General features: G+C 32.0%; 48 protein-coding genes and 4 tRNA genes (1 of these 52 running past the window's edge). 20 read left to right on the forward strand and 32 right to left on the reverse strand.

Going from position 1 to position 57,671, the window contains the following annotated elements; genetic code table 11:
- Positions 1-1,299 (reverse strand): TonB-dependent receptor plug domain-containing protein (locus tag ACIQZ1_RS01590; protein WP_396158417.1); only part of this gene is annotated, 1,299 nt, incomplete at its 3' end.
- 117 nt (positions 1,300-1,416) lie between these two features.
- Between ACIQZ1_RS01590 and ACIQZ1_RS01595 the strand changes: the two genes are divergently transcribed.
- The 8 genes from ACIQZ1_RS01595 (at position 1,417) to ACIQZ1_RS01630 (ending at position 7,176) form a co-directional block, all read left to right on the forward strand.
- Positions 1,417-1,818, forward strand: a complete 402-nt coding sequence (locus ACIQZ1_RS01595; RefSeq protein ID WP_396158419.1) for a DUF2721 domain-containing protein — start codon at positions 1,417-1,419, stop codon at positions 1,816-1,818.
- A gap of 43 nt (positions 1,819-1,861) precedes the next feature.
- On the forward strand, positions 1,862-2,758 hold the full coding sequence (locus ACIQZ1_RS01600) for an EamA family transporter (protein ID WP_396158421.1): 897 nt from the start codon (positions 1,862-1,864) through the stop codon (positions 2,756-2,758).
- Between the two features lie 46 nt (positions 2,759-2,804).
- Positions 2,805-3,407 (forward strand): alpha-ketoglutarate-dependent dioxygenase AlkB family protein, encoded by a 603-nt coding sequence (locus ACIQZ1_RS01605; RefSeq protein WP_396158423.1) that lies wholly within the window; start codon positions 2,805-2,807, stop codon positions 3,405-3,407.
- A gap of 100 nt (positions 3,408-3,507) precedes the next feature.
- A complete protein-coding gene (locus tag ACIQZ1_RS01610; RefSeq protein ID WP_396158425.1) occupies positions 3,508-3,795 on the forward strand; it encodes a TIGR03643 family protein in 288 nt (95 codons plus the stop codon).
- Positions 3,796-3,889: 94 nt separating this feature from the next.
- A complete protein-coding gene (locus ACIQZ1_RS01615; protein WP_396158427.1) occupies positions 3,890-5,509 on the forward strand; it encodes a peptidase M61 in 1,620 nt (539 codons plus the stop codon).
- Between the two features lie 15 nt (positions 5,510-5,524).
- Entirely contained in the window at positions 5,525-5,752 is a 228-nt protein-coding gene (locus ACIQZ1_RS01620) for a hypothetical protein (RefSeq protein WP_396158429.1), read from the forward strand.
- 100 nt (positions 5,753-5,852) lie between these two features.
- Positions 5,853-6,572, forward strand: a complete 720-nt coding sequence (locus ACIQZ1_RS01625) for a DUF4369 domain-containing protein (protein WP_396158431.1) — start codon at positions 5,853-5,855, stop codon at positions 6,570-6,572.
- Positions 6,573-6,609: 37 nt separating this feature from the next.
- Positions 6,610-7,176: a pentapeptide repeat-containing protein gene (locus tag ACIQZ1_RS01630; protein ID WP_396158433.1), complete on the forward strand. Its 567-nt coding sequence runs from the start codon at positions 6,610-6,612 to the stop codon at positions 7,174-7,176.
- Here the strand turns inward: ACIQZ1_RS01630 and ACIQZ1_RS01635 are convergent.
- From ACIQZ1_RS01635 to ACIQZ1_RS01660, 6 genes are all read right to left on the reverse strand, one after another.
- Entirely contained in the window at positions 7,169-8,212 is a 1,044-nt protein-coding gene (locus tag ACIQZ1_RS01635; RefSeq protein ID WP_396158435.1) for an endonuclease/exonuclease/phosphatase family protein, read from the reverse strand. The genes ACIQZ1_RS01630 and ACIQZ1_RS01635 overlap by 8 nt on opposite strands.
- Positions 8,213-9,043 (reverse strand): rhomboid family intramembrane serine protease, encoded by an 831-nt coding sequence (locus tag ACIQZ1_RS01640; RefSeq protein WP_396158437.1) that lies wholly within the window; start codon positions 9,041-9,043, stop codon positions 8,213-8,215.
- A 34-nt stretch (positions 9,044-9,077) separates the two neighbouring features.
- Positions 9,078-9,854, reverse strand: a complete 777-nt coding sequence (locus ACIQZ1_RS01645; protein ID WP_396158439.1) for a rhomboid family intramembrane serine protease — start codon at positions 9,852-9,854, stop codon at positions 9,078-9,080.
- A gap of 14 nt (positions 9,855-9,868) precedes the next feature.
- Positions 9,869-11,716 carry a DNA mismatch repair endonuclease MutL gene (mutL, locus tag ACIQZ1_RS01650; protein ID WP_396158441.1) on the reverse strand — a complete coding sequence of 616 codons (1,848 nt, stop codon included), beginning with the start codon at positions 11,714-11,716 and terminating at the stop codon, positions 9,869-9,871.
- 182 nt (positions 11,717-11,898) lie between these two features.
- Positions 11,899-12,387: a 6,7-dimethyl-8-ribityllumazine synthase gene (gene ribH / locus ACIQZ1_RS01655; protein WP_396158443.1), complete on the reverse strand. Its 489-nt coding sequence runs from the start codon at positions 12,385-12,387 to the stop codon at positions 11,899-11,901.
- Positions 12,387-13,181 (reverse strand): hypothetical protein, encoded by a 795-nt coding sequence (locus tag ACIQZ1_RS01660; protein WP_396148333.1) that lies wholly within the window; start codon positions 13,179-13,181, stop codon positions 12,387-12,389. Before ACIQZ1_RS01660 ends, ribH begins: the two co-directional genes overlap by 1 nt.
- 135 nt (positions 13,182-13,316) lie before the next feature.
- On the opposite strand from ACIQZ1_RS01660, the gene recF reads away from it, so the two are divergent.
- The 9 genes from recF (at position 13,317) to ACIQZ1_RS01705 (ending at position 23,266) form a co-directional block, all read left to right on the forward strand.
- A complete protein-coding gene (recF, locus tag ACIQZ1_RS01665) occupies positions 13,317-14,396 on the forward strand; it encodes a DNA replication/repair protein RecF (protein ID WP_396158544.1) in 1,080 nt (359 codons plus the stop codon).
- Positions 14,397-14,461: 65 nt separating this feature from the next.
- Entirely contained in the window at positions 14,462-15,151 is a 690-nt protein-coding gene (locus ACIQZ1_RS01670; RefSeq protein WP_396158446.1) for a thioredoxin domain-containing protein, read from the forward strand.
- 95 nt (positions 15,152-15,246) lie between these two features.
- Positions 15,247-16,260, forward strand: coding sequence for a UDP-N-acetylmuramate dehydrogenase (murB, locus tag ACIQZ1_RS01675; protein WP_396158448.1), 1,014 nt, complete (start codon positions 15,247-15,249; stop codon positions 16,258-16,260).
- A 77-nt stretch (positions 16,261-16,337) separates the two neighbouring features.
- Positions 16,338-17,453 (forward strand): glycosyltransferase, encoded by a 1,116-nt coding sequence (locus ACIQZ1_RS01680; protein WP_396158450.1) that lies wholly within the window; start codon positions 16,338-16,340, stop codon positions 17,451-17,453.
- Positions 17,444-18,007 carry an RNA polymerase sigma factor gene (locus ACIQZ1_RS01685; protein WP_396158452.1) on the forward strand — a complete coding sequence of 188 codons (564 nt, stop codon included), beginning with the start codon at positions 17,444-17,446 and terminating at the stop codon, positions 18,005-18,007. The genes ACIQZ1_RS01680 and ACIQZ1_RS01685 overlap by 10 nt, the downstream gene beginning before the upstream one ends.
- Positions 18,008-18,105: 98 nt before the next feature.
- Positions 18,106-18,933 (forward strand): energy transducer TonB, encoded by an 828-nt coding sequence (locus ACIQZ1_RS01690; RefSeq protein ID WP_396158454.1) that lies wholly within the window; start codon positions 18,106-18,108, stop codon positions 18,931-18,933.
- Between the two features lie 205 nt (positions 18,934-19,138).
- On the forward strand, positions 19,139-20,005 hold the full coding sequence (gene lipA / locus ACIQZ1_RS01695; RefSeq protein WP_091309295.1) for a lipoyl synthase: 867 nt from the start codon (positions 19,139-19,141) through the stop codon (positions 20,003-20,005).
- Positions 20,006-20,051: 46 nt separating this feature from the next.
- Positions 20,052-21,056: a type I glyceraldehyde-3-phosphate dehydrogenase gene (gene gap / locus ACIQZ1_RS01700; protein ID WP_396158456.1), complete on the forward strand. Its 1,005-nt coding sequence runs from the start codon at positions 20,052-20,054 to the stop codon at positions 21,054-21,056.
- 38 nt (positions 21,057-21,094) lie between these two features.
- On the forward strand, positions 21,095-23,266 hold the full coding sequence (locus ACIQZ1_RS01705; RefSeq protein ID WP_396158458.1) for an ATP-binding protein: 2,172 nt from the start codon (positions 21,095-21,097) through the stop codon (positions 23,264-23,266).
- Here ACIQZ1_RS01705 and lpxK read toward each other — a convergent pair.
- Complete coding sequence (lpxK, locus tag ACIQZ1_RS01710; protein WP_396158460.1) at positions 23,254-24,264, reverse strand: tetraacyldisaccharide 4'-kinase; 1,011 nt, start codon at positions 24,262-24,264, stop codon at positions 23,254-23,256. The genes ACIQZ1_RS01705 and lpxK overlap by 13 nt on opposite strands.
- A 152-nt stretch (positions 24,265-24,416) precedes the next feature.
- Between lpxK and ACIQZ1_RS01715 the strand changes: the two genes are divergently transcribed.
- From ACIQZ1_RS01715 to rluF, 3 genes are all read left to right on the forward strand, one after another.
- On the forward strand, positions 24,417-25,508 hold the full coding sequence (locus tag ACIQZ1_RS01715; protein WP_396158462.1) for a Nif3-like dinuclear metal center hexameric protein: 1,092 nt from the start codon (positions 24,417-24,419) through the stop codon (positions 25,506-25,508).
- Positions 25,509-25,512: 4 nt separating this feature from the next.
- Positions 25,513-26,292 (forward strand): zinc ribbon domain-containing protein, encoded by a 780-nt coding sequence (locus ACIQZ1_RS01720; RefSeq protein WP_396158464.1) that lies wholly within the window; start codon positions 25,513-25,515, stop codon positions 26,290-26,292.
- A 149-nt stretch (positions 26,293-26,441) separates the two neighbouring features.
- Entirely contained in the window at positions 26,442-27,230 is a 789-nt protein-coding gene (gene rluF / locus ACIQZ1_RS01725) for a 23S rRNA pseudouridine(2604) synthase RluF (RefSeq protein ID WP_396158466.1), read from the forward strand.
- A 130-nt stretch (positions 27,231-27,360) separates the two neighbouring features.
- Here rluF and ACIQZ1_RS01730 read toward each other — a convergent pair whose 3' ends face one another.
- The 24 genes from ACIQZ1_RS01730 to ACIQZ1_RS01845 form a co-directional block, all read right to left on the reverse strand.
- Positions 27,361-27,864, reverse strand: coding sequence for a GNAT family N-acetyltransferase (locus tag ACIQZ1_RS01730; protein ID WP_396158468.1), 504 nt, complete (start codon positions 27,862-27,864; stop codon positions 27,361-27,363).
- Between the two features lie 68 nt (positions 27,865-27,932).
- Positions 27,933-37,658, reverse strand: a complete 9,726-nt coding sequence (locus ACIQZ1_RS01735; RefSeq protein WP_396158470.1) for a T9SS type A sorting domain-containing protein — start codon at positions 37,656-37,658, stop codon at positions 27,933-27,935.
- 166 nt (positions 37,659-37,824) lie between these two features.
- On the reverse strand, positions 37,825-38,133 hold the full coding sequence (locus ACIQZ1_RS01740; RefSeq protein WP_396158472.1) for a DUF3467 domain-containing protein: 309 nt from the start codon (positions 38,131-38,133) through the stop codon (positions 37,825-37,827).
- A gap of 165 nt (positions 38,134-38,298) precedes the next feature.
- On the reverse strand, positions 38,299-42,609 hold the full coding sequence (gene rpoC / locus ACIQZ1_RS01745) for a DNA-directed RNA polymerase subunit beta' (RefSeq protein WP_396158474.1): 4,311 nt from the start codon (positions 42,607-42,609) through the stop codon (positions 38,299-38,301).
- A gap of 227 nt (positions 42,610-42,836) precedes the next feature.
- On the reverse strand, positions 42,837-46,649 hold the full coding sequence (gene rpoB, locus ACIQZ1_RS01750) for a DNA-directed RNA polymerase subunit beta (RefSeq protein ID WP_396158476.1): 3,813 nt from the start codon (positions 46,647-46,649) through the stop codon (positions 42,837-42,839).
- A 260-nt stretch (positions 46,650-46,909) separates the two neighbouring features.
- A complete protein-coding gene (rplL, locus tag ACIQZ1_RS01755; RefSeq protein WP_396148349.1) occupies positions 46,910-47,281 on the reverse strand; it encodes a 50S ribosomal protein L7/L12 in 372 nt (123 codons plus the stop codon).
- Positions 47,282-47,337: 56 nt separating this feature from the next.
- Entirely contained in the window at positions 47,338-47,838 is a 501-nt protein-coding gene (gene rplJ, locus ACIQZ1_RS01760; RefSeq protein ID WP_291241153.1) for a 50S ribosomal protein L10, read from the reverse strand.
- A gap of 22 nt (positions 47,839-47,860) precedes the next feature.
- Positions 47,861-48,550: a 50S ribosomal protein L1 gene (rplA, locus tag ACIQZ1_RS01765; protein WP_166075916.1), complete on the reverse strand. Its 690-nt coding sequence runs from the start codon at positions 48,548-48,550 to the stop codon at positions 47,861-47,863.
- A 5-nt stretch (positions 48,551-48,555) separates the two neighbouring features.
- Positions 48,556-48,996 (reverse strand): 50S ribosomal protein L11, encoded by a 441-nt coding sequence (gene rplK / locus ACIQZ1_RS01770; RefSeq protein WP_091309369.1) that lies wholly within the window; start codon positions 48,994-48,996, stop codon positions 48,556-48,558.
- Positions 48,997-49,060: 64 nt separating this feature from the next.
- The gene (nusG, locus tag ACIQZ1_RS01775; RefSeq protein WP_353150104.1) at positions 49,061-49,612 is read right to left on the reverse strand and encodes a transcription termination/antitermination protein NusG; all 552 of its coding nucleotides are present in this window, start codon (positions 49,610-49,612) and stop codon (positions 49,061-49,063) included.
- A gap of 6 nt (positions 49,613-49,618) precedes the next feature.
- Positions 49,619-49,807, reverse strand: a complete 189-nt coding sequence (gene secE / locus ACIQZ1_RS01780; RefSeq protein WP_291241155.1) for a preprotein translocase subunit SecE — start codon at positions 49,805-49,807, stop codon at positions 49,619-49,621.
- 18 nt (positions 49,808-49,825) lie between these two features.
- A tRNA-Trp gene (locus tag ACIQZ1_RS01785) sits at positions 49,826-49,896 on the reverse strand.
- Positions 49,897-49,955: 59 nt separating this feature from the next.
- Positions 49,956-51,143 (reverse strand): elongation factor Tu, encoded by a 1,188-nt coding sequence (gene tuf / locus ACIQZ1_RS01790; protein WP_396158480.1) that lies wholly within the window; start codon positions 51,141-51,143, stop codon positions 49,956-49,958.
- A 56-nt stretch (positions 51,144-51,199) separates the two neighbouring features.
- Positions 51,200-51,271: transfer RNA gene (locus ACIQZ1_RS01795), tRNA-Thr, on the reverse strand.
- Between the two features lie 119 nt (positions 51,272-51,390).
- Positions 51,391-51,471: transfer RNA gene (locus ACIQZ1_RS01800), tRNA-Tyr, on the reverse strand.
- A gap of 92 nt (positions 51,472-51,563) precedes the next feature.
- Positions 51,564-51,637, reverse strand: a tRNA-Thr gene (locus ACIQZ1_RS01805).
- 94 nt (positions 51,638-51,731) lie between these two features.
- Positions 51,732-52,034 (reverse strand): ribosome hibernation-promoting factor, HPF/YfiA family, encoded by a 303-nt coding sequence (gene hpf, locus ACIQZ1_RS01810; RefSeq protein WP_396158482.1) that lies wholly within the window; start codon positions 52,032-52,034, stop codon positions 51,732-51,734.
- A gap of 25 nt (positions 52,035-52,059) precedes the next feature.
- Positions 52,060-52,953, reverse strand: a complete 894-nt coding sequence (locus tag ACIQZ1_RS01815; protein ID WP_396158484.1) for a tyrosine-type recombinase/integrase — start codon at positions 52,951-52,953, stop codon at positions 52,060-52,062.
- A 72-nt stretch (positions 52,954-53,025) separates the two neighbouring features.
- The gene (gene rpsU, locus ACIQZ1_RS01820; RefSeq protein ID WP_166127146.1) at positions 53,026-53,220 is read right to left on the reverse strand and encodes a 30S ribosomal protein S21; all 195 of its coding nucleotides are present in this window, start codon (positions 53,218-53,220) and stop codon (positions 53,026-53,028) included.
- Positions 53,221-53,308: 88 nt separating this feature from the next.
- Complete coding sequence (locus ACIQZ1_RS01825; RefSeq protein WP_396158486.1) at positions 53,309-54,478, reverse strand: acyl-CoA dehydrogenase family protein; 1,170 nt, start codon at positions 54,476-54,478, stop codon at positions 53,309-53,311.
- 24 nt (positions 54,479-54,502) lie between these two features.
- Entirely contained in the window at positions 54,503-55,381 is an 879-nt protein-coding gene (locus tag ACIQZ1_RS01830) for a ComEA family DNA-binding protein (RefSeq protein ID WP_396158488.1), read from the reverse strand.
- A 9-nt stretch (positions 55,382-55,390) separates the two neighbouring features.
- Complete coding sequence (locus ACIQZ1_RS01835; protein ID WP_353150123.1) at positions 55,391-55,609, reverse strand: PspC domain-containing protein; 219 nt, start codon at positions 55,607-55,609, stop codon at positions 55,391-55,393.
- A gap of 33 nt (positions 55,610-55,642) precedes the next feature.
- Positions 55,643-56,911, reverse strand: a complete 1,269-nt coding sequence (locus tag ACIQZ1_RS01840; RefSeq protein ID WP_396158490.1) for a DUF2851 family protein — start codon at positions 56,909-56,911, stop codon at positions 55,643-55,645.
- 98 nt (positions 56,912-57,009) lie between these two features.
- Positions 57,010-57,671, reverse strand: the 3' end of a protein-coding gene (locus ACIQZ1_RS01845) for a pyridoxal-phosphate dependent enzyme (RefSeq protein ID WP_396158492.1). Its footprint extends 700 nt past the window's final position; 662 of the gene's 1,362 nt are visible here — the last part of the coding sequence; the start codon falls outside the window, past its right edge; it ends in the stop codon at positions 57,010-57,012.

The following is a 57,671-nucleotide window of genomic DNA, read 5'->3' on the forward strand; positions in this document are numbered from 1 at the left end:
TGGTGACAAATTATATTGCACCGTAGCGTTTGGAAACCATCTAAATTGGTCAAACGGAATCAAATCTGCAGTGTTTGTTTTTCCGTTGATTTCATATTTTTCAGCTCTGGAACCTAAAATAAAATCGAACTTATTATATTTCGCTTGAAATTCTAAATAAGTAGCAGCCGTTGTTCTTTGATAGTCTAAATTTATGCTACCAAAATTTTCAGCTTCAAAAAGAAGTTTTTCGTACAAGGCACCAAAACTAACCTTTCCTTCATCTAAAATTTGTAAGCCTTGTGAATAGTCAAATTTTCCATTGTAATAATTTTGATTCGAAAAATTATCTAAAACTGCATTTCTAAAAACGTTTGAAAACAAATTGAAATCATTTTTATTGTTGTTATAATTAAAAACAAAATCTAATTTTTGACTTTTATCATCAAATCTTTTCTGATACGTTATTGTAGCATCTTGTCGAGTATTATGAGATTTTCCTTTATCTGATGTAACAAATCCGAGTCCAAAACCCTCTGTTTCACTGTGGCTATTTGCCAGATTAATATCATAATTTAACAACAACCTATCCTTATTAATATCAAATGTAATTCCAGATTTTAAAAATTGCGATCTATTAATTTTATCACTTTCTACTTTTGATAAAATAGTGTTAGAACTGGTATTTAAAAATTCAGACCAAGTGGCGTTTTCACGATAATTTTGTCCAAAATTTAATTGCCACCCGAAATATTTATTCTTAGCATTTAACAACACACTATTATACGTTCTATATCGTGTAGTATCGTATGTATTAAAAGCCGAACTACTCGTATAAGTCGCACTTAAGTATTTTTTTGCGTTTTTATTTGTAATAATATTTAAAATCGCACCACCGGATGTAGCAGGAAATTCAGCACCTGGTTGCGTAATTACTTCAATTCGTTCTACAGAATTAGCGGGCATTCCTTCTAAAAAAGAATTCAATTCTGCGCTTGAAATATTTAATGGTCTTCCATCTAAAAAAACTTCTAATTGTTTTCCTTGATACATCATTCCTGCTACATCTGAAGAAATTAAACCTGGCAATTGCTTGATGGTTTCCATTAAAGTTCCCGAGTTTAAATTCGGCTGATCCGAGATATTAAAAATAGTTCGATCTGGTTTTTGCTCAATGGCTTTTTTTTGTTTAATAATTTTAACTTCTTCAATCTGATTTTCTTTTTGAATATCGTCTTTTTTTACTTTTGTGGTATCTTGAGCAAATGCAAAAAGTACAAAACAAGTTGAAAACAAGAAATTTAGAATAAGCTTTTTCATAAAAATAAATAAATATTTGAATTTAATTACATGTAAGACGAAAAAACGAGATAAAAGTTACACAATGTTTTAGATAAAAAAAGTATCTTTAAACTTTATTATTTTAAATTACATTTAATGAATCTTTCAATAGAAACTCCGGCTTTATTATTTTCTGCAACATCATTAATTTTATTAGCTTATACCAATAGATTTTTAACGATTGCTCAAATTGTACGAAGTTTGAAGAAAAATTACGACCAAGACCAAAACAAATCTATTTTAGTTGAAATTAAAAACCTCAACCAAAGAATCACACTAATTAGATACATGCAACTTTTTGGCGTATTGTGTTTGTTTTTATCCGTTTTCGCGATGTTTTTACTGTTTTTAAATTATGAAACTATAGGTATTTATATTTTTGGCATCAGTCTATTGTCGTTACTTATTTCATTAGGTATTTCATTTTGGGAAATTAGCATATCCGTAAATGCCCTTAGAATTCATCTTAAAGATTTGGTTGAAGACGGAAAAAAATAAATGCATAAATTCTAACTACCTTTGAAGCTTTTAAAAGAAAAAAATGAAAAATAACATATTAAAGGGTGTTTTTCTTGTTGCAATGGGTGCTACCAGTTATGGCATGTTAGCTACATTTGTTAAATTAGCCTACAAAGACGGTTACACAACGGCTGAAGTAACTTCTTCACAATTTATCTATGGAATTATTGGCATACTTTTCATCAATTTATTCCAAAAAATAGTTAATAAAGAAAAAGTTCAAAAAGCCAGCTCAAAAAATATTTTTCAACTAATGGTTGCAGGAACTTCATTAGGAATGACAAGTGTATTTTATTACTTATGTGTAAAATATATTGATGTTTCAATAGCAATTGTTCTTCTTATGCAAACCGTTTGGATGGGTGTTTTATTGGAGTGGATTTTAGATAAAAAACGACCTTCTACCCAAAAGATAATTTCGGTAATTATTGTTTTATTTGGAACATTTTTAGCCACAAAATTGTACGAATTTACGATTCAATTAGATTGGAGAGGAATATTTTGGGGGATTTTAGCTGCAGCTTCATTTACTACAACAATGTTTACTGCAAATAAAGTAGCTTTGGGAATTTCATCCGCACAACGAAGTTTGTATATGCTATTAGGTGGTGCAGTAATTGTATTTACTTTTTCTGCTTTTACACAAGTTGGTTCTTTAAACTTTGAGATTTTTAAAAATTACGGCCTGTTTTTAGCGCTTTTTGGAACGATTATTCCACCTATATTATTAAATGCAGGTTTTCCAAAAACAGGTTTGGGTTTAGGTAGTATCGTTGCTTCATTAGAATTACCCGTATCGGTAATAATGGCTTTCTTAATATTAAATGAAAAAGTTGTCGTTTGGCAATGGTGTGGAATACTATTAATTATTTTAGCTATTGTAATAATGAATCTTAATTTTTCAAAAAAGGAACACTAATATCAAAAAATAGCAATAAATTAGCGGTGAATTCATCGCTTTTTTTATGCTTAATTTATTTAACAAAGAACCCATATTTTTAAATTTACCCGATGCCGAGTTTATTTATTATCCAAATTTTTTCTCTAAAGAAAAAGCCGATTTATTTTTAGAAACCCTATCTAAAGAAATAGCTTGGCAACAAGATAACATAACCATTTTTGGGAAAAAAATAGCCCAACCTAGATTAACAGCTCTATATGGCAATGAAGGAAAATCCTATGGATATTCGAATATTGTTATGCAACCTCATCCATTTAATAGTGCTTTAACCTTCATAAAAGAAGAAATTGAAAGTACTATAAACGATCACTTTACAACAGTATTACTAAATTTTTATAGAAACGAAAAAGACAGCAACGGTTGGCATGCCGATAATGAAAAGGAATTAGGCAGAGATCCCGTTATCGCTTCTGTAAGCTTTGGAGAAGCAAGAATGTTTCAAATAAAGCACAATACGAAAAAAGAGTTCAAGCAATCTTTATTATTAGAACATGGTAGTTTATTGGTAATGAAAAATGGCGCTCAAGTTCATTATAAACATCAAATCCCAAAAGCCACTCAACCCAAAAACCCAAGAATAAATTTAACTTTCAGAAAAATTCTTTAAAAAAAGCAACTATTTTTTTGCTTCAAAATATTTTTTTTAATAATATTGAATAATAAATTAAAAATAAAATAGAATAATTAACAAATTATGCTTTTCACTAATGAAAAAAAGTAAAAAGATTGAACTAAATTACGAAGATACAGAACGTGTAATTAGTATGGCTCAAGAGGAAAAAAAGCCTTTTGAAGTAATTAAAGAAGAATTTGGTATTTCCGAAAGCGAGGTAACGGAAATTATGCGAAAAAAACTTTCTAAAGATAATTTTGAACTTTGGAAAAAGAAAGTTGCAGCAGGAAAACCTAAACCAAAGGTATTTAAAACCAATGTTTTAGATGACGATATTGACGATTTAGATAGCAAATATTATTTTAAAAATAAATTCGATTAATAAAAATCCTGTCTGATACCAATCACGACAGGATTTTTTTTTGTAACAATTTTACACTTTTTACTACTTATTCTATAGAAAAAATAATATAAAAATGAAAAAAGTATTTCTTACCCTTGGTTGCGGCATTTTTTTAATGAGTTGCAAAACATCTAATGTTACTTCAACTGTAAAAAATGATGTGTCTGTTAGTATTGATTTAGTAAATGTAACTGACGATAAAGTAAAAGTTACAATAATTAATCCAACAATAACAACTGAAACTACCACGTTTAACATTCCAAAAATTGTTCCAGGAACCTATTCTGAAGACAATTATGGAAGATTTGTGGATAATGTTAAAGCTTTTGACCAAAAAGGAAATCCTTTAAAAATTGCAAAAATGGATGAGAATTCATATACGATTTACGAAGCAACCAAATTAGCAAAAGTAACCTACAATGTTAGTGACACTTTCGACACAGAAGGCGGAGCTGGTTTTGGCGAAAGTGATGACATATTTTCACCTGCTGGAACCAACATTAAAGCTGGAGAAAACTTTATGCTTAACACACATGGTTTTGTGGGCTATTTTGAAGGAAAATCCGAAATCCCATATACTGTTGAAATAAAACACCCTGCAACTTTATGGGGTGCGACTTCATTAATTGATACCAATTCAAGTAATGAAATTGACAGCTTTACCGCAGAAAGATATGGCGCTTTAGTAGACAATCCGATAATGTATTCTAAACCAGATTATACGGCGTTTAATGTAGAAGGAATGGATATTGTAATTAGTGTTTATTCTCCAAATGGGAAGTATAAAGCAGCTGATATTACTCCAGAAACTGAAAAGTTTATGAGAGCTCAAAAAAAATTCTTAGGTAAATTTAACGCCAATAAAAAATATACGGTTTTGTTATATCTTTCAGATATGGCAGCAAAAGACGCGAAAGGATTTGGTGCTTTGGAGCATATGACATCAACAACAGTTGTAATGCCAGAAATGATGCCTTTAGAAGCGCTACAAGAACAATTAAAAGATGTGGTTTCGCATGAGTTTTTTCATATTGTAACACCATTAAGTGTTCATTCAAGAGAAATACATTATTTTGATTTCAACAAGCCTCAAATGTCTGAACATCTATGGATGTATGAAGGAATTACAGAGTATTTCGCAAATTTATTTCAAGTAAATCAAGGATTAATTTCCGAAGAAGATTTCTACAAAAGAATGAATGGAAAAATTGAGGAGGCAAATGCTATGAATGACAAAATGAGTTTTACAAAAATGAGTAAAAATGTTTTGGAACAACCCTATAAAGACCAATACTTAAATGTATATCAAAAAGGAGCTTTAATTGCTATGTGTATTGATATTCAAATGAGAGAATTAAGCAACGGACAACGAGGAATTTTAAGTTTAATGCAAGATTTATCTAATGAATTTGGAAGCAACAAACCATTTAAAGATGAAGAATTATTTGCTACAATTACTCGAATTACATATCCGCAAATTGGAGAATTTTTAAATACATACGTTGCTGGTGAAACTCCAATTCCTTACGATGTGTTTTTTGCTAAAATGGGCGTTACAAAAGGTAAAACCATCGCTACTGGAAATCCATTTCTTAAAGACGGGAGAACACCTCTAATTACAGTTGATGGCGCAACAAAACAAATTAAAGCCTTAGAAGATGTTAGCAATAATATTTTTATGACCACTTTATGAATTCAAGGTAATGATGTGTTAAAAGCATTTAATGACAAAGAATATAATTTAGATAATATATACGATTTAATTATGTCAAGCGAATCTTGGAAAGACGGTGATGCTATTTCAGTAACTGTAATAAGAGATGGAAAAGAATTAGTTTTAAAAGGTAAAATTAATTTGCCTAAAGAAGAAAAATCGGGTTTTATGGCGACTGATAAAACAAAAGAAGCTATAAAAAATGCTTGGTTAAAAGGCTAATTAAATTAGAACAACTAATATAAAATCCTCAAATTACTATTAATTTGAGGATTTTTTATTTTCTTTGCACTTCATATAAATTGAAATCAACATCCGTAAAATGAAAAAAATAGTTACAATACTTTTAGTTACCATTTTAGTAGCTTGTAGTAAAACAGAAAGTAATAAAACTGGAAACTTAGAAATATCCGGGAATGTAGACGGATTAAAAAAAGGAAAACTATACATTCATAAACTAAATGATACAAATTTAGTAATTTTAGATAGTATAATAATCTCTGGGAAATCTAACTTTGACACCAAATTTCAATTAGACGAACCTCAAATGTTATATTTAACTTTAGATAGAGGAACTACCGAATCTATTGATAATAGCATTCAGTTTTTCGCAGAACCTGGTAAAATGACAATAGAAACAACTTTAGAAGGTTTTTATTCCAATGCAAAAATTACAGGTTCTGAAAATCAAAAAGTCTATGAAAAATTCTTAAAAATTAAGTCAAAATTAAATGATGAAAACTTAGATTTATTAGAAAAAGAATTAAAAAACAAAACCGCAAATAAAGCAACAGTAACAGAAGAAATTCAAAACAAACGCGATAAATTAACTATAAGAAAATATTTATACACTGCTAATTTCGCTCTAATTAATCCAAAATATGAGGTGTCGCCATATATTGCTTTAAGTGAAATTCCAGATGCAAATATTAAATTATTAGACACAATCAATAAAATGTTGGTTCCAAAAGTAGCTAAATCTAAATACGGAAAACGTCTAAATGAATGGATAGCTGAACGAAAAAAAACAGAAGAAAAATAAAATAATTTCTTTTGTCATTTTAACAATTCCTTTGGTTATGAAACTAATATTAGATAGTACGTTTAGTAAAATAAATTATTCAAACGAATTATTTGAAACTGCAGAATACGACACCTGTGTTTTCGATTCTTGTACTTTTATTAAAACAACGCTTTCAAAAAGTGTATTTACAAACTGCGAGTTTATTAATTGTAATTTTGAAGCACCAATTATCAGCCAAACTTCTTTCAAAGAAGTAACTTTTCAGAAATGCACCCTTTTAGGAATGCAATTTGAATATTGTAATGACTTTTTATTTGAAGTTTATTTCGATTCTTGTATGTTACAAGTTTGTTCATTTTTCAAAATGAACTTAAAAAACTCAAAATTTAAAGATTCAAAAGTCATAGATATTGATTTTTCAAACGCGACACTTACTGGAATTAAATTTGAGAATTGCGATTTATCAAAATCTATTTTTGACGCCACTAATTTAGAAAAAACAGACTTCAGTTCTGCATTTCATTTTTCAATTCATCCTGAAAACAATAAACTAAGTAAAACTAAATTTTCTAATGAGAATTTAAGTGGGCTTTTAAACAAATATGATCTGGATATTATTTAATTTCTAACCTTGAAATTAAAGGAAAATGATCGCTATTATAAAAATCATTTAACGTTTCAAAACTTTTTATTTGAATGTTTTTATCTGCAAAAATATAGTCAATTCGAGCTGGATAATATTTAAAATTATAGGTTTTACCAAAACCTTCTCCATTAGATTCAAACGCATCTTGCATAGGTCCTTTTATGGTTCTGTATACAAAAGAAAAGGCGCTGTTATTCATATCGCCACAAATAATTTTTTTATACTTGCAAACCGTATAATGCTGTTTTAACAATAAGGCTTGCTCTTGTTGTTTGGTAAATGCACTACTGATTTTTCTAAAAATATATTTGGTTTTAGATTCATTCATTTTCTGAATTTCCTCTTCTTCAATATCGGTACTAATTTTTATTGATTGCAAGTGCATACTGTAAATTCGCAACGTATCTTTGTCTTTAATAATATCGGCATAAACAGCATTATTTGTAGAATTTGGGAAATTAATAACACCTTTATCTATAATTTTAAACTTAGAAAAAATAGCATTTCCTACGATAATGTTTTTACCTTCTTTAAAAACGTGTTTGTAATTGTAATTCAAAAATTGTGTTTTTTCTAGATTCGAATACTCTTGAACACATAAAATATCTGGATTTTTCTCGATTACAAACTCAGCAATTTTAGTAGGTATATTCGCTTTTTTGTTCCAATTAAATTTGTTGAACAAACGAACATTATAACTCATAATAGAAAACTCATTTTCCGATTTTGGCAATTTGGTTGGTTTTAAATTATAAAACTTATTTATAAATGTAATTCCTAATAGCAAAACCAATCCAGAAACGAAAATATATTTTTTTAATTGGATTAACCAATACATAAAAAACAATAAATTCAACACCAAGAAAAAAGGTAAAAACAAACTTAACACACTCAAAAAAGGAAACCATTTAGGTGCTAAAAATGGTAATAAGTAAGCCATTAATGTAATAATAGCAACTATTACATTAAAAAACAACATTGTTTTTGAAATAAATGATATTTTTTTTAGCATCTATTTATTGGCTGCAAAAAGAAATTCTTTTTCTTCTTTGGTTAAACTTTCATATCCCGATTTACTAATTTTTTCGAGTATTTCATCAATTTGTCGTTGTTTGAAATTCACATCTGATACACGAACTGATTGATACTTTTTTACGGGTTTATTTTTATAAACTTTTTTAAATGTTTTATTTTTTTTCTTATTAAATGTAAAAATTGAACTTATATCAATTCCTTTTTTCATTAACATAGAAAAAACAAAACCGACCACACTACCAGACAAATGTGCAATATGACCACCTCTGTTTTCAGTTAATAATTGTGCTACATCAATAAAAATATAAAAAACTGCAATATGCCAAATTTTCAAATAACCAATTAAAGGTAATCGTAACGAATAATTAGGTGCAAATGTAGCAACAGCGATAAAAATAGCCATTATAGATGCACTGGCGCCAACTATTAAATTATAATAATTAAATAAATATCCGTACGTTACAAAAATTAATCCTGTGAAAAAATTGCCTAAAAAATAAACTGTTAAAAACTGTCTGGTCGTAAAAAAAGTATAAAACAGCGTACTTATGTAATACAAAAAAATCAAATTAAATAATAAATGAATTGGTTCGGAATGCAAAAAACCATAAGTAAATAATGTCCACGGAAACCATAAAACATCTTTATAATTAGATGACAAAGCCAACCAGCTTGGATATTGAAACTGATTTAAAACAAAACTAAAACACAAAGCACTAAGAATGAACACCAAAATATTAATAAAAATTAACTTTTGGGCTGCATCACTACTTTTATAATGTTGTTCTATTTGGTTTAAAATACTCATTTAACGCATTACTTTTTACTTTTCACTTTTCTACCTAATTCCACCTGGTATGTGTGAACTTATTGTTTCGCCAAAGCATCATTAATAAAAAACCAGTTAAAGCACCGCCAATATGAGCAAAATGCGCAATGTTACCACCTCCAGAAAATATTGAAAAACCGGTTACGCCTGAAAACAAATCTAAACCAACAATAATTGGCACAAAAAACTTTGCTTTAATTGGCACTGGAATAAACATCATCATTAATTCTGCCGTTGGAAACATAAAAGCAAATGCTACTAATAAACCGTAAATGGCTCCTGAAGCACCAACGCAACTTCCATAAATTAAAGATAATTTATCAAATTCAACTTGTGTACAATCTACATCATTTAAAATCTGATTTACTTTTCCTGTAGTTTGTCCTGCCGAATTAAACACATCGCTTAAGGGCGTATCAAAAATAATTTGCATTTCTTGAGAAGTTAATCCTAATTCGTTTATAACTTGATGAATTTCATAATAATTCATACCTGTTTGAACAAAAGCGGCACCTAAACCACAAGAAAAGTAAAAAAACAGAAATTTCTTTCCGCCCCAATAATGTTCTAAAGCGGAACCAAAAGAAACCAATGCAAACATATTGAATAAAATATGCATTAAATTTGGCATAGACGCATGCATAAACATATGTGTAAAAGGCTGCCAAAAGCGGAACTTTTCACTTTCGAAATAAAACAAAGATAACGTTTCGTAATTTTGAGGCAGTACTTGACTCAATATAAAAACCAAAACATTTATTATTAATAGTTGCTTTACAACCGGTGTCATATTATTGAACATACTTAAAATCTTTTATCTAAATCTTCTGTGGTTAATGTAATAAATATAGGTTTTTGAAATGGCGAAACATTGGGATCTTTACATGCAAATAAACCATTTACAATATTTTCTAATTCAATAGTGTTTAGATATTTTCCCGATTTTATCGCTACACTTTTTGCCATAAATTTAGAAATACTATCGCTTAATGAAAAACTATCTTCTGGTACATTTTCTTGTAAATTGTATATCAAATCTTGTAAAATCTCGGTTACATTTGATTCGGAAATTTGAGCGGGTAAACCCGAAATAATTAACACATCTAATCCCATTTTTTCAAAAGCAAAACCAATACCTTCTAAATTGGGTTGAATTTCTTTTAAATACAGCATCTCATCTCTCGAAAACTGAATTTCTAAAGGAAACAACAACTGTTGACTTGAAGCTTGATGAATGGTAATGTTTGTTAAAAATTGTTCGTACAAAATACGCTGATGTGCCCTACTTTGATGAATAACTAATAATCCTGATTTAATGCTATTTATAATATATTTTCTATTGAATTGATATAGTAAAGTCTGACTTTCTGTTGATTTATCGTCAAATAATGTACTAGCAACTAAATCGGTTTCAAAAGCATCAACTGAAACCTCACTCGCGTCTTGTTTCAAATTGGTATATAAACTCTCCCAATGGGGTTGAGCTTGTTTGTTTTTTGTATACGAAACAGACGAGCCTGAATATTTTTTAGTCTCATTTTCTGTTTCAAAAGGATTAAACGAACGATCCACCTGAATGGTTGGCGTGTCTAACGTTTTATCTTTATAATCATACGGAACATCTAAGTTAGCATCTCTTTCAAAATCCAGAATTGGCGCGACATTAAACATGCCTAAACTGTGTTTCACTGTCGCACGTAAAATGGCATATAATGCTTGTTCATCGTCAAACTTCACTTCTGTTTTTGTGGGATGAATGTTTATATCTATAGTATGCGGTGGCACTTCTAAAAACAAGAAATAACTAGGTTGGTTATTATCTCGTAATAAGCCATCATAAGCATTCATAATTGCGTGATGCAAAAATGGACTTCGTATAAATCTATTATTTACCAAAAAAAATTGCTCTGATCTGTTTTTCTTAGCAAATTCGGGCTTTCCTACAAAACCTGTAATTTTCAAAATCTCCGTTTCTTCAGTTACCGGAACTAATTTTTCATTTGTTTTTCCTCCGAAAATATTTACAATTCGCTGGCGATAATTAGAACTTGGTAAATTAAACACTTCACTTCCATTACTAATCATCGTAAAGCTGATAGTAGGATGAGCCAAAGCTACGCGTTCAAATTCGTCAATAATATGTTTTAGTTCAATATTATCGGATTTTAAAAAATTTCTACGCGCAGGAATATTGAAAAATAAATTTTTTACTAAAAATGAAGTTCCTTTTGGCAAAACAGATACATCTTGTGTAATTACTTTACTACCTTCAATGATGATATGAATACCTAATTCTTCTTGATCTTGTTTGGTTTTTAATTCTACGTGAGCGACTGCAGCAATTGACGCTAATGCTTCACCTCGGAATCCTTTTGTATGTAAGGCAAATAAATCTTCCGCATTACGTATTTTAGAGGTCGCATGACGTTCGAAACACAATCGCGCATCGGTAACATTCATTCCTAAGCCATTATCTACAACTTGAATAAGTGTTTTTCCAGCATCTTTTACGATAAGTTTAATTTCGGTTGCCTTGGCATCAACAGCGTTTTCAATCAACTCTTTAACTACAGAAGCCGGTCGTTGCACCACTTCTCCAGCTGCTATTTGATTGGCTACGTGATCAGGTAATAATTGAATAATTCCAGACATTAATCTGTTTTGTTTTTTATATTGGTTATGTTACAAATTTAAGAAATTAAATACTTATTTTTATATCTCAAAAAATACAAATTTGTAAAAGTTAATAACAAAATAGTTATTTTAAAAATAAAAAATCACAGATTACCAAAATGGGAACCTGTGATTTTTGTTTTGATTAATTTTATTAAAGTTTAATATCGTTTATTTAAATCTATCATTTTAATTGCGGCAATAGCAGCTTCAACACCTTTATTCCCGTGTTTCCCTCCACTTCTATCGATAGATTGTTGCATCGTATTATCTGTTAACACACAAAAAATAGTCGGCACATCATAAAGTAAGTTTAAATCTTTCATACCTTGGGTTACACCTTCGCAAACAAATTCAAAATGCATGGTTTCACCTTTAATCACGCAACCAATAACAATTACAGCATCTAAGTCTAATTTTTCATGCATTTGACGGGCACCAAAAATCAGTTCAAAACTTCCTGGTACGTTCCAACGATTTATATTTTCAGGCAAAGCGCCACAATCTGTTAATGCTGATACTACTCCATTATACAAACCTTCGGTTACAGTATCATTCCATTCTGAAACAACAATCCCAAACCGAAAATCTTTCGCGTTTGGGATTGTATTTTTATCGTATTGAGATAAATTTTTATTTTCGGTTGCCATTATTTTTCCAATGAAGCAATTAAAATATCAACTGTACTTCCTTCTTGAGAAGTTTCATATTTTTCTTTGATTGTTTTTAAATAACCTAATGCTTCATCATTTCTCTTTAAAACGATTGCCATATTAGCTGCTTTTAATAAAAATCTTGGCGTCACAAAATCATTTTCATCTACATTAGCTGCTTCAACGTATAATTTCAACGCTTCTTCATTATTATTTAATTCTGCATTAGCATCACCTTTTGCACCGATAGCCAACGCGTGTAAATTTAATTCTTTTGTAGAAAAATTATCTAAATGCTCAATTGCTTTTTTGAAATCTTTCAAATGTAAACAAGCCATTCCTGCAGAATATTCTGCTAAATTAGCTGCTTTTGTACCCGGATATTCAGAAATAATTCCTTCGAAACCTAATTTACCTTCACCACCTTTTAAAGACAATTTAAATAAAGAATCTTGTTTTTCTGTAGCATCAACTGCTTTTTGAAAATACATTTGTGCTTGATTCATTTCTTTAAACGCTTCTTCTTGACTTGGAGTTGCAACATATTTATCATATAAAATATAAGCTAATGTACCAATTGCAACTGCTAGTATAACTCCTAAAATTGCTTTTTGGTTTCTTATTACCCACTCTTCTGTTTTATTTGCTGTTTCATCTAACGCATTAAACACGCCAGCAGTAGTACTTTCGTTTTCGTTTACATTAATTTCATCTACACTTGTATCAAATGCTGGATCTTTTTCTACTTCAGGTTTTGGTGATTTATAACCTCTTTTATTATATGTTGCCATTGAACTAAAATTTTATTAGAAGTGCAAAAATATACTTTTTATTTAAATTTAAAAGTGCTTTTATTTATATTTTTAAAAATTGAACTTACATTTGTACTCGAAAGTGTAATTTTTGCCACTTTTAACCAAAAAAACGTGATTTTAAAAAAACTATCTTTACTAAATTATAAGAACATTGCAGAAAATTCTTTTGAATTTGAAAGCAAAATAAATGCTATTGTAGGAAAAAACGGCATTGGAAAAACAACAATTTTAGATGCCATTTATCATTTAGCAAATGGTAAAAGTTATTTTAATCCATTATCTACACAAAATATTAAACACGGTGAAGAGTTTTTTGTAATTGATGGTATTTTCGAAAAAGAAAATCGAAACGAACAAATTATTTGTAGTTACAAAAAAGCACAAAAGAAAATTTTAAAACGCAACGGAAAAATATACGAAAAATTTTCAGAACATATTGGTTTGATTCCTATTGTGATTATTTCACCGAGCGATACAGATTTGATTATTGAAGGAAGTGAAACACGAAGAAAATTTATTGATAACGTCATTTCTACTTTTGATTCTACTTATCTAAACACATTAATAAATTATCAGAAAACGTTACAACAACGTAATGCATTATTGAAGTATTTTGCTTTAAATCAGGTTTTTGATGCAGATAATTTGAGTATTTACAACGAACAATTATCGGAATTTGGACAACTAATTTTTACCAAGAGAAAAGATTTTTTAGAAAAATTCATCCCTGTTTTTCAAGAATTATATGAAGTTATTTCAGAAAATGCCGAAAAAGTAACTATTGAATACGAAAGTCAACTTTATGATGAAAATTTGGATAACTTACTAACTCAAAATCTTCAAAAAGACAGAATTACGCAATATACCACTTGTGGGATTCATAAAGATGATGTTTTATTCAACATCGCTGGTTTTCCGGTTAAAAAATTCGGATCACAAGGACAACAAAAATCATTTTTAATTGCTTTGAAATTAGCGCAGTTTGATTTCATCAAAAAACATACAAAAACATTGCCGATTCTACTTTTTGATGATATCTTTGACAAGTTAGATGCGTTTAGAGTACAACAAATTGTGAATATGGTAAACAATGATGTTTTTGGACAAATTTTTATATCCGACACACATCCTGAACGTACGGAAAACATTATAAAACAGACGCATAAAAGCTATAAAATATTTAATATTTAAATGGTTTGATTATTAGACCGTAAGCATATCAACCAAAAACAAATAAACTTTTTAATTTTTATAAAATGAATAACTTAAAATCAATTATCGCAATAGCAATTATTATCTTATCAATAAGTTGCACCAATAGTCAAAACTTTAAAAGTGTAGATGCAACAGAATTTAAAGCCACTATTGTAAAAACGGATGACGCACAAATTTTAGATGTTAGAACACCTGGTGAATATGCTAACGGAAAAATTGCAGATGCTAAAAATGCTAATTGGAACGGCTCTGATTTTGATTCCCAAGTCGCAAATTTAGATAAATCAAAACCCGTTTTTGTATATTGCTTAAGTGGCGGTAGAAGTAAAAAAGCAGCCAATCATCTAGTAGAATTAGGTTTTAAAAACATTATCGAACTAGATGGCGGGTATATGGCTTGGGAAAAAGCAAACCCAAAAACCAATGCAGTTTGGTCTGGCATGACTCAAGAAGAGTACAATAAATTACTTATTTCGGATAAAACGGTTGTAATTGATATTTATGCAGAATGGTGTGGACCTTGTAAAAAAATGGCGCCATATTTAGATAAAATGAGCAAAGAAATGGCGGATAAAGTAATAATCCACAGAATTGATGCTGATAAAAACAAATCATTATTTAATGCATTAGGTTATCAAGGTTTACCTGTTGTAATTGTAGTTAAAAACGGAAAACAATCATTCTTTAAAAACGAATTTGTTAGCGAAGAAGAGTTGAGAAAAGCTTTATAAGATCTAAGTAAAATGTGACTTCGAGAGCCTCAGCCACCGGTTGGCTAAGCTCTCGAAAATAAAATTAAAATATTATATACTATTCACTTAATTATATGAATATAGTACAACAAAAATCGTTAAAAAAATACAACACCTTTGGCATTGAAGCGTTTGCAACGGAATTTTGCGAAGTCAATTCGATTACTGATTTAGCAATCGTTTTAAAAGAAAATCAACAGAAAAAACTGTTTATTTTAGGTGGTGGAAGTAATATGCTTTTAACTCAGAATGTCGATGCATTCGTGTTGCACATCAATAATAAAGGCATTGAAGTGGTTGATGAAAATGAAGATTTTGTTTGGGTAAAAGGTAATGCTGGCGAAGTTTGGCACGAATTTGTACAGTTTTGCATCCAAAAAAACTATGGTGGAATTGAAAATTTATCTTTAATTCCTGGTAATGTTGGTGCGACTCCGATTCAGAATATTGGAGCATATGGCGTAGAAATTAAAGACACATTTGTTTCTTGTGAAGCGATGAAAATTGACACGCAAGAAATTACCACTTTTGACAAAGCTGCTTGTAAGTTTGGGTATAGAGAAAGTGTTTTTAAAGCTGATTTAAAAAATCAATATGTGATTGTATCAGTTGTTTTTAAACTAACTAAAAAAAATCACAAACTAAATACGTCCTACGGTGCTATTGATGTAGAATTAGAAAATATGGGCTTTAAAAATCCTACCATTCAAGATGTTAGTAAAGCCGTAATCGCCATTCGTGAAAGTAAATTACCCAATCCGAAAGAATTAGGAAATAGTGGAAGTTTCTTTAAAAATCCTATAGTTCCTATTGAAGTTTACGAAAAAGCAAAAGCAAATTATCCAGATATGCCACATTATCCAGTTTCAGAAACACTTGTGAAAGTACCTGCGGGTTGGTTAATTGAACAAGCTGGATTTAAAGGCAAACGTTTTGGTGACGCTGGAATTCATACCAAGCAGGCTTTAGTTTTAGTAAATTACGGAAATGCGACTGGAAATGAAATCTGGAACGTTGCGCAAAATATTCAAAAAACTATTTTTGAAAAATACGGAATTAGCATTGAAGCAGAAGTGAACGTGATTTAATTTACGAATTGTTCATAAAAATTAAACTTGAAATTGTAACCAAATAAGAGTAAATTTGCACAACTTTTAAAAAATACATGGAAACAACATTATTTATACTTTTTATAGCATTTTTAGTTTTTTTTGTCATTCAATTCGTTTATCAATCGTTTGTTTTTAGCCGTTTTTCATTTTTGAAACCTAAGAAAGAAACTCCAAAAAGCGTACCTGTTTCTGTACTAGTTTGGGCAAAAAACGAATATGAAAATTTAGTGACACAACTTCCTATTTTAGTTTCTCAAAATTATCCAAATTACGAATTAGTACTTATTGATGATGCGTCTAATGATGAAACATTAGACTTATTTGAAGAATACGAAAAGCAATATTCTTTTGTTAAATTAGTCAAAGTAAAAAACAATGAAGCCTTTTGGGGAAACAAAAAATTTGCATTAACCTTAGGTATAAAAGCTGCAAAAAACGAATATTTATTGTTTACAGATGCAGATTGTCGCATTACATCTGAAAACTGGATTTTAGAAATGACCTCGCACTTTTCATTCAAAAAAACAATCGTTTTAGGATATGGTGCGTATAATAAAATTAAAGGTTCTGTATTAAATAAAATAATTCGCTTTGACGGAGTAATTTCTGCTATCCAATATTTTTCTTGGGCAAAAATCGGAAAACCTTATATGGGAATTGGAAGAAATTTGGCTTATAAAAAATCTGAATTTTTCAACGTAAACGGATTTATTAATCACATTCGAGTGCGCTCTGGGGAAGACGATTTGTTCATTAACGAAGCTGCAACTGCAAGCAATACAACCATTTGTTATAGTCCAGAAAGCTTTACCTATTCTGAACCAAAAACAACTTTTAAAGAATGGTTAAATCAGAAAAGAAAAGAAACATCTACCAAAAAACATTATAAAGAATTTAATAAGTTGCAACTTGCATTATATTTTATTTCGCAACTATCTTGTATTGTTTTGGCTGTAATTTTACTATCTTTCCAATATAATTGGATTATTGTATCAAGCGTATTAGGTTTTAGATACGTTTTTAACTGGATAGTTTTTGGTTATGGCGCATCTAAATTAAAAGAAAAAGATATTATTGTTTGGTATCCAATTTTTGAAATTATTTTACTAATAACTCAAATACGAGTAGCTTTTACCAATTTGATACACAAACCAGAACATTGGAAGTAAAACAAGAGAAAATACTCAAAAACATTCAAAAAGCAAAACTTGGCGATCAAGTGGCTTTTACTTTTCTTCTCGATTTTTATTGGAATGAAGTGTACGGATATATGCTAAAACGTACCGAAAATGAAACGGATACAGAAGATATAGTAATAGAAACATTTGCTAAAGCATTTGATAAAATAAGCACATACAACCCTGAATTTGGATTTAATACTTGGTTAATTGCAATTGCCAAAAACGCTCATATCGATTTACTTCGAAAAAAAAAATCAACCTTATTTTTAGAAATCACAAGTGAAGAAGATAGCTTAGCCAATCAAGTTTTAGACAACACACCAACCATTGAAGACAAGTTAATAACCGAACAAAACTTATCGCAATTACTACAACAAATTAAGCAATTAAAACCTGCCTATCAGGAAGTTATACAATTACGTTACTTTCAAGAAATGAGTTATCAAGATATGGCCGAGCAATTGAACGAACCGCTTAACAATATCAAAATAAAATTGCTTCGTGCTAAAAAATTATTAGCAGAAATTATTAGTAATAAATAACAATAATTAATCTTTTTAGTCCAAAACCTGTTTTTTTGGCACGATTATTTCATATAGTTTAAATTATACACAAGTTGTAACCTTTAAAACTATATATTATGTCAAACTTCAATGTACAAAACGAAAACTGGTTGGAAATAGCTTTCGAAAACAGAAACAAAGCATACGGTGCTTACCAATTAAGAAAAGAAAGTGACGCTACTACCATAAAAGCAATGTTGTTAACTTTCGGATTTATAGCTTTTGGAATTGGATTGTTTTCATTTACGACTCCTGATACTAAACCAATAGTTAAACCAGAACCTAATGTGTTGCCACCTATTGTGACAATTGTAAAATTTACACCTAAAGTTCCAACTGAAAAAGCAATTCAAGCTAAAGGAACCGATAAACCAAAATTAAATCTAACTCCAGATAAAGTCCCACCAGTTGTTGTGGATAAAACTGAAGTAAAACCTATAGTTGAACCAAAAAATCCCGATCCTTCTACACCATTCAATCCAAATGGTAGCGAACATGGAAATCCGGGACCTGTTGGAAATCCGGCAGGCACTTCTTCTACTCCAATCATAACAACTACACCAGGAAGTGGAACTGGCACTAGTGTATACAAAGGCGTGTTGGGTATAGAAGCAAGTTATCCTGGAGGAATTAATATGTTCAGAACGTATATTGCTGAAAACTATAAAGTTCCAAATTCTTTTGATCAAGAGGTATTGTTTATTGAAATGATTTTTGTCATAGAAAAAGATGGATCAATGACGGATATTCGAATGGTAAGTAAAGGAGATAAAGCATTAGAAAAAGAAGCAATTAGAGTTTTAACATCAATGAAAAAGAAATGGACACCAGGGCGAGTAAATGGTGAAGTAGTAAGAAGTGAAAAAAGACTTCCAATTCAAATTAATCTGCTTGAAACAGAATAAAAAAAGCTGAAATTTATTAAAATTTTAAAACCACATAAGACGTTCATTATGTGGTTTTTTTTTTGAAAAAATAATTCTAAAAACAGAGTAAAATAAAATAATTAAACAAAAGTTAGGGATATGTTACAATTGAAAAATAACAATTTAAAATAGGAATTAATTTTAATGCGTTTTGTATATTTGCGGTAGATTTTATATTCAAATTATGGCAACAGAAAGCGTATTTCCTCCTACACCAAAACCAAAATGGCTTCGTGTAAAATTACCCGTTGGTCAAAAATATACTGAACTTAGAGGTTTGGTTGATAAATACAAATTAAATACCATTTGCGCTTCTGGTAGTTGTCCAAATATGGGAGAATGTTGGGGGGAAGGAACAGCAACTTTTATGATTTTAGGAAATATTTGTACCCGTTCTTGTGGATTTTGTGGTGTAAAAACGGGTCGTCCTGAAAATGTAGATTGGGAAGAACCAGAAAAAGTAGCCCGTTCCATTAAAATTATGAATATAAAACACGCTGTTATTACAAGTGTTGACCGTGACGATTTAAAAGATATGGGCACCATTATTTGGGCGGAAACTGTAAAGGCCATAAGAAGAATGAATCCGAAAACAACTCTTGAAACGCTAATTCCAGATTTTCAAGGAAGTGAAAAACATTTAGATAAAATTATTGAAGTAGCACCCGAAGTAGTATCACATAATATTGAAACGGTACGAAGATTAACTCGTGAAGTACGCATTCAAGCAAAATACGATAAAAGTTTAGCCGTTTTAAAATATTTAAAAGAACAAGGTTTGAACCGAACAAAATCTGGAATTATGCTTGGACTTGGAGAAACAGAAGAAGAAGTTATTCAAACTTTACACGATTTAAAAGACGCAAAAGTAGATGTGGTTACTATTGGTCAATATTTACAACCAAGTAAAAAACATTTACCAGTAAAAGAATTCATCACACCAGAGCAATTCGAAAAATACGAAAAAATTGGAAAAGAATTAGGTTTTATTCATGTAGAAAGTGGTCCGTTAGTCCGTTCTTCTTATCATGCTGAAAAACATATTCATTAGTTTTAAGGCATAAGGCAAAATTAAAAATAATTACAAAAATAAAAATTTGAAAATACGTGTCGCTATTAATGGTTTTGGTAGAATTGGAAGAAATGTTTTCCGATTATTACTCAATCATCCAAATATAGAAGTTGTTGCTGTAAATGATATTGCAGATATAAAAACTATGAGTCATTTATTGAAATACGATAGCATTCACGGTGTTTTACAACATTCAATTTCAACTGAAAACGAAACGTTATTAATTGACGATTTTAAATTTCAATTTTTCCACGAAAGTGATATCTCTAAATTACCTTGGAAAAACCTAGATATCGATTTTGTAATTGAGTCGACTGGAAAATTTAAAACTTCAGAAACCGCTGGTTTACATATTTTAGCTGGAGTGAAAAAAGTAATTTTATCCGCACCTCCTGAAGACGAAAAAATAAAAACAGTTGTTTTAGGTGTTAATGAACATATTTTAGATGGTTCGGAAACCATTATCTCTAATGCAAGCTGCACTACGAATAACGCAGCACCCATGCTTAAAATTATTCAAAAATTGTGTGGTATTGAGCAGGCATATATTACCACGGTTCACTCCTACACTACCGACCAAAGTTTGCACGACCAACCACACAAAGATTTAAGACGTGCGCGTGGAGCTTCGCAATCTATAATTCCAACTTCAACTGGCGCTGCAAAAGCAATAACAAAAATTTTTCCAGAATTGGATGGAAAAATTGGCGGATGTGGAATTCGAGTTCCTGTTCCAGATGGTTCGTTAACCGATATTACTTTTAATGTAAACCGAAAAGTTACTATTGAAGAAATTAATTTAGCTTTTAAAAACGCATCCGAAAACGAATTGAAAAACATTTTGGCGTATACCGAAGACCCAATTGTTTCCGTTGATATTATTGGCAATAAAAATTCATGTGTATTTGATGCGCAATTAACTTCTGTAATTGACAAAATGGTAAAAATAGTAGGTTGGTATGATAATGAAATTGGATATTCTTCTCGTATAATTGATTTAATTCTTTTTTTATCGAAAAATAAATACTAATTTTAACATTATTAATTATAGGTTTCGAATACTAAATAATGAAAAAACTCCTTTTTCTACTTACCTTTTTCTCACTATTTACTTTTTCTCAGACAAAGGAAAACAAACCTGACAGCATTACCTATTTTTTAGAATTAGCCAATTATTCTTTTGAAGAAAAATACAATTCAAAAGACGCTATAAAGTACACTCAGAAAGCTATTGAGTATTCTAAAGCATATAAAAATAATGAAAAGCTATACGATTGCTATTATTTTTTAGGAAGCTTGTATTTAGAAACCAACAATTTTAATGAAGCCATTATTAACTTCATAAAATGTTCTAATTACTATGAAATCAATCAAGTTCGTACTTCTAAAGTCGCTAAAATCAACTACGCATTAGGAACTCTTTACTTAGAAAAAAGAAATTTTAAGATTGCAAAATTATACTTCAACAAATCGTATTCAATATACAATTCAATCAATTCTAACAATACTTTAGTGTTAATTGAACTCCAGAAAGGATTAACTTTAAAAGCCAACAATAAATTAGAAGAAGCCATTCTTGTATTTGACAATATTGCCAATACAAGCAGAGATATTGAACCCAGTAAAATTGAAGCGCTATATCAGCTAAGTAAAATTTACTACACACAAGAAGACTTTGAAAAAGCATTAGATTTTTCTAAAAGAGCTTTGAAATTGGTAGAAAATAATTCAGTAGGCATTTCAAAAAAGAAAATTTTAAATAACCTTATTTTAATTTGTGAAAAACAAGAAGATTATAAATTATCCAATTTTTATTTGAAAGAATTTTTAACGTTAAATGAAATAAAAAATAACTCAAGTATAGCCAATACCGACTTACTTATTAATAAAAAAGAACACGATAATCAATTAGAAATTGTTGAAAAGCTGGAAAAAGAGAAAAACGACCAATTAAAATCCATTCGGTTTAATAAACTGATAAGTATAATGAGCATTGTCTTAATTGCCATTTTATCTTTATTTAGTTTTTCTTTATACAAAAACAATAAAATTAGAACCGCTACGAATAAACTTTTACAAGAAAAAAACGAAGAATTAACCGAACAAAAAGAAAAAGCCGAACTTGCCTCAAATGCCCGTTCGGAGTTTTTATCTACTGTAAGTCACGAGTTACGTACACCTTTGAATGCTATAAACGGAATTACGCATTTGCTCTTGCAAGAAAACCCGAAATCAACGCAATTAAATTATTTAAAATCGTTAGAGTTTTCTGGAAATTATCTTTTAAGTTTTATTAATGATATTTTAGAAATTAATCGACTAGAATCAAACACAATACATATTGAAAAAATTAATTTCAATTTAGAAGAATTAATTCAAAATATTCGGGAATCATTCAATGGTTTTATTGAACAAAACAATATTGATTTTAAATTAGAATTAGATTTAAAAAATCATAAAAATTTACTTGGCGATCCAACAAAATTATCTCAGATTTTAATAAATTTAATCAATAATTCCATCAAATTCACTAAAAACGGCAAAGTTACGCTTTCGGTAAAAACCATAAAAGAAGAAGACGATACGGTAACTTTAAATTTCATAATTCAAGATAATGGAATCGGAATTCCAGAAGACAAAATCGCAAATATTTTCGATAGTTTTTCTCAAGGTTCTGTAGAAATTAACAGAACATATGGCGGAACTGGTTTAGGACTTTCTATCGTTAAGAAAATTATTGAATTATTAGGTAGTGAAATTCATTTAGAAAGCAAAGAAAACGAAGGAACTAAATTGTATTTCGATTTAAATTTCGGAAAATCAAATGCCGAAATTATATTAAATCACGAGAAAAAGAAAGTTACTTCTTACGACAATTTAAAAAACAAAACCGTTTTATTGGTTGAAGACAACAAAATCAACCAAATGATTACTAAAAAAATGGTGGAAAACAAAGGTATGATTTGCAGTATTATTGATAATGGCGAAGATGCGATTATTGCTATGCAAAATAATAGTTTTGATTTGGTTTTAATGGATGTTCATTTAACAGGAATTAACGGAACAGAAGCTACGGCAGAAATTAGAAAATTTGACAAAACAACACCAATAATTGCTTTAACCGCTATTTCATTAAACGAAAACAAAGAAATGTTATTATCTTTTGGTATGAATGAAGTAATTACAAAACCTTTTAATCCAGACTATTTTTATAGCGTAATAAGCGATTACTTAGTATAACTTTTTACCCAATTTGTAACTAAACTATCAAATTGCTCTTTATCTGAGTTGAATTTGGTTTGTATAGGCAAATAAAATAAGTTACTCGAGTATATTTTTCCGTTTAAACGCATAAAATCCTTTTCTGTAGTAACAATAATTTTATCTTTTGAAAGTTCACTTATTTCTGAAATTTCTGCTTCTGAAAAATTATGGTGATCTGGATATATCATAACTTTATCAGTTCCAGAATTTAAATAATCAATGAAATATTTTGGCTTAGCAATTCCTGCAACAATAATTTTTTCTTTAGAAATTATATCTGAAACCGAAATACTATTTTCTGTACTAAACACATTAGAATCGTAGTCAATTGAAGTGAAAAAAACGGGCACATTTACGTTTAATTTAAGCTTTACTTCATCTTTGTTTTTTTCTGTAATATTTTGAGGGCATTTTGTTACAACAACTACATCGGCTCGCTTTTTACCGATAGCACTTTCTCGTAAATTTCCGAATGGTAAAATATAATCATCTGAAAACAAGTCATCATAAGACGTTAACAAAATATAAAAACCTGCTTTTACTTTTCTATGCTGAAACGCATCGTCTAACAAAATAATATCTGGATTGCTTTTCGAAATTAAGTTTTCAATTCCTGTTTGTCTGTCTTCACAAACGGCAACGGAAATTTCAGGAAATTTTGAATACATTTGAAACGATTCGTCACCTAATTCGGTTGCTGAAACTAAATCATTTGCCAATACAAAACCTTTTGAATTTCGTTTATAACCACGACTTAAAACAGCAATTTTATAAGTGTTTTTTAATAATCGAATAATGTATTCTGTCTGAGGCGTTTTACCTGTGCCACCTGCACTTAAATTTCCAATTGCTATAATCGGTAAATCATATGATTTTGAAGTAAAAATACCTAAATCGTATAGCCAATTTCTAATAAAAGTGACTAACCAATATACAACTCCAAGCGGAAAAAGTAGTTTTCGTATTACCATCATAATTATTTATCTAAATAATGATTTACAAAAGTATCCCATAGAATTAGATAAACAAATGTACAAAAATCGAATGAATTAAATTTCAAGTAAATTATATTTAAAATCAATTGCATTTTTTATCTTTGAAAAATACAAAATTTCTAAAACGAAAAATGCAATTACCTGAAATCACAAAACATCTTGAAAAACTGGCTCCTTTGGCTTACGCTGAAGACTTTGACAATATTGGGCTTTTAGTTGGTCACAGCAATGATATTACTGGCATTTTGGTTTGTCACGATGCTTTGGAAGAAGTTATTGAAGAAGCCATTTCTAAAAAATGTAATTTAGTAGTTTGCTTCCATCCTATTTTGTTTTCTGGATTAAAAAAAATAACAGGAAAAAATTATGTAGAAAGAGTGATTATCAAAGCCATAAAAAATGACATTGCCATTTATGCTGTTCATACCGCATTAGATAATCATCAAAATGGTGTGAATAAAATTTTCTGTGATGCTTTAGGTTTATCGAATACTAAAGTTCTAATTCCTAAACAAAATTTCATTTATAAATTAGTAACTTATACCAAACCGGAGAACGAAAACCAAGTAAAACAAGCCTTATTTGAAGCGGGTGCAGGAAGTATTGGCAACTATGATAATTGTAGTTTTACATCTGCTGGAAGTAGTTCTTTTAAAGGAAATGAAAACAGCAATCCGGTACTTGGACAAAAACATATTTTACAAATAGAAAAGGAAATTAAAATAGAGGTAATTTTCGAAAAACACTTACAAAATAACATATTAAAGGCATTATTTGCTAATCATATGTACGAAGAAGTGGCGTATGAAATTTACAAAACAGAAAACGAACATCAGAATATTGGTTTAGGTATGATTGGCGAATTGGCACATCCTATGAAACCAAACGATTTTTTACAATTTGTGAAAGAAAAAATGGAATGTGGTGGCATTCGTCACAGCCAATTTTTATCAAATGATATTAAAAAAGTTGCAGTTTTAGGTGGAAGCGGAAGTTTTGCCATAAAAAATGCAATTGCAGCAGGAGCCGATGCTTTTTTAACTGCTGATTTAAAATATCACCAGTTTTATGAAGCCGAAAACAAGCTGCTTTTGGCGGATATTGGGCATTTTGAAAGCGAAAGATATACAAAAAATTATATTGTTGACTTTCTTAAAGAAAAAATCACTAATTTTGCAATCATTTTATCAGAATTAAATACAAATCCCGTTAAATATTTTTAACAATATGGCAAATACAAAAGAACTAAGCGTAGAAGAAAAGTTAAGAGCAATTTATGCTTTACAATTAATTGATTCTAAAATTGACGAAATTAGAAACGTACGAGGAGAATTACCTTTAGAAGTTGAAGATTTAGAAGATGAAGTAGCTGGATTATCTAAACGTTTAGAGAAATTAAACGACGATTTAAACAACATCGATCATCAAGCAAAAGAAAAAAAGAACAATATTGATGACTACAAAGCAGCAATAAAAAAATATACAGAACAACAAAAAAATGTGCGTAACAATAGAGAATTTAATTCTTTATCAAAAGAAATTGAGTTTCAAGAATTAGAAATTCAATTGGCTGAAAAGCACATAAAAGAAATGAAAGTTACTTTAGAAAACAAAAAAGAAATTGTTAATCAAACTAAAGATAAACTAGATAGCAAACAAAATCACTTAAAACATAAAAAAGCTGAATTAAGTGATATTATGGCAGAAACCGAAAAAGACGAAAACTTCTTAATTGAAAAGTCTAATGAATTTAGAGGCAAAATTGAAGCTCGTTTATTATCTGCTTATGACAGAATTAGAAACAGCGTAGTTAATGGTTTAGCAGTTGTTTCTATCGAACGTGGCGCATCTGCAGGTTCTTTCTTTACTATTCCACCACAAACTCAAATGGAAATTGCGGGTAGAAAGAAAATCTTAACAGATGAACACAGTGGACGTATTTTAGTTGACAGTGTTTTAGCTGATGAAGAAAGAGAAAAAATGGAGAAAATTTTCGCCAAAATGTAATACGATTAGTCGAAGGTCTAAAAGTCGAAAAAAGACCAACACATACAATAAAAAAATCCCAATTCAAATTGGGATTTTTTTTATTGAAATAAACCTCATAAACAAAATAAACCTCATAAACATTTAAACTAAAATACTACCTTTGCCTAATGGAAGAACAATTAGTACGCATCAATAAATATTTATCAGAATCAGGATTTTGCTCTCGTAGAGAAGCCGATCGTTTATTGGAAGAAGGCAGAATTACCATCAACGGGCAATCTCCAGAATTAGGCACAAAAGTAGCTCCAGGAGACGAAGTTCGTGTGAATGGCGAATTAGTAACCAACGCTAATAAAAAACCTATTTATTTATCGTTCCACAAACCTGCAGGAATTGAATGTACGACTAATTTAAGCATTCCAGACAATATTGTAGATTACATCAATTACCCCGAACGTGTTTTTCCTATTGGAAGATTAGACAAAGCCAGTGAAGGATTAATATTTATGACAAATGATGGCGATATTGTAAACAAAATTTTACGCGCCAGAAACAACCACGAGAAAGAATATATTGTAACTGTTGACAAACCAATTACTGAAACGTTCATAAAGCAAATGAGTAATGGTTTGCCCATTTTAGATACCATTACCAAAAAATGTAAGGTCGAAAAAATGAGTCAATTTGTATTTAAAATTGTTTTAACACAAGGTTTAAATCGTCAAATTCGTCGTATGTGCGAATATTTAGATTACGAAGTTACATCGCTAAAAAGAATCCGAATTATCAACATTACTTTAGATGTTCCTGTTGGAAAATACCGCCCATTAACAGATAAAGAAATCATAGAATTAAATACACTTATTGAACCTTCCAGTAAAACCGAAGACGCGAGTATTTTAAGAGATAAGAAAACCAATTACGGTAGCAGAAATTACGACAAAAGAAATAGATAATTTTATTTAGGCGTTCCCTTTCAGGTCGTGTCTTCCGCTATATCTTTTTATATTTTGTTACCTTCGAGAACTTCAGGCAACAAAATACAAAAAGGATGCCGCTACAACCACTAACGCAAATCCGTTTTCATTAGAACAGATATTCCATTACGTAGTCGTCCATAACATAATCATTCCCAATATCAATTACCTCTTCTTTTGAAATAACAAAGCCCAATTTCTCATAGAAAATTTTTGCCTTGTTATATTTGTTCACATTTAAAAAAATACCTTTCTGATTATTGCTTTTAGCGATTTTTACTATTTCATTAATCATAAATTTTCCAAAACCTTTACCTTGGGTTTCTAGTAACAAATAAATTTTATGAATTTTAGTTAATGGCTGATTTAGGTTTTCGAAGTTGCAATTTAATTCATAAGCAACAAATCCAATAACATTGTTATCTTCAAGCAGCAATTCGAATACTTGACCGTTATTCATTTGCTTTTCTAAATTGGCAATAGAATAAAAAGTATCTAACATATATTCTAATTGCGCAGTAGATAATATATTTCCATAAGTCGAAGGCCAAATAGTATTCGCTAGATCTCGAACTATCGATAGTTGTTCTTTATTACATACGATCATTTTCATTTTGCTAAAATAAAACAAAAAGGGCCAATCTGTAACAGATTGACCCTTTTTTTAATATAAGCTAGTTATTATTTTTTAACTACTTTAAATTCACTTGAAGTATCATTAGCAAAAACTTTTACTACATATACTGATGTAGCTAAATCAGATAAATCAACAGTAACTAAATTACTATTTGGATTCATATTTCTAATTTGTCTTCCACTAATATCGTACACTTGAACTGAAGTAATTTCACTTGAATAACTAATAGTTAATATATCAATTACTGGGTTAGGATAAAATTTTAAAGATTTGATATCAAAACTTTCGTTTTCTAATACTACTACAACCGTAACTGCTAAAGCTGTACTTCTACAAGTACCTACAACAGAAACTGCATAATATGTAGTACCATCTACTAATTGAGTACCTGCTGGAATTGCATTTGTTCCTGCTGCAGCATCAGCTGCAGTTGGATACCAAATTACATTTGTTCCTGATACAGAAATATCTTCAATTGTTGCATCAGGCCCAACACCTCCAAAAATAGTTTGTGTCGTAGCACCTGTTGGAGTAGCTGGAGAAGATATCGTAACATTTACAGCTGTTCTCGTACTTTCACAACCATTAACTGTTTGGGAAACATAATAGATACCACTTGTAAGCGCAGTAGTTGTAGAAATTGGTGAACCACCAGTAGGTGCTGTATACCATTGTAAACTAGAACCTGCTGCTACTAAATCAGCTACAGTCCCAGCAGAACAAAATGTTTGTGCATTTGAAGTTGGTGCTATTGACACATTTACAGTAACAGAAACTGATGTTCTAGTACTTTCACAACCATTAATAGTTTGAGATACATAATAAGTACCAGTAGCTAATGTTGTTGAAGCACTTAAAGCAGATCCACCAATTGAAGCTGAATACCATTGTAAACCAGTACCAACAGCGGCTAAATTAGCTACCAAAGCACTATTACAGAAAGTTTGTGCAGAAGCTGTTGGTGCAGTTGTTATGTTAATTGTAACTGTAACTGCAGTTCTAGAACTTTCGCAACCGTTAACAGTTTGTGATACATAATATGTTCCAGAAGAAATAGAAGCTGTTGATACAACAACGTTTCCTCCAGTCATTGCATCATACCAAGTATAAGCTGAACCATTTGGCAATAAATCAGAAACTAAAGCTGCATTACAAAAAGTTTGAGCAGACGCATTAGGTGCTGTAGGAATTGGATTCACGACAGCTGTTACTGCAAATCTTGATGTACTTTCACAACCATTAACTGTTTGAGATGCATAATAAGTAGTTCCATTTACTAACCCAACTAATGTCCATAATGAAGCTGGGTATTCTGTACCTCCAGTTGCAGCATTATACCATTTAATATTTGTACCCGTAGCAACTAATTGCGATAAATTGGCCGAACCACAAAATGCTTGAGAAGCATTTCCTGTTGGTACATTTGTAACGTTTATTGTCACGGTTACCGGCATAATTTTTTCACATCCATTTGCGTTAACTGCTTTAATATAATATGTTCCAGAACTTGTTACCGCACTAGCCGATGTTAAAGCTGTAGTAGCAGCACTATCTGTCCAATACGTTAGTGTTAAACCTGCATCAGAACCGGTAGTAATTGCACTTGCAGTAATATCTATAGTGTTTGGACTACATACAGTTGCTGGAGCAGTAATGGTTAATACTGGTTGTGGATTTACAGTTACTGTAACTGGTATTATTACAAAACATCCGTTAGCATTTGTACCTTTAATATAATACGTACCAGAAGATGCAACTGCACTAGGTGTTGATAAAGCGGTAGTTGCTGCTGAATCTGTAAAGTAAGTAAATGTTAATCCAGTATCAGAACCTGTTGTTACTGCTGAAGCTGTTAAGTCAACAGTAGTTGGAGCACAAACCGTTGCAGGGTTTACACTTACAACAACTGGTAAAGCATTTACAGTTACTGTAACTGATGCTATCGTTACACAGCCATTAGAATTTGTACCCTTAATGTAATATGTTCCAGAACTTGCAACTGCATTAGGATTTGGCAATACCGTTGTAGCTAAAGCATCTGTGAAATAACTGTAGGTTAAACCTGAAGTTGAACCAGCTGTCACAGCTGCTGCTGTTAAATCTACTGTAGTACCATTACATACTGCACTTGGAGTATTTGCAACAACTACTGGTAATGGATTAGCTGTTACAGTAAATGTAGCTGTATTAACACATTGTCCTCCAGAAGTTTGATTTGCAGTTAATGTATACGTTGTAGTTGAAGACGGGTTAAATACCCAACCATTTGTACTATCTCCTGAGACACCTAATGATGGTGACCAAACATAAGTATCAAAATCTGAAGGAATTGATGTAATTGTTACAGGAACAATAGTAACAATTCCAGCACAAATTGTTGTGCTTGTACTGCTTAATGTTAAAGATGGTGCTGGATTAACAGTTACTGGAACGGCAACTCTTGATGAAGCACACACTGTTGGAATTGTTAAGTTCATACTATGTATAAATCTTAGATCTGTTGCGTATGATGTTGTCGAAGACCAACCGTACCCACCAGTTATTGAAACCCCTGGTGTTGTAAAAGGATAAGCTCCAGTTTGATAATACCAAGTTAAACCAGTTCCTAAAGATGAACAAATTATTCTATAACCTGCACCTGCTGTTGGAACAACGAAAGTTGATGGTAAGGCAATATTTGTTAATGATGTAGATGAACCAATGAAACCAGTAATTACTGTAGAAGCGATGTCAACTCCACTTGAGTCTTGCAAATTAATAGTAAGATCACCAGTACCTGAGACCAAAACATCAATACTGTTAATAATAACATTATTAGTTGAAGTTGTAAATACCATTCCACCATTTGTAGATCCAGTTGTTAATGCAGTATTAATTGCTGCAGTAGATCCTAATGATACTGTTGCATTTGTAGTTGTCTCAGCACTTGCGTAATAAGTAGTAGATGTACTTAATTGAGGTGTAACAAATGGAGAGCCTGTACCTACAGAAGTTCCACCAGATGCAGCTGTATACCATTTAATTGTTGATCCGGCGTTTGCAGTAGCTTGAATACTAGCAGTACCTGTTCCACAACGAGTTGCAGGTAATGTTGTTAAAATATTATTAGTAAATCCTATTGAAGATACACTTGAATATCCAGGTGTTCCTCCACAAGAAACAATTTTACAACGGTATTGAGTAGCAGTAGTTGGTGTTACTGAAGTTGTTGTAGCCGTTGCAGTTGCAACATCTTGCCATGAACCACCATTATCAATACTAGATTGCCATTGGAAAGCTAACCCATCATTACTTCCTGTGTAATCCATACTTAAGTTTACGCTATTACCTAAACAAATTGTAGATGCACTAGCTATTGTATTTATACCTGTTGGTGGAGTACTGTTTAATATACTCATTAATACTTGAGCAGAACCAGGTGCATTAGTACAACCTGTAGTTTGATTCGTATATGAAATAGAATAAGTTGTAGTAATTGCTGGCGCTACAGATTGAGAGAAAATATTAGTTCCAGTTGCAATTGTAGTTGTCCCATTGGCATCAGTAGCCGTCCATGTTGTATTGTAATTAGCTGGTGGTGAAAATCTCCAAGCTAATGGTGAGGTTATTTCAGCTGATACACCATTCCAGAAATTTGCTGCATTTGTTGAACAGTTTGGAGCAGTTGCACCAATTGTTTTAGTTGGATCCTGAAGACCAATATATTTATTTCTTGAATCATTATTAAAAGAACAAGTTGTCGCCAATTGGTTTGTAGCACTGATAACTCTAATTTCAATAATACCCGTCGTCTCATATAATACCAACTCTGCAGAATTTCTTCCGTCTGTCGCACTTGTAGAACACCATAATGGAGCATTTGCATATTGTACTATAAATCTTCTGTTAGGAGCAATTCCTTCTGTCCAATACGCTATTTTTCCTTTATCAGTTCCAGCTGTACTATTATCAAATTTTAAATCTCTAGCGCATACAGCTATTGTACTCGCCGGATTTACTGTATTTGGAAAGCCCCCAGTAAAGTTATATTGAGTTGAACCTGTTGCACCAAAGTTAACTGTTCCATTAGACGCAATATTTAAAGTAGTATAAATGGTTCCAAAAAAGTTAAAGTTAAATCCTATTGGTTTTGCATTCCAATAACCATCATCAATACCTGATACATTACCTGTACCAGCAACAGCTGCGCCATTTTCGCATAATACTACACCATTAGATGGAATTGTACTTAATGCGGTTGGAGCTGTTATACAAGTTGCGGTAAAATTCCCCGCACTTAATCCTGAATTGATAGTTGCGCTAGTTCCTGGACATACTCCATTTGCTGATGTTGTAACAGTAGCAGTAGGCAAAGGATACACACCTACAGAAATAAACGCTACAGAAGGACAACCACCATTATTTGGTGTTCCGGTTACTTTAAAGTCAGTAGTAGCTGAAATAGTAGCAGTAATTGAAGCTCCTGTTGTAGTGCTTAATGTAGTACCACTTGTTAATGATTCCCATGTGTATGTAGCACCAATAATTGAAGAACTTGCAGTTAATGTAACATCACCACCTGAACCACAAAAATTAGGTACTGAAGGTGTTATTGTAATAATATCATTACTAAATCCTTCATCTGTATATGAAACACCTGCTTGATTTTTATTTAATGAATTAGAATCAGTAGCTGTAACCGACCACGTTACTGTGGCGTTAGACGGTGTCACTGTAGGAATAACACCAGACCAATCATTACCAGTTGTATTAGTCATAGTGATTGGTGTTTGTGCAACTCCGTTAACATTATAATTAATTACAACACTAGCTATAGTTCCAGAAACTGGAGTAGCAGTAACAGTAACTGTTCTTGCTATATTTGGACAAAATTTCCCCATTGGTGTCATCAATAAATTTGATAATACTGGGTTTGGTGAAATCGCATCAAATTCCCAAGCACCTAAATCATAACCCGTACCTGAACCTCCTGGACGCGTAACACCATTAAAATCTGGACTTGTTACAGTAATTGGATTTCCTCCACCTTCCGCTTGAGTTGTAATACCTGCAGCTGGTTTTAAGAAGGTAGCATCTGAACCTGTTGTCGAAGTAAAGAAAGTTGCTGGTACAAAAGCAGTTTCAGTGAATGAATTTGCATCACGAGGAGCAATAGTTCCTGCAGTGAATACACCCGCTAAATATTGTGCCATAGTTTGTGCAGTAGAAGTTCCGTCACTGTAAATTAAATTATTTGCGCCCGGAGCTCCTGAATAAAATAAATTTTTATTAGAAGTTGCTGCATAATTTGCTAATGTAGAAGCTATACCACTAGTTCTTCTGAAAGCAACAGCTAATCCTGTTCCAACTGGTGTTAGATTATTGAAAATCATATTATTTTGTAAATCTAAAGAAGCTGTAGTAGCTACTGTAGAAATAGCTTGTAAAATACCTGAACCTCCAAAGGTTGCTCCTCCAGTACCTTCTAAATATACCGTATTGTTATATACTTTTTGCATTGAGTTAGTAGCAGAAGAAGAAACAGATATACCGTGGATAGCATCAGGTAAACTTGCATTCGGAGCTGTTAATCCTCCAATAATGTTATTATAAGTACTTACAGTTGTTCCTCCTGATAATAAAATACCTTTTACAGGATTTACTGTAAGTAAAGCACTAGTAATTGCACCACTTTGAGACAAACCATATACTTTATTTCTATACATATTTACAGTTGTTCCACCAGAAACTTGCATACCATGTACTAATGGTGATGTAGCTCCTGAACCAGATAAAGTATGAATTGTATTTTGGAATGCATTTGTTAAGGTTGCTCCTGTAACAGCTAAACCTAACACAGTTGATGAAGCACCTGATGAAGATAATGTATTAATTGTATTAGCATTAATATTAACAACCGGCGATGTATTTGCACATGTTAAACCAGTAACTGAACCACCTGTCCCTGTTGACGATAAACCCGTAATGGTATTATTTGCAATATTTAAAGGGTTGGCTAAGTTACCCGATGATCCAATAGTTATTCCTGTAATAGAACTTTGCCCAGTTAAATTGGTAACAGTATTATTTGATAATGATGAAGTTCCACCAAAATAACCAAAGTTCATTCCAGTAATTGCGCCCGCACCTGTTGTCCAGTTATTAAATGTATTACCTGTAACCGTTCTTGTTGCACCAGAGCTAGAACCGTCAGTATTATTAATACCTGTTATAGCTGTAGCGCCTGTTGTAGTAATATTTGAAAAATTATTATTTGTAATAGTACTTATAGCGCCTGTAGCTGAAGACGATCCAGATGTTAATCCTGTAATTGTTCCACCTGCACTAGGCTTATTAAACGCCGTTACAATAGTATTATTTGTAATATTTTGAGTACCTGTAGCCGCAACAGTATAACTATGAGAAATAAACGTTACTGAACCCGTAGTATTCAGATTTAAATTGGTAAATGTATTGCCAGAAATAGTAGCAATATTGTTAGCTGCTGTAGCCCCAGTAAGGTTTATGTATGTTTGAGAATTTGTTCCTGCAACAGTATGAGTAATTCCTTGAAAATCATTATTAGTGATATTGTGCGTTGTTGCAATAGTATTCGCAACACTTAATCCTGTAAAAGTACCTGAATTTGCAAATGCGTATCTTACAAATCCAAGTGAAGATGTACCAATACTATTTGTCGAAACATTTACCGATGGAGTAGTTCCTGTCATTGAACCAGATAAAATAATACCTGTAACAGCAGTAACTGTTCCAGAAACAGCTAAACCTCGAATGGTATTGTTTGATACCACTAAAGTATTACCTGTTGCCGTACTTCTAATTCCTAATGCTAATGCAGTTGCACCCGTTGTAGAGGTAAGAGTACCACCTGTTGAATTTGTAAGATTAGTAGCATTTAAAATATAACCAGTTCTAATATTATCTACAGTAGTATTTCCTATTGTATTATTACTAATATTAAATGTACCAGCTGTTCCAGCGGTATCTATTCCAGTAAATCCACCACTAATAGATGCTGTAGTACCCACAGCATCAATAGCGCCAATTGTATTATTTTGAATACTTACTGTACCAGTACTTGTTGCATAAATACCTACTACCTGTCCACCAGTTGTTGTACAAGCTGCATATACCGATGAGTTTCCTGTAGTTGATCCAATTGTATTACCTGTAGTAGTACCAATATTTGCATTTCCAGAAGTTACATTAATACCTGCCCATATACCATTAGTCGTATTTGCACCACTTGAAGTAAATAATGCAAAACCAGCAATAGTGTTTCCTTGAATGTTAGAAACTGTAGCTCCAGCTGTAAAACCTAAAGTCATACCTGTATAACGAGTTGCTGTTGGTGTACCTGAAGTAACATAAGAAGAAGGAAAACCAGTAAGAAGAAGCGAGTTACCTAATAAATTAGTTGTTCCAGTTCCAGATGCATTAGCATAACCGATAGTGTTACCTGTAATGGTGTATCCACCTCCAGAACCAATATTAATACCATTGTGCGTATTAGCTGTAGTATATATACGGGTTGCGGTTTGGAATAATTTGTTATTGGTAATTGTCCACGTTGAGTTTCCTGTTGAAGCAAGTGAAATACCGTTGGTAGCACTTATTGGACTGTAGTAATCAGAAATTTGATTATTATCAATTGTATTACCACTATTATCTACCGAAGCGCTTGAACCAACTGAATAGATAGCATTCGCTGGGAAGTTAGTAAGTGTTAATGCAGTTGATGTAACTGTTGCAGATGTGTTTACTGTATACGTTCCATTTCCACCCGTCCCTGTTCCTGCTGCCGTAATAATTGTTCCTGCAGCTACACCTGTTCCTGAAACAGTAGTTCCCGGAACAACAAAACCACTAGTAACCGCAGACACAGTTATAGAAGTAGTCGTCTGAGAACCTGTAACTACTGTGGTGGCAGCATTTGCTGTAAAAGTACAGTTATTTATAGTATTATTATCATTACCTGAAAGTATTCCAGCGCCAAAATACACTGAACCTCCTGTTGTAGAGAGGTTAGAACTTTTAATATCTAAATACTTTAAGGTATTGTTATTGGCATCATTTGTAAACATAATGGCATTTGCACCTCCGGTAGAAGTACCTGTTATTGCTATTGCAGATACATTATTAGTACTGTTGTTTAGCGTATATGTTCCAGCACCCCCAGTTCCAGTTACATACCCTGTAATTACGGTACCTGGAAGTACACCTGTTCCTGAAAGAGTTTGACCAATTAGAAATGGCCCTGAACCTGCTGTTAATGTTCCTACAGTAAATGTAGCTCCTGAAATAGAAGAACCTGTTGCTGTAGTTGATGCTGTAGCTCCACCTGCCGCTAAGTTAGCAATAGTAACTGCAGAAGTTGTACCTGTTTGATTTACACGCCCATCAATTGTTAATTTTGCTGTGCTGCTTAAATTAAATATAGATGATGAGTTAGCATTTGAAATAGTTAATGGTGTAGCTACAGTTGTAGGATATACATTAATTGTGAATCCTGCTCCTGCTCCACCAGTAGGCCCTACTATAGGAAAAGTTTCCGGAGTCACCGGATAACCTGTAATTAATTCTAAATTAACATTACCTACTAATCCATTTGAATTAATATCTGCAAAAGCAGTAGTTAAATTTGCATAATCTCCCCCCGTACCTACAGTTTTGGTTCCTGAAAGAATCCCTGCTGGAGTAGCTTGTGTCCCATCTACACTTGTACTGATAGTACCTTCTGTAAATGCAGCTACTCTCCAATAATATGTAGCGCCAAAAGATAGACCAGTAGCCGAATATGTAGTAGCATTAGCTGCCGTTGTGTTCACTAAAGTATACGAAATACCATCTGTTGAACGGTATACAAAATATCCTAATTCATTTGTTGCATTATCTGTCCAGTTTAACGTAGTTGTTGACCCTGTTACTCCAGTAAAAGTTAATGCCGTAGGCGCTAAAGCGACTGCCGGAGTAAAGGTAAAGAATCTATTTGCTAAATTAGCTATTTGTACAGTAGCAGCAAATGAATTTGTTGTAGGTGTTGTAGTATTTGTAGTTTGAGTTGGAGTAGCGCCAACCGTAATAAAAGCTGAAGAATTAGCAGTATTACTTGAACTATGAAAAATAGATCTTGTTACACTTGCAGTACTTGTATTCAATATACTTCCATACAAAAACTCAAAAACACCAGTGCTTTCATTTAAAACTAATTGCATATTACCAGAAGTAGTACTATCAGTCCAATACGCATAAAATTGATTCCATTCAATAATTAATTTTCTATTTGGCGCTGTACCAACAACCAAATATGACATCCCATTATTGACTTCATTATCTCCATCCATCGGAGCTAATGTAACAGTTGAAGCCGCATAACCAGTAACAGCTGAACCACCTATAGCAGTCGCTCCACTAGTAGTATGTAATCTTGCTTGACCGTTACTATTAACACTTATATGGGAATAAATGTTCCCCATATAAATAAAATTAAACCCAATTGGAAATACAGAACTTCCCCAAGTATCCTGATTACCAGTAACTAAAGATGTAGCTCCTGTCATCGAGTTTAAAGTACTTGTACCCGATGTAAAAGAGTAATTTGCAGATGATGATTGTCCTTGCACAAAAACAAAAGAAAGCAATGCCACTAATACTGTTACAAACGAAAGCCAATTTCTTTTTGTAGCCATATACGATGTACCATCCTGATTTTTAGAACTAGTTGCTCCTGCAGAAATACGGGCAGCAACCGAATCGTAATTGTTTATCATAATAAGTAATTTAGTTTAATAAGTGTAATTCACAAATATATTTATTTTTTTAAATATATAGTAACATTCACTAACTATTTTTAAATTATCAACAAATTATAAGCAAACAAAGTAAATTATCAATAAAAAAAGAAAAACTTCCCAATTTTTTGAGAAGTTTCTATATTTACGCTTGACCGGTTGGTCCGAAATTTAGTGGAATGGGTGGATGCTCTTCCTCTTTAATTTGTCCGTGTGTACTTTCAAAACGATGTATGTTTTCGTTAATTGCTTTTAACAATCGTTTTGCATGTTGTGGCGTTAATATAATACGCGACTTTACTTTTGCTTTTGGTACGCCTGGCATTAGGGAAATAAAATCCAATACGAATTCGGTATTCGAATGGTTGATTATGGCTAGATTAGAATAGGTTCCTTCTGCTACTTTTTCGTCTAGTTCAATATTGATTTGACCTTCTTGGTTGTTGTTTTCCATGGTTTTTTTGATATTAGGTGTTGGGTATTAGGTATAAGGTAATGGATAGTTAATAATTTCTATCATTTGACTTTTAACTAATGCAAGTATACAAAATCCTTTTGATTAAAAAAAAGCCTAACAAAAAAATCTGCTAGGCCTTTTTTAGTATATTAAGAATAAGAATTAGTAATTAAATTCTTCTTTTCCAGCCATTAATTCGCTGTATTCTTCTTTAGAACCTACAATAATGTTATCGTAATCTCTCATACCTGTACCAGCAGGGATTCTGTGACCTACGATTACATTTTCTTTCAATCCTTCTAATGTATCAATTTTACCAGCAACAGCCGCTTCGTTTAATACTTTAGTAGTTTCCTGGAACGATGCCGCAGAAATGAATGATTTTGTTTGTAACGATGCTCTTGTAATACCTTGTAAAACTGGTGTTGCAGTAGCCGTAATTACATCTCTTGCAGTAACTAAGTTTTTATCTTCACGTTTTAATAATGAATTTTCATCTCTTAATTCTCTTGGAGAAATAATTTGTCCCGGTTTTAAGCTTGAAGAGTCACCAGCATCTTCTACCACTTTCATTCCGTATAACTTATCGTTTTCTAAAATGAAGTCTGAAGTATGTGCTAATTGATCTTCTAAGAATAATGTATCTCCTGGATCTTGGATTCTTACTTTTCTCATCATTTGACGAATCACTACTTCAAAGTGTTTGTCATTGATTTTTACCCCTTGTAAACGGTACACCTCTTGAATTTCATTTACCAAGTACTGTTGTACAGCAGAAGGTCCTTGAATTCTTAAGATATCTTCTGGAGTAATTGCTCCGTCAGATAATGGTGTTCCAGCTCTTACGAAGTCATTTTCTTGCACTAAGATTTGAGCTGAAAGTTTTACTAAATATTTCTTAACATCTCCAAATTTAGATTCAATTGATAACTCACGGTTTCCTCTTTTTACTTTTCCGAAAGTAACTACACCATCAATTTCAGTTACTACAGCAGGGTTTGAAGGATTACGAGCTTCTAACAACTCTGTAATTCTTGGTAAACCTCCTGTAATATCACTTGCTTTAGAGGAACGACGAGGAATTTTAACAAGAATTTTTCCTGCTTTAATTTTCTCACCATCATCAACCATAAGGTGTGCTCCTACTGGTAAATTGTATGATCTAATTAACTCCCCATCTTTACCATAAATATGTAAAGTTGGGATTAATTTTTTGTTACGTCCTTCAGAAATTACTTTTTCTTGGAAACCTGTTTGCTCATCAATTTCAACCATGAATGATTGTCCTTGTTCTAAATCTTCATAAGCAATTTTACCTGTAAATTCAGATACAATTACACCATTATAAGGATCCCACTTACAGATTGTTGCTCCTTTTTCTACTTTATCTCCGTCTTTCACGAAAATGGTAGAACCATAAGGAATATTATGTGTACTTAATAAAATACCTGTATTAACATCTAGTAATTTTAATTCGGTAGAACGAGAAATTACGATATCGATAGGATTTCCATCTGCATCTTCTCCTTTTACTGTTTTTAAATCTTCGATTTCTAATTTTCCAGCAAAACGAGCAGAAATACCCGCTTCTTCAGAAATACCTCCTGCAACCCCTCCAACGTGGAACGTACGAAGTGTTAACTGTGTACCTGGCTCTCCAATTGACTGTGCAGCAATTACACCGACAGCTTCACCTCTTTGTGCCATTTTACCAGTAGCTAAATTACGACCGTAACATTTTGTACAGATTCCTTTTTTAGCTTCACAAGTTAATGCTGAACGAACTTCTACTTTTTCAATTGGCGAAGCTTCAACAGCTTTAACAATTGCTTCAGTAATGTGTTCACCTGCATGTATTAAAATTTCAGAGTTGAATGGATTTACAACATCTTGCAATGCTACACGTCCTAAGATTCTTTCTCCTAATGATTCAACAATTTCTTCGTTTTTCTTTAATGCAGAAACTTCTACACCTCTTAATGTTCCACAGTCTACAGAATTGATAATAACATCTTGAGATACATCATGTAACCTTCTTGTTAAATATCCTGCATCGGCAGTTTTAAGAGCCGTATCCGCTAATCCTTTACGTGCACCGTGAGTAGAAATGAAGTATTCTAAAATTGATAAACCTTCTTTAAAGTTAGAAAGAATTGGATTTTCAATAATTTCACCCCCACCTGCAGTCGATTTTTTCGGCTTAGCCATTAATCCACGCATACCAGTTAACTGACGAATTTGTTCTTTAGAACCCCTTGCACCAGAGTCAAGCATCATATATACCGAGTTAAAACCTTGTTGGTCTTCACGGATATTTTTCATAGCTAATTCTGTTAATTGCGCATTGGCAGACGTCCAAATATCAATTACCTGATTGTAACGCTCGTTATTTGTGATAAGTCCCATGTTATAGTTCATAGAAATACCTTCTACTTGTACACGAGCATCAGCAATTAATTGCGTTTTTTGTTCTGGAATACGAATATCACCTAAACTGAATGACAATCCACCTTTAAATGCGAATTTGTAACCCATATCTTTCATATCATCTAAGAAAGCTGCTGTAGTAGGCACATCCGTAACTGCTAAAATTTTACCAATAATATCTCTTAACGATTTTTTTGTTAAAACTTCATTTATATATCCTGCAGCTTCAGGTACTACTTCATTAAATAATACTCTACCTGCTGTAGTTTGAATAATTTGAATTACTAACTCTCCATTTTCATTAAAATCTCTTGCTCTAATTTTCACTCTAGCATTTAATTCTAATCTTCCTTCGTTTAAAGCAATGTTTACTTCTTCCGCAGAATAGAAGGTTAATCCTTCTCCTAAAATTGGATGTTCCGGAGTTGACAAACGCTCTTTGGTCATGTAATACAGACCTAATACCATGTCTTGAGAAGGTACCGTGATAGGTGCTCCATTCGCAGGATTCAAGATATTATGAGACGCTAACATTAATAATTGTGCTTCCAAAATTGCTTCTGGACCTAAAGGTAAGTGAACCGCCATCTGGTCACCATCGAAATCGGCGTTGAATGCCGTACATACTAATGGGTGTAACTGGATTGCTTTTCCTTCAATTAACTTAGGTTGGAACGCTTGGATACCTAAACGGTGAAGTGTAGGCGCACGGTTTAGTAATACTGGATGTCCTTTGATAACATTTTCTAAGATATCCCATACTACTGGTTCTTTTTTGTCGATAATTTTCTTAGCCGACTTTACTGTTTTAACAATTCCTCTTTCGATTAATTTACGAATAACGAATGGTTTGTATAATTCAGCAGCCATATCTTTTGGCAATCCACATTCAAACAATTTCATTTCTGGTCCAACAACAATTACAGAACGAGCAGAATAATCTACACGTTTTCCTAATAAGTTTTGACGGAAACGACCTTGTTTTCCTTTTAATGAATCGGATAACGATTTTAATGGTCTGTTTGATTCTGTTTTAACTGCAGAAGCTTTCCTTGTATTATCGAAAAGTGAATCTACCGCTTCTTGTAACATACGTTTTTCATTACGTAAGATTACTTCAGGCGCTTTAATTTCCACTAATCTTTTTAAACGATTGTTACGGATGATTACTCTTCTGTATAAATCATTTAAATCTGAAGTTGCGAAACGACCACCATCTAAAGGCACAAGAGGACGTAATTCTGGTGGAATCACAGGAATTACTTTTAAAATCATCCATTCTGGACGGTTTTCTCTGTTTTTGTTAGACTCACGGAAAGATTCAACAACATTCAATCTTTTTAATGCTTCTGTTTTTCTTTGTTTAGACGTTTCATTATTAGCTGCGTGACGTAATTTGTATGATAACTCATCTAAATCTGTACGTGCTAATAAATCCATAATACATTCAGCACCCATTTTGGCGATAAATTTATTTGGATCGTTATCGTCTAAATATTGGTTTTCCATTGGTAAAGTATCCACAATATTTAGATATTCTTCTTCTGTTAAGAAATCTAATCTGTTTAATTCTTCTCCTTCTGGACCTTTAGCAATACCCGCTTGAATTACTACGTATCTTTCGTAGTAAATAATCATATCTAATTTCTTAGAAGGTAATCCTAAAACATAACCTATTTTATTTGGAAGTGAACGGAAATACCAGATATGTGCGATTGGCACCACAAGATTGATGTGCCCTACTCTGTCTCTACGTACTTTTTTCTCAGTTACTTCAACCCCACATCGGTCACAAACGATTCCTTTGTAGCGAATTCTTTTATATTTTCCACAAGCACATTCGAAATCTTTTACTGGTCCGAAAATTCGTTCACAGAAAAGTCCATCTCTTTCTGGTTTGTGTGTACGGTAGTTAATAGTTTCAGGTTTTAACACCTCACCTCTTGATTCACCTAACATGGCTTCTGGCGATGCCAAACCAATTGTTATTCTGTTAAATCTTTTAACTCCAGTACTTTTGTCTTTGTTATTTCTATTATTCATCATAGTTTTTACTATTGATTTATGTGCAATTTAAAATTGATTCTTGTTATCCTCTAAAGTTTACTTTAGATTTAACGCTACCTCGGCTTACTTCTCTAAACTTCAACATTAACGTTGTAAGTGCTAGTTATATTTCTATAAAAAATCGGAACGGTTTACGGGTATAAATCCTAAAAACTCTTATAATAAGTAATCAGTACCAATTGAATGGAACTGACTACAAATTTTATTTATTCTTCTAATCTGATATCTAAACCAAGACCTTTTAATTCATGCATTAATACATTGAATGATTCAGGTAATCCTGGTTCTGGCATAGTTTCACCTTTAACGATTGCTTCGTACGTTTTGGCTCTACCATTAACGTCATCCGATTTAACAGTTAAGATTTCTCTCAAAGTACTTGATGCACCATATGCTTCAAGTGCCCAAACCTCCATCTCTCCGAAACGTTGACCTCCAAACTGCGCTTTACCTCCTAAAGGTTGTTGCGTAATTAATGAGTACGGTCCGATAGAACGTGCGTGCATTTTATCATCAACCATATGTCCTAATTTAAGCATATAAATTACTCCAACAGTTGCTGGTTGATGGAAACGCTCTCCAGTTCCACCATCGTACAAATACGTATGACCAAATCTTGGAATTCCAGCTTCGTCAGTATATCCATTAATTTGATCTAATGAAGCACCATCAAAGATAGGCGTTGCAAACTTTTTACCAGTTCTTAAACCTGCCCAACCTAATACAGTTTCATAAATCTGTCCAATGTTCATACGAGAAGGTACTCCTAATGGATTTAATACAATATCTACTGGTGTTCCGTCTTCTAAGAAAGGCATATCTTCTTGACGAACGATTTTAGCAACAATACCTTTGTTACCGTGACGTCCTGCCATTTTATCCCCAACTTTTAACTTACGTTTTTTAGCGATGTAAACTTTAGCTAATTTTAAAATTCCAGCTGGTAATTCATCTCCAACAGAAATTGTAAATTTCTCTCTTCTTAGTACCCCTTGTAAATCGTTTAATTTGATTTTATAGTTGTGCACTAAATCGTTAATTAATAAATTGGTATGTTCGTCTGTAGTCCATTGTCCTTTTGTTAAGTGAGCAAAATCGTCTACAGCTTGTAACATTTTTTTCGTGAATTTTTTACCTTTTGGTAAGACTTCTTCACCTAAATCATTAATTACACCTTGAGAAGTTTTTCCATCTACGATTAAGAATAATTTATCAATTAACCTGTCTTTTAATTCAGTGAATTTCACTTCGAATTCCATTTCAAGTTTGTCTAAATCTTCTTTATCTTTAGAACGCTTACGTTTATCTTTAACTGCTTTAGCAAATAATTTTTTATCTAAAACAACACCATGTAATGATGGAGATGCTTTTAATGAAGCATCTTTTACATCACCTGCTTTATCACCAAAGATAGCACGTAATAATTTTTCTTCTGGAGTTGGATCTGATTCTCCTTTCGGAGTAATTTTTCCGATAAGAATGTCACCAGGTTTCACCTCTGCTCCAATTCTAATCATACCGTTTTCATCTAAATCTTTAGTAGCTTCTTCAGAAACGTTTGGAATATCATTAGTTAACTCTTCGTTACCTAATTTAGTATCTCTAACTTCTAATGAATAATCATCTACGTGAATAGAAGTAAAAATATCATCTCTAACTACTTTTTCAGATATTACAATCGCATCTTCAAAGTTATACCCTTTCCAAGGCATGAAGGCAACTTGTAGGTTTCTACCTAAAGCTAATTCTCCGTTTTGAGTAGCATATCCTTCACAAAGTACTTGACCTTTTTCAACTCTAGTTCCTTTTCTTACAATTGGTTTTAAGTTAATAGTAGTACTTTGATTGGTTTTTCTGAATTTGATTAAGTTGTATGTTTTTTCATCTTCATCAAAACTTACCATTCTTTGTTCTTCAGTTCTGTCGTACTTAATTGTTACTTTATCAGCATCAACATAAGTTACTACTCCAGGGCCTTCAGCATTAATAAGTACACGAGAATCAGACGCAACCTGTCTTTCTAAACCAGTTCCTACAATAGGAGCTTCTGGTCTTAATAAAGGTACTGCCTGACGCATCATGTTAGAACCCATCAAGGCTCTATTCGCATCATCATGCTCTAAGAATGGAATTAATGAAGCAGAAATAGAAGCAATTTGGTTTGGTGCTACGTCTGTGTAATGCACTGCAGATGGAGAAACTACAGGGAAATCCCCTTCTTCACGAGCAATTACATTAGCTGCAGTAATTTTACCTTTTGCATCCATTTCAATGTTTGCTTGTGCAATCATTTTTCCTTCTTCTTCTTCAGCGCTTAAATAAACTGGAGTTGATTCTAAATCTACTACACCATCTGTAACCTTACGGTAAGGTGTTTCGATGAATCCCATTCCATTTACTTTTGCATATACACCAAGTGAAGAAATCAAACCAATATTTGGTCCTTCAGGTGTTTCAATAGGACACAAACGTCCGTAATGTGTGTAGTGAACGTCACGAACCTCGAATCCGGCTCTTTCTCTAGATAAACCTCCAGGTCCAAGTGCTGATAAACGACGTTTGTGAGTAATCTCTGCTAATGGATTGGTTTGATCCATGAACTGAGATAACTGGTTTGTACCAAAGAATGAATTAATTACAGATGATAACGTTTTAGCGTTTATCAAATCGATAGGTGTAAAGACTTCGTTATCACGAACATTCATTCTTTCACGAATTGTACGCGCCATACGAGCTAAACCTACACCAAACTGTGCTGATAATTGCTCACCAACCGTTCTAACACGACGGTTAGATAAGTGGTCAATATCATCAATCTCAGCTTTTGAATTAATTAATTCAATTAGGTATTTTACAATCGTAATGATATCTTCTTTAGTTAAAACTTGTTTATCCATTGGGATATCTAAGTTTAACTTTTTATTCATTCTGTAACGTCCTACATCACCTAAATTGTAACGTTGGTCTGAGAAGAATAATTTATCGATAATACCACGAGCCGTTTCTTCATCAGGCGGTTCGGCATTACGTAATTGTCTATATATATGTTCTACTGCTTCTTTTTCAGAATTCGTAGGGTCTTTTTGCAATGTATTGTGGATAATAGCAAAATCTGCTTGATTGCTATCTTCTTTGTGTAATAAAATTACTTTAACATCTGCTTCAATAATTTCTTCTACGTTTTCTTTATCTAAAATCGTATCACGATCTAAGATAATTTCATTACGCTCAATAGAAACTACTTCTCCAGTGTCTTCATCTACGAAATCTTCATGCCATGTATTTAAAACACGTGCAGCAAGCCTTCTTCCTATGAATTTTTTTATTCCAGTTTTAGACACTTTAATTTCTTCCGCAAGGTCGAATATTTCAAGGATATCCTTGTCTCTTTCGAAACCAATGGCACGGAAAAGTGTAGTAACTGGTAATTTTTTCTTTCTATCAATATACGCATACATTACGTTGTTGATATCAGTAGCAAATTCTATCCAAGATCCTTTGAAAGGAATTACTCTGGCAGAATATAATTTAGTTCCGTTTGCGTGGAAAGATTGACCAAAGAATACCCCTGGCGATCTATGTAATTGAGAAACCACAACACGTTCTGCACCATTAATAACGAAAGTTCCGCTAGGTGCCATGTATGGAATAGTTCCTAAATATACATCTTGAACGATAGTTTCAAAATCTTCATGCTCTGGATCTGTGCAATACAATTTCAAACGTGCTTTTAAAGGAACGCTGTACGTTAAACCTCTATCAATACATTCTTCAATTGTATATCTTGGTGGGTCAATAAAGTAATCTAAGAACTCCAAAACAAATTGGTTTCTAGTATCCGTTATTGGAAAATTTTCCATGAAGGTATTATAAAGACCTTCGTTACCTCTTTCGTCTGATTTAGTTTCTAATTGAAAAAAATCTTGAAATGACTTTACCTGAATATCTAGAAAATCTGGATAATTCGGTATGTTTTTTGTCGAGGCAAAATTGATTCTTTCTGTTTGATTAGCAATCATCAATGGATAATATTTTTGATTAAAAAAAAGTAATTTTTGTGATAACACAACATTTATAAAATATTTTATACTTTTTTTTTACAACCAATACATCTTTAAAAACAAATTATATTTATTTTTTTTCTTCGTATTGATTTAAAAAAACATTTTTCGATACAATATAATTTTTAAAAAACTATATAATTTTATTATACGAAAAATGGTTTAGGTCGTTGGAAACGATTTCCAAGACCTAAACCTGTATTATAAACTGGGTGAGATTATTTTAACTCAACAACAGCTCCTGCTTCTTCTAAAGCTTTCTTAAGCCCTTCAGCCTCATCTTTAGAAACGCCTTCTTTAACATTTGCTGGAGCAGCATCTACTAAATCTTTAGCTTCTTTAAGACCTAAACCAGTTAATTCTTTAACCGCTTTAACTACTCCTAATTTAGAAGCACCAGCTTCTTTTAATACTACTGTAAATTCTGATTGCTCAGCACCAGCACCAGCATCACCACCACCAGCAGCAACTACTACAGCTGCAGCAGCTGGTTCGATACCATACTCATCTTTTAATATTGTAGCTAATTCGTTAACTTCTTTAACTGTTAAATTAACTAATTGTTCTGCGAATTGTTTTAAATCTGCCATTTTTTCTATCTTTAATGTGTTTAAAATATGTAATTTATTAAGTGCGTTTTGTTTTGTTATTCTGCAGCTTCACCTTTAGTTTCAGCATGGTTTAATAAAGCTGAAAGTATACGTTTAGCTGGAGATTGTAATAATCCGATGATTTCACCGATAACTTCTTCTCTAGATTTAATAGCTACTAAGCTATCTAATAGTTCGTCACCAATGTAAACTTCTTGATTAATATATGCTCCTTTTAAAACAGGTTTTTGTCCTTTTTTACGGAATTCTTTAATAATTTTTGCAGGACCATTTGCGGTGTCTGCAATCATAATAGAAGTATTTCCTTTTAAAGTTGACGATAAATCTCCATAGTCGTTTGCAGAAACCTCCATAGCTTTCGCTAATAAAGTGTTTTTTACAACTTCTAATTTGATTCCTGCTTTAAAACAAGCTCTTCTTAAGTCTGAAGTAGTCCCTGCATCAAGTCCAGAAATGTCTGCTAAATACACAACATTCACATCTGCTAACTGTGCAGTTAAATCTTCAATAGCAATTGATTTTTCTTCTCTAGTCATACTAAATATATTTAACTACCAATTATACTGCTTTAGGATCTAAAGCGATAGCAGGACTCATAGTACTTGTTAAGTGAATAGACTTAATGTAAGTACCTTTCGCTGCAGTTGGTTTTAATTTGATTAATGTTTGAACAATTTCGTGTGCATTGTCATAGATTTTATCAGCATCGAAAGATACTCTACCTATTCCTGCATGAACGATACCAGTTTTATCAACTTTAAAGTCAATTTTACCAGCTTTTACTTCTTGAATTGCTTTAGCAACATCCATTGTTACTGTACCTGTTTTAGGATTTGGCATTAAGCCTCTTGGTCCTAAAACACGTCCTAATGGACCTAATTTACCCATAACAGCTGGCATAGTGATAATTACATCAACATCTGTCCAACCATCTTTGATTTTTTGAAGGTAGTCATCTAAACCAACGTGGTCTGCACCTGCTGCTTTAGCTTCCGCTTCTTTATCTGGAGTAACTAAGGCTAAAACTCTTACATCTTTACCTGTTCCGTGTGGTAATGCAACCACACCTCTTACCATTTGATTTGCTTTTCTTGGATCTACACCAAGTCTAACAGAGATATCAACTGATTCATCAAACTTTGCAGAAGCAATTTGTTTGATTAATACTGAAGCATCTTTTAAAGAATATAATTTATTCTTTTCAATTTTTGCTGCAGCTTCTTTTTGCTTTTTTGTCAATTTTGCCATATCTCTTATTTTAGAGGAGAATCTCCAGTTACAGTTATACCCATAGATCTAGCTGTTCCAGCAATCATACTCATTGCAGCTTCCATTGTGAATGCATTTAAATCTGCCATTTTATCTTCAGCGATTGCCTTAATCTGATCCCAAGTAACGCTTGCTACTTTTTTACGATTAGGCTCTCCTGAACCAGACTTTAATTTTGCAGCATCCATTAATTGAACCGCAGCAGGTGGAGTTTTTACAACGAAGTCAAAAGACTTGTCTTTATATACAGTAATTTGTACTGGACATATTTTGCCGGGTTTATCTTGTGTTCTTGCATTAAATTGCTTACAGAACTCCATGATGTTAACTCCAGCAGCTCCCAAAGCAGGTCCAACCGGTGGCGACGGGTTCGCAGCACCTCCCTTAACTTGTAGTTTAACTACTTTACTAACTTCTTTAGCCATTTTTTAAATTTTTACATTAACCATTGGAAGCGATTAATGCGGGTTTATATATATGTAACAAAAATTATACTTTTTCAACTTGCATAAAACTTAATTCTAAAGGTGTTTTTCTTCCGAAAATTTTCACCATTACTTCAAGTTTACGCTTTTCTTCATTTATTTTTTCAATTGTTCCATTGAAACCATTGAAAGGTCCATCGATAACTTTAACTGTTTCATCAATAGAGAAAGGAATGTTAACGTTTTCTGTTGTTACAGATAATTCGTCTACCTTACCTAACATTCTGTTTACTTCAGCCAGTCTTAATGGAACTGCTTCACCACCTTTAGTTTCACCTAAAAAACCGATAACACCGGTAATAGATTTAATGATATGTGGAATTTCACCAGTTAAGTTTGCTTCTATCATAACATAACCTGGGAAATATACTCTTTCTTTTGATATTTTTTTACCGTCTTTTACTTGTACTACTTTTTCAGTAGGCACAAGAACTTGAGAGACATAATCAGCCATTCCAACACGATTAACTTCTTGCTCAATATAAGCTTTAATCTTGTTTTCTTGTCCGCTTACCGCTCTAACGACATACCATTTCTTTACGTTATTATCAGCCATTTCGTATTAACCTTTTAACAAATTAAAGAAACCGTTTAATACTTTTGTAAAAGTTAAATCAATACCCCAAGTTGCTAAAGCAAATATTACTGAAAATAATGCTACAACGATAGTGTATTTTTGTACTTCTGCCCATTCTGGCCAAGTTACATTTGATTTTAATTCTTCGAATGCTTCAGAGAAATATTTTAACATGATATTTACATTATTTTGCACGAGCGGAGGGATTCGAACCCCCATCAATGGTTTTGGAGACCACTATTCTGCCCTTGAACTACGCTCGTATGTTAAAATCAGTACCGATTGCTCGATACTGATTTAAAAAAATATTATTGACTTTAAATTAGTCTAAAATTTCAGTTACCTGTCCAGCACCTACTGTTCTACCTCCTTCACGGATAGCAAAACGTAAACCTAATGACAATGCAATTGGAGATAATAATTCAACTTCAATTGTTAAGTTATCACCTGGCATAACCATCTCTCTTCCTTGTGGTAACATAATAGTACCTGTTACGTCAGTTGTACGTACATAAAACTGAGGACGGTAGTTATTATGGAATGGAGTATGACGTCCACCTTCTTCTTTTTTCAAGATATAAACCTCTGCTTTAAATTTAGCGTGTGGTTTTACTGAACCTGGCTTAATAATAACCATACCTCTTTTGATATCAGCTTTATCAATACCTCTTAACAATAAACCTACGTTATCTCCAGCTTCACCTCTATCTAAGATTTTACGGAACATTTCAACTCCAGTAATAGTAGAAGTTAATTTTTCAGCACCCATACCGATAATTTCAACTGGGTCTCCTGTATTAGCAATACCTGTTTCGATACGACCTGTAGCAACAGTTCCACGACCAGTAATTGTAAATGAATCTTCAACTGGCATTAAGAATGGTTTCTCAACGTCACGAACTGGTAATTCAATCCATGAATCTACTGCATCCATTAATTCCATGATAGTAGCTACCCATTTTGGATCACCATTCAAACCTCCTAAAGCAGAACCTTGAATAACTGGACCATTATCACCATCGTATTGATAGAAAGATAATAAGTCTCTGATTTCCATCTCAACTAACTCTAATAATTCAGCATCATCAACCATATCCACTTTGTTCATGAATACTACCATTCTTGGCACACCTACTTGGCGACCTAAAAGGATATGCTCACGAGTTTGTGGCATTGGACCATCTGTAGCAGCAACTACTAAGATAGCACCGTCCATTTGTGCAGCACCTGTAACCATGTTCTTAACGTAATCCGCGTGACCTGGACAGTCAACGTGAGCGTAGTGACGGTTAGCAGTTGAATACTCAACGTGCGACGTGTTAATTGTAATACCTCTTTCTTTTTCTTCTGGAGCATTATCAATTTGATCAAATGATTTTGCTTCTGATAAACCTGCATCTGACAATACTTTTGTAATTGCAGCTGTTAACGTAGTTTTACCGTGATCTACGTGTCCGATAGTACCAATATTCAAATGGGGCTTCGAACGGTCGAATGTTTCCTTTGCCATGATTTTAAAATTTAATCTTAGTTATTTATTAGTGTTCAAAAATTATTTCTATTTTGAGCCAATGTCGGGAATTGAACCCGAGACCTCTTCCTTACCAAGGAAGCACTCTACCCCTGAGCTACACCGGCTTTTGTGAGTTCAGAAGTTAAAAACAAACCTAAATTTGCTCTTAATCCTATTATTCTATTACTCATTTCTAAAGATTTTACTTAAAATAGTTTTAAATAAATTCATTTAAAAAAGTTTGTGGGGAGAGCAGGATTCGAACCTGCGAAGTTTTCACAGCAGATTTACAGTCTGCCCTCGTTGGCCGCTTGAGTATCTCCCCTAACCTTACTTAAAAATCAAAACAACAAATTATAAATCCCAGCATAAACTAGAAAATAAATTCATTAATTCTTGATTATCAAAATTTCAAAGAGCCAGTGGAGGGACTCGAACCCACGACCTGCTGATTACAAATCAGCTGCTCTAGCCAGCTGAGCTACACCGGCATTTCTATACATAGAAAAAGTCCGCTATTTCTAACGGACTGCAAATGTATGTAATTTATTTATTAATCAAAACTTTTTTAAATCTTTTTTTCAATTAACTATGCGCTCGTAATTTTTCTTTTCTCTTTACTAGTAATCGTTCTAAGGAATCTATTGCTAAATCGGCAGCTCCTTCAAATGTTTTGCTTTGTTTCGTAACAATGAAATCATCTCCAGGAACAAGTACTTTTAATTCAACTATTTTATTTTCTTTTTCGCTTGTGTTTTCAACTTTCAAAAAAGCATCTGAAGAAATTACTTTATCGTAATATTTTTCTAATTTAGTCATTCTTTCATCTATAAAATCAACTAATTTTCTGTCGATATTAAAATTAACCGCATGTACATTCACTTTCATAATAATTATAGGTTTTAATTAAACATTACTTGTTTCTTGGGTGCGCATTGCTATATACCTTTTTTAACTCAGATAAACTACTATGAGTATAAATCTGTGTAGAAGACAAACTTGCATGACCAAGCAACTCTTTAACTGAATTTAAATCTGCACCGTTATTTAACAAATGTGTTGCAAACGAATGCCTAAGAACGTGGGGACTTCTTTTTACCTTTTCAGATATACCACTAAAGTAATCATTTATTAATCTATAAACAAACGTTTCACTTATTTTATTTCCTTTTTTAGATAAAATTAACTTTTCGGGAGCGTTAATAATTATTAGTTCTTTACGTTTTGTTAAATATAATTTTATCACTTCTGAAGTGGATGCTATTAAAGGTATAATCCTTTCTTTATTACGCTTTCCTAACACCTTTATTGTATTACTGTAAAAATCAATTGCATGTATATCTAAATTTATCAACTCAGCTCTTCGCATGCCTGTTGTATATAACAACTCAATTACTAACCTATTTCGTATACTTTCAAAATCGGCCTCTAAAAAATGTATTTCAAATAAGGTGTTAATTTCTTTTTCAGAAAAAGGAATCTGAACTTGCTTAGGTGTTTTTAACGATTTGTGTTTTACGAAAGGATTACTGTCAATTTGTTTTGTTTTTAATAGAAACTTGTAAAACGATTTTAAGGAAGCCATTTTTCTATTAATTGAAGAAGCCGCAATTTTTGAGTCGGACAATTCAACAATCCAACTACGAATTAACGCATAATTTACCTCTTCTAATATACAAGCGTCGTGGTTTTTGTTTAGAAACAATTGAAATGACAAAATATCTTTTTGATAGGCATTCACAGTGAGTGGGGAATACTTTTTTTCCTTTTCGAGATATTCTAGATGTGACTGTAAATTATTGCGCATAAAAAAAACCGTTAGATACAAATTTATAATTTATAATCTAACGGTTATAGTATTTAATCAAAAAATGATGGATTAACTTTCTAAGTTGTCTCTCATGTTTTGGATGTAAGCCGCTTTTTGAATTTTAATTCTGTTTGTCACAGAAGGCTTAATGAAAGCTTGACGTGCACGTAACTGACGAACAGTTCCTGTTTTATCAAATTTTCTTTTATAGCGCTTTAATGCTCTATCGATATTTTCTCCGTCTTTAATTGGTATAATTAACATAATATTGACACCTCCTCTCGTTAAGGGTGCAAACTTAAATAAAAATTATGAATTATGAATTACTAATTATGAATTATTTTTAAAACAACTATTTAACAGCTGGTTTATAATTTTGATTATCGATGATCATTTTTGATAAAATCTCTTTTAAGATTTCAGAAGTACCGCCTCCAATAGGCCCTAAACGACTATCTCTTAACAATCGTGCTAACGGATATTCTTCCATATAACCATAACCACCAAGCATTTGCAAACAATCATATATAGCTAAATCGGCAACTTTTGTAGATTTCAATTTTGCCATTGTCGCTTCTTTTACAACGTATTCACCTTTATCTAATCTGGCTACCGCTGCATAATTAAAGATTTTACAGTGCTCTACTTCGGTAGCATGTTCCACCATAGTATGACGTAGCGCTTGAAATTTATTTATTTTACTTCCAAATGCCTCACGTTGCGACATATATTCTATTGTATAATCGATAGCATATTCCGCTCGAGCGTGAGCATTAACTGCCATTATTAATCTTTCAAATGCAAAATGCTGCATAATGTAAGGAAATCCTTTTCCTTCTTCTCCCATTAAATTTTCAGCAGGAATTTCTACATTATCAAATGCAATTTCTGCAGTATCTGAAGCTCTCCATCCTAACTTATCTAATTTTGTTGCAGAAATCCCTTTTAAATTGGTATCAACTAAAAAAATGCTAATTCCTTTATTTCCAAGTTCTGGATTTGTTTTTGCAGCAACTATATAATAATCGGCATAAACACCATTAGTAATAAATGTTTTCGAACCATTAATAATAAATTTATCACCTTGTTTTACAGCCGTAGTTCGCATACCTGCTACATCACTACCTCCAAAAGGTTCGGTAACACATAGCGCCCCAATTTTTTCACCTAATATACTTGGTGCTAAATAATTTTGTTTAATAGCTTCACTTCCTTCAGCGTTTAAATGCGTCATTGCTAGATAAGCGTGTGCCCACATAGCTGCAGCAAAACCAGAAGATTTTATTTTTTGAAGTTCTTCTAAAAACACAACGGTATAAAACAAATCTAAGTTTAATCCACCATAAGCTTCTGGATAATTAATTCCGAAAAAGCCCATTTCACCAAATTTTTTCCAAATGAAGCGTTCAATTGTACCTGTTTTTTCCCACTTTTCAATATGAGGCACTACTTCTTTATGCAAAAAATCTTGTAAACTTTTTCTAAATAATTCGTGTTCTTCTGTGAAATATAATGAATTCATTAATTAGATTTTATTGGTTTGTTTTTAGAATTCCAAATATAAGGCTATTATTTTTAATTTTTCAAGTGGAAATTGCTTAACATTTGTTAAATCTTCACTGCTTTTAAAATCGCCATTCATACTTCTAAAAGTAACAATATTCTTAGCTATAGTGTAGTTAAAGTAAGGGAATTGTTGTAATTCTTTTATAGTAAAAGTGTTAATATTTATCTTTTTTAAATTTCCGGAAGATTTAATTTGGAATTTTTTATTTAAATCTGCAATTGCTTCAGGAGAAATTCCCCAAATAAAACCTAACTGTTCCATAGAGGCAAAATTTCCGAATTTTTCTCGTTCAGAAATTATTTTAAGCGCTAATTTTTCACCAATCATATAGACTTTTTCTAATTCTACTTGATTAGCTGTATTTAAATCTTGCACAACAATTTTAGATTCTTTTTTATCAAATTTCTTATACGTACTTTCAAATTTCGATTGGTAATTTTTAGAAGTTCCGTTGGTTACCCAATCTGGAAATTTAAAATATATTGCATATTGTTTCATCCATTCATTTGAAACACCTGTTAGTTTCTGAAATTCTGCATTTGAATTCACATATTTATTTTGCTTTCTAAACTGATGCAATTTATCAATTTGCGTTTCTGACATTCCTAACTTATATCCTTTATAATCTGAAATAAAATTAGGGTTAAATGGATAAATTTTATTTGAGTTTTCTTGAGCTGCTTCTTTTAAGCTATCAATTTCATTTTGAGCTAAAAGCCAATTTTTCTCTTCTGGAGTTAAATCCAAAGAAGTTGTATCCTTTTTGTTATTAAACCAATAAATAAATAGTTGTAACAACCCAATGCTACAAATCAAAATTACTATCCCGAAATAATGTCCTTTAGAAAATCGCAACATAGCTTGTTATTATAAATCAAAAACGGAACTTCTTTTCGTGTAAATTAAATCTTTTAGTTTTAAAATAAAAGCCAAAGTCAAATAAAAACCAAATCCTAATCCTACCGTAATAAAAGAGATATATACAAAAAACAAACGTACTTGTGTGGCACGCATACCCAAACGGTCTGCTAAACGCGACGCAACAAAAAATCCGTTTTTTTCGAAGAAGTGTAGTAAATTGTACATATATGCAAATAAATATTTAAAGTATAAAGATACTTAGTTTTTTAACAATTGCAAACCTACAGCACAGTTAAGGCATTTATTTTTATTACAATATTCGTTTTTAAGTTCCAATAATGATTGCGATTGAAAAGCATTATTTGTTTTTATATTAAAATCGGAAAATTTTTGAAGTATGGAATTTTTTTCTGGTAGCATTTCTTCTAAAAGACATATTAATTCTTCAATATTTAATTTTCCTTGATGTTTAGCATAGCAAAATTTAATTGGAATTACTGTATTAATTATTATCAAATCGATAAATTGATTGGTTAAACCTTTACTTTTTGATTTACTTGTTTTTGAAAAATTATAATGACTTTTCCAATATTCTGAAGTTTCACTTTTTAATAATTGCTTGATTTGAGAATAGGAATTAGCTTGAATCAGTTGTGAAAACAAATTCTGATTATTCGCAATTAAATTTGCAAATTGCGATAAACGTATTGTTGGAAAATTATCTGGTCGAAGTTTAAAAAATTGTGGAAGCAAACCAAATTCTGATTCTAAATTGTATTTTATTTTGAGATAGTTCCAATGCGATGCTAATTTTGTGTGATATTCACCTTCGATAGGCTCATCTAATAAATTTAATTTACCGAAAAATAAGGCTTCCAAATTCTCAATATCAAAACTTTCTTTTCTTACAATCGAAAAAGGAATAGATTGAGCCAATTGCAAAAAGCAATCACCATTTGTATTCAGACCAAAATTTTTAGATAACATTTCAAAAAAAACGGCTTCCCAATTCGTATTTGTTTCTCTTAATCGCTTATCAAAAATTTCTGATTTTCTTTCTAATCTATTTAAAAACAAACTCTCTAACCAATTTTTCCAAATAAAATTATCAATATTTCCTATTTGATTTTCGCAATTTATCCAAGACTTGGAAGTTAATAGTGATTTATATTTGTTTATTTCAGAAAGCGAGACATACTTTTTTAATTCCAATGTTGGAATTTCAGAATTGTCTTTTCTAAAAATAGGTGTGTCATTTTCCCAGACTACGTGAAGAATAACGTTGTCATAATTAGCATCTTTTTCGTGATTGTGTAAATACCAATCGGAAGACTTTACATGAATTTCAATATTTCCTGCCCATTTTTGTTGGTTGATAGAAATTTGCGCATTAAAAATATCGGGTCCAGCATTTTGTAAATACTGTCCAAAATGATTGATTTCTAATTTTTCGTTAAGATGTGTTTTGAGTTGGGTAAATGGTAGTTTCTTATTTACCCATAAATAATGGAGAAATTCTTCTTGCATGGCGTGTATATTTTAATTTGGCTTATATGTAAAAACAAATATAAAAAAAACGGATAACATATTGCCATCCGTTTTTAAAAAATATTTTTTTAGATTTTCTATTTAATAGAACTAATAATATCGTGTTTTGTAATGATATGATGTTTTCCGTTTCCTAAATCTACTAAAACCGCTTGATTGTCTTTATTTATTAATTTAGACACTTCATCAATAGAAGCCGACGCCAAAACAATTGGAAAGGGTTTACCCATTACTTCTTTAATAGGCATATCTGCAATGTCTTTATTTTCAAAATAACTTCTAAATAAATCCGATTCATCTAAACTTCCTACAAATCCTGTTGTATCAATTACTGGAATTTGAGAAATTTTGTATTTTTTTAATCTTTCAATAGCGTGAGACACTAATTCTTCAGTTCTTACAACAATTAAAGGCTTGTCTTTATGATCTTTTATTAAATCTTCAGCCTTGGTTATGTCTTCTTCCAAAAACCCTCGTTCACGCATCCATTCGTCATTATACATTTTACCAACATATCTACTTCCAGAATCGTGAAATAAAACAACCACAACATCCTCTTGTTTAAAATGTTCTTTTAATTGTAAAACACCTTTGATTGCAGCACCTGCTGAATTTCCACAGAAAATCCCTTCCTCTAAAGCTAATTTACGAGTATAAACAGCTGCGTCTTTATCCGTTACTTTTGTAAATCCGTCTATTAAAGAAAAATCAACGTTTAATGGTAAAATATCTTCACCAA

The sequence above is a fragment of the Flavobacterium sp. genome, from assembly GCF_044341185.1.
GTDB lineage: Bacteria > Bacteroidota > Bacteroidia > Flavobacteriales > Flavobacteriaceae > Flavobacterium.

What these genes read in the sequence shown, in the direction of transcription:
- ACIQZ1_RS01595 (WP_396158419.1), top strand. Translation starts at nt 1,417, where the DNA reads ATGAATCTTTCAATAGAAACTCCGGCTTTATTATTTTCTGCAACATCA.
- ACIQZ1_RS01600 (WP_396158421.1), top strand. Translation starts at nt 1,862, where the DNA reads ATGAAAAATAACATATTAAAGGGTGTTTTTCTTGTTGCAATGGGTGCT.
- ACIQZ1_RS01605 (WP_396158423.1), top strand. Translation starts at nt 2,805, where the DNA reads ATGCTTAATTTATTTAACAAAGAACCCATATTTTTAAATTTACCCGAT.
- ACIQZ1_RS01610 (WP_396158425.1), top strand. Translation starts at nt 3,508, where the DNA reads ATGAAAAAAAGTAAAAAGATTGAACTAAATTACGAAGATACAGAACGT.
- ACIQZ1_RS01615 (WP_396158427.1), top strand. Translation starts at nt 3,890, where the DNA reads ATGAAAAAAGTATTTCTTACCCTTGGTTGCGGCATTTTTTTAATGAGT.
- ACIQZ1_RS01625 (WP_396158431.1), top strand. Translation starts at nt 5,853, where the DNA reads ATGAAAAAAATAGTTACAATACTTTTAGTTACCATTTTAGTAGCTTGT.
- ACIQZ1_RS01630 (WP_396158433.1), top strand. Translation starts at nt 6,610, where the DNA reads ATGAAACTAATATTAGATAGTACGTTTAGTAAAATAAATTATTCAAAC.
- ACIQZ1_RS01635 (WP_396158435.1), bottom strand. Translation starts at nt 8,212, where the DNA reads ATGCTAAAAAAAATATCATTTATTTCAAAAACAATGTTGTTTTTTAAT.
- ACIQZ1_RS01640 (WP_396158437.1), bottom strand. Translation starts at nt 9,043, where the DNA reads ATGAGTATTTTAAACCAAATAGAACAACATTATAAAAGTAGTGATGCA.
- ACIQZ1_RS01645 (WP_396158439.1), bottom strand. Translation starts at nt 9,854, where the DNA reads ATGACACCGGTTGTAAAGCAACTATTAATAATAAATGTTTTGGTTTTT.
- mutL (WP_396158441.1), bottom strand. Translation starts at nt 11,716, where the DNA reads ATGTCTGGAATTATTCAATTATTACCTGATCACGTAGCCAATCAAATA.
- ribH (WP_396158443.1), bottom strand. Translation starts at nt 12,387, where the DNA reads ATGGCAACCGAAAATAAAAATTTATCTCAATACGATAAAAATACAATC.
- ACIQZ1_RS01660 (WP_396148333.1), bottom strand. Translation starts at nt 13,181, where the DNA reads ATGGCAACATATAATAAAAGAGGTTATAAATCACCAAAACCTGAAGTA.
- ACIQZ1_RS01670 (WP_396158446.1), top strand. Translation starts at nt 14,462, where the DNA reads ATGAATAACTTAAAATCAATTATCGCAATAGCAATTATTATCTTATCA.
- murB (WP_396158448.1), top strand. Translation starts at nt 15,247, where the DNA reads ATGAATATAGTACAACAAAAATCGTTAAAAAAATACAACACCTTTGGC.
- ACIQZ1_RS01680 (WP_396158450.1), top strand. Translation starts at nt 16,338, where the DNA reads ATGGAAACAACATTATTTATACTTTTTATAGCATTTTTAGTTTTTTTT.
- ACIQZ1_RS01690 (WP_396158454.1), top strand. Translation starts at nt 18,106, where the DNA reads ATGTCAAACTTCAATGTACAAAACGAAAACTGGTTGGAAATAGCTTTC.
- lipA (WP_091309295.1), top strand. Translation starts at nt 19,139, where the DNA reads ATGGCAACAGAAAGCGTATTTCCTCCTACACCAAAACCAAAATGGCTT.
- ACIQZ1_RS01705 (WP_396158458.1), top strand. Translation starts at nt 21,095, where the DNA reads ATGAAAAAACTCCTTTTTCTACTTACCTTTTTCTCACTATTTACTTTT.
- lpxK (WP_396158460.1), bottom strand. Translation starts at nt 24,264, where the DNA reads ATGATGGTAATACGAAAACTACTTTTTCCGCTTGGAGTTGTATATTGG.
- ACIQZ1_RS01715 (WP_396158462.1), top strand. Translation starts at nt 24,417, where the DNA reads ATGCAATTACCTGAAATCACAAAACATCTTGAAAAACTGGCTCCTTTG.
- ACIQZ1_RS01720 (WP_396158464.1), top strand. Translation starts at nt 25,513, where the DNA reads ATGGCAAATACAAAAGAACTAAGCGTAGAAGAAAAGTTAAGAGCAATT.
- rluF (WP_396158466.1), top strand. Translation starts at nt 26,442, where the DNA reads ATGGAAGAACAATTAGTACGCATCAATAAATATTTATCAGAATCAGGA.
- ACIQZ1_RS01730 (WP_396158468.1), bottom strand. Translation starts at nt 27,864, where the DNA reads ATGAAAATGATCGTATGTAATAAAGAACAACTATCGATAGTTCGAGAT.
- ACIQZ1_RS01735 (WP_396158470.1), bottom strand. Translation starts at nt 37,658, where the DNA reads ATGATAAACAATTACGATTCGGTTGCTGCCCGTATTTCTGCAGGAGCA.
- ACIQZ1_RS01740 (WP_396158472.1), bottom strand. Translation starts at nt 38,133, where the DNA reads ATGGAAAACAACAACCAAGAAGGTCAAATCAATATTGAACTAGACGAA.
- rpoC (WP_396158474.1), bottom strand. Translation starts at nt 42,609, where the DNA reads ATGATGAATAATAGAAATAACAAAGACAAAAGTACTGGAGTTAAAAGA.
- rpoB (WP_396158476.1), bottom strand. Translation starts at nt 46,649, where the DNA reads ATGATTGCTAATCAAACAGAAAGAATCAATTTTGCCTCGACAAAAAAC.
- rplL (WP_396148349.1), bottom strand. Translation starts at nt 47,281, where the DNA reads ATGGCAGATTTAAAACAATTCGCAGAACAATTAGTTAATTTAACAGTT.
- rplJ (WP_291241153.1), bottom strand. Translation starts at nt 47,838, where the DNA reads ATGACTAGAGAAGAAAAATCAATTGCTATTGAAGATTTAACTGCACAG.
- rplA (WP_166075916.1), bottom strand. Translation starts at nt 48,550, where the DNA reads ATGGCAAAATTGACAAAAAAGCAAAAAGAAGCTGCAGCAAAAATTGAA.
- rplK (WP_091309369.1), bottom strand. Translation starts at nt 48,996, where the DNA reads ATGGCTAAAGAAGTTAGTAAAGTAGTTAAACTACAAGTTAAGGGAGGT.
- nusG (WP_353150104.1), bottom strand. Translation starts at nt 49,612, where the DNA reads ATGGCTGATAATAACGTAAAGAAATGGTATGTCGTTAGAGCGGTAAGC.
- secE (WP_291241155.1), bottom strand. Translation starts at nt 49,807, where the DNA reads ATGTTAAAATATTTCTCTGAAGCATTCGAAGAATTAAAATCAAATGTA.
- tuf (WP_396158480.1), bottom strand. Translation starts at nt 51,143, where the DNA reads ATGGCAAAGGAAACATTCGACCGTTCGAAGCCCCATTTGAATATTGGT.
- hpf (WP_396158482.1), bottom strand. Translation starts at nt 52,034, where the DNA reads ATGAAAGTGAATGTACATGCGGTTAATTTTAATATCGACAGAAAATTA.
- ACIQZ1_RS01815 (WP_396158484.1), bottom strand. Translation starts at nt 52,953, where the DNA reads ATGCGCAATAATTTACAGTCACATCTAGAATATCTCGAAAAGGAAAAA.
- rpsU (WP_166127146.1), bottom strand. Translation starts at nt 53,220, where the DNA reads ATGTTAATTATACCAATTAAAGACGGAGAAAATATCGATAGAGCATTA.
- ACIQZ1_RS01825 (WP_396158486.1), bottom strand. Translation starts at nt 54,478, where the DNA reads ATGAATTCATTATATTTCACAGAAGAACACGAATTATTTAGAAAAAGT.
- ACIQZ1_RS01830 (WP_396158488.1), bottom strand. Translation starts at nt 55,381, where the DNA reads ATGTTGCGATTTTCTAAAGGACATTATTTCGGGATAGTAATTTTGATT.
- ACIQZ1_RS01835 (WP_353150123.1), bottom strand. Translation starts at nt 55,609, where the DNA reads ATGTACAATTTACTACACTTCTTCGAAAAAAACGGATTTTTTGTTGCG.
- ACIQZ1_RS01840 (WP_396158490.1), bottom strand. Translation starts at nt 56,911, where the DNA reads ATGCAAGAAGAATTTCTCCATTATTTATGGGTAAATAAGAAACTACCA.